The following is a 54,956-nucleotide window of genomic DNA, read 5'->3' on the forward strand; positions in this document are numbered from 1 at the left end:
CCGGAGGCGACGGCTACGGTGGCGACGGCTACGGCGGCGAAGGCGGCGGTGGCGACGGCTACGGCGGCGACGGCGGCAGCGGCGGCGACGGTGGCTCCGGTGGCGACGGCGGTTCCGGCGGCTATGCCGTGAACGGCAGCGCGACTTCGGGCGACGCGAGCGTCGGCGACGCGACGATCGGCGATTCGACCGCCGGCCGTGGCGGCCGTGGCGGCGACACTTGGGATAACTACAGCGGTCGTGGCGGCGATACCGACAACGACAGCGGCGACGCGGGCGGCGCAAGCCTGGCCGGCTCGGCCGCAGGTGCCGGCGGCAGCGACGGCGGCGGCGGTGGCGGTGGCGGCGGCAACTCCGGTGGCGACGGCGGTGGCGGCAACGATGCCGGCAACGACGGCACCGGCGGCTCCGGCGGTGCGGGCGGTACGGGCACCGGCGGCGCTGGTGGCGCAGGTGGTACGGCCACTGCAACCTCGACCGGCACGTCCGGCGCGGGCACCGGCACGTCCGGCGCGACCGCGGGCGATGGCGGTGCCAGCGGCACCGTGACCGCCAGTGCGGGTGGCGGCGGTGCGGGCGGTGCGGCGAGCAATGGCGACGCGAGCAACGGCAGCGCCGATGCGAGCGCGACCAACGGCTCGGCGACGGCCGGCGACGGCGCGGTTGCGGCAGCCGGCGCGACCGGCGGCGACGGCGGCGCGGGCGGCACCGGCAACGGTGCGGGCGGCACGGGCGGCACGGGCAACGGCGGCGTCGGCAACGGCGCGACCGGTGGCTCCGGCGGCGCCGGTGGCACCAACACCGTCGATGCGGGCACGTTCGACATGTCCTCCACGATGACCGGAACCGCCAGTGGCGCAGCCGGCATCACGGTGGCGGCGCAGAACAGTGGCTTCTCCTCGCTGATCCAGCAGGGCATCACTGTCCAGGCCAACCTGACCGTCGGTCCGTAAGCGTTACGCGACGCACGCACGCCACGGCGTCGTGCGATCAACGTGCGCATTGCAGATTCCCGCCGGCGGCGACGCCGGCGGGAGCTTCGCAGTCGCACACGGACCCACACGGCAAGGAGCATGACGATGCAACGCAATCGTTCCATCGCAGTGGGCAGTCTGATGGGCGTGGCGCTGTGGTGCGTGGCGGGCATGGCCTGCGCGCAGCAGTCGCCCGAGGCCGCACTGCAGCCCGTCGTCGTTGAACCGGCTTTCGTCGAACCGGCCATTGTCGATGCGACCGTCGCGCCCGACGCGGCGTTCGGATCGGCCGTCGATCCCGGCGCGCTGTCCGACATGCGCGGCGGCGAGGCGCAACTGGTCGACAACGACATCCTCGTCAACGGCCGCGTCGAGGACGCGATCGCCGACGACGTACTCACCGGCAGCAACTCGGTCACGTCCGGTTCGTTCGCCAACGCCAGCGGCATTTCCACGGTGATCCAGAACACCGGCGCGAACGTGCTGATCCAGAACGCGATGATCGTGAACGTGAAGTTCGCGGACGCGGGCCCATGAGCCTGCGCACATTCCGGCGCCGCGCGGTGTTGGCGGCTTCGGCGTGGATCCTGCTTTCCGGCCTCGCGCAGGCCGGGACGGTGGACGTGCGCGCGCCGCCGAACGGCGCCTATTCGCTGAAGGTCACGAGCCTGAAGGAAGCGCGCTTCAAGACCACCGTGCGCCAGCAGTACGACTTCAGCTGCGGCTCGGCCGCGACGGCGACGCTGCTGACCTACCAGTACGGCCATCCGGTCACCGAGGCCGAAGTGTTCATGCACATGTACCAGACCGGCGACCAGGCGAAGATCCGCCAGCGCGGGTTCTCGCTGCTGGACATGCGCCGCTACCTGCGTTCGCTGGGCTTCGAGGCGGACGGATTCGAGCAGCCGCTGGACAAGCTCGTCGCCGAAGGCCTTCCGGCGATCGTGCTGCTCAACGACCGCGGCTACCGGCACTTCGTCGTCGTGAAGGGCTTCCGCAACGAACGCGTCCTGCTCGGCGATCCCGCGCGCGGCACGCGTGCGATGCCGCGCTCGCGCTTCGAGAAGCTGTGGGACAACCGCATCCTGTTCGTGGTGCACAACCGCCGCGACCGGGCGCAGTTCAACATGGCGCAGGACTGGCGCACCGCGCCGCCGGCGCCGCTGGATGCGGGCATCGCCCGCGACAGCCTCTACAACATCGTGACGCCCCGGCGCGGTCCGGGCGACATCTGACGGAGGGTTCGACCATGGACTCGCCTTCGTTCAAGCATGCGTCGTTCAAGCTCGCCCTGATCGCCGCATTCGCCTGGTGCGTGCCCGCGCTGGCCGCGCCGCCTTCGACGGTGCTCGGTGAGGGCTGGGTGGCGATCGATCCCGCGCTGCTCGAAGACATGCGCGGCGGCTTCATCACCGACGGCGGAACGGCGTTGTCGTTCGGCATCGAGCGCGCGGTGTTCGTCAACGGCGAAGTGGTGGCGACCACGCGCGTGCAGATTCCCGACGTCGGGCGCATGACGACCGACCAGGCGCGCGAGCTGCAGCGCTTCAACGAGGGCGTCGTGGTGCAGGTAGGCGGCGGCAACACGTTCGAGCCGTCCGGCGCGCCCGGCGGCATCGTCATCCAGAACACGAGGGACGGGCAGGACATCCGCGCCCTGACCACGGTGAACGTCGGCGTCGACACGCTGCAGGCGTTCCAGGATCTCAACACCCAGTCGACGCTGCACAACGCGATGGTGACCGCCACCGCGCCCTGAACGAGAGCCGTCGCCGCGCGCCCGCATTCCGGGCCCGCCTGCGTTGTAACCGGATGGACCTCCCGGCACGGCCGCACCAGAAGGACGACGCATGAGAAGGACGCCGCAGTTGCCCCGCCGCCTGATGCTCGCTCCATGCCTGTGGCTCGCCGCCGCCGCGGCTGCCCACGCGCAGGACCAGTGGCAGGGACTGGAGCCGGCCCGCCCGGCTGCGCAGCCCCAGGCGGCCGGGGCTCTTCCCGCGGCGCCGGCGCCCGCAGCGCCGCAACGTTCGCTGGACGACCTGCAGCGCGAGATCAACGCGCAGACCCGCAAGCTCGATGAACTGCGCAACTCGCTCGCGCAGCAGGAAGCGGCGGTCGCGAACCTGCAACGCGCGCTCGACGAGGAACGCCTGGACGCCGAACGCGGCGCGGGCGTCGCGCCGGGCACCGTGCTGCCGACGCTGGCGCAACAGGCGCCGGCCGCCGCGCCTCCGCCGGCCGATCAACGCCAGGCGCAGGCCGCGCAACCACAACAACAGCAGCCACAACCGAAGCAGAAGCCGGTCGGACAGGCGCCTGATTCGGTAACGCGCCCGCCGGAAGTCGCGCAGATCTTCGACCAGCCCGGCGTGCTCACGCCGTCGGGCAAGTTCATCCTCGAACCCTCGCTGCAGTACGGCTATTCGGCGAACGACCGCGTGGCGCTGGTCGGTTACACGGTGATCCCGGCGATCCTCATCGGCCTGATCGACGTGCGCCAGGTCAAGACGACCTCAGGCATCGGCACGATCACCGGTCGCATGGGCATCGGCGGCCGCGCCGAAGTCGAAGTGAAAGTCCCGTACGTCTACCTCAACGGCGACACCGTCAGCCGCGAGATCTTCACCGGCAGCGCGCAGGACCGCGTGTTCAACGCCAGCGGCCACGGCATGGGCGACGTCGAGGCGACCGCGCGTTACCAGCTCAATCGCGGCGGCCCCGACAAGGCGTTCTACATCGGCTGGCTGCGCTACAAGAGCCGCACCGGCAAGGACCTGTTCGAAGTCACCACCGACTGCGTGCAGCGCTGCCTGCAGAACGCCACCGGCACCGGCCTGCCGCTGGAGCTGCCGACCGGCACCGGCTTCGAAGCGATACAGCCGGGCGTGACGTGGTTGTATCCGTCCGATCCGGTCGTGTTCTTCGGCACCTTCAGTTACCTGTACAACTTCGAACGCAGCAACGTCTCGCGCACCGTACTGGGGCGCGAAGAGGAATTCCTCGGCGACGTGCAGGCCGGCGACATCTGGGGCTTCAACCTCGGCATGGGTTTGGCGCTCAACGAGAAGGCGTCGATCAGCCTGGGCTACGACACGAGCCTGATCGGCAAGACGAAGCAGAACGGCCGGGAATCGCCCGGCTCCGTGCGCCTGACGCTCGGCACGCTGCTGCTGGGCGGTACGTACCGCTTCAGCGATCGCTGGTCGCTCAACGTCGCACTCGGCGTAGGCGTGACGCGCGATACGCCGGACATGACGCTGACGGCGCGGGTGCCGATTTCGTTCTGAAGGGCGACGACCTTTGTCGTCATTCCAGCGAAAGCTGGAATCCATCTTGCGGTTTCCCGACGTCTCGCCGCCGCGTGAAGATCAAAATGGATTCCAGCTTTCGCTGGAATGACGAGGCGTACGGTTGCGATGGCGGTGCCGGCTCGACCTTCACACCTGTTTCACCCGCAAAGGTTCTATCTCGCGATCACGCGCGCGCCGCGAGGCATCGCGCCGGCAGTCCGCATCGGGTTTCCCTCTCGCCCCAAACGTCCACGGAGAAGGCTCATGAAACGACTCGTCCTAGGCGCGGTGATGCTCCTCGCGCTGGCCGGCTGCGCCAGCACGCCGACGGTGCACACGGATTACGACCCCTCGGCGCAGTTCTCCAGCTATCGCACCTACACGTGGTTGAAGAAACCCGAAGGCCGCTCGCCGCTGGTCGAACAGCGCGTGGTCGCGGCGATCGATGCCAAGCTCGCCGCGCACGGTTGGCAGCAGGCGACGGGCACCGACGCCGATGTCGGCATCGTCGCCAACGTCGCCACGCAACAGCAGCAGACGCTCGACACCTTCTACAGCGGTCCGGCGTGGGGCGGTTACGGGTGGGGTCGCTGGGGCGGCGCCGGCATGGGTTCGGCGACCACCACGGTGCGCAATTACGAGGTCGGCACGCTGGTCGTCGACATGTTCGACATGAAGACCAAGCAGGCGATCTGGCGCGGCACCGCGTCGGGCACCGTGCCCGATTCGCCGGAAGACGTGAACGCCAAGGCGCAGGCCGGCGTGGAGAAGATGTTCGCGTCGTTCCCGCCGGGTAGCGCACCGGCGAAGTGACGGGCAGCAAAGCGGAATGCAGAAGGCCGGCGCAATGCCGGCCTTCGTCGTTTCATCGCACGCGTCGTGCGGATCACACCCGCCTGAAATAGAACCCCGCGTAATGATCGAGCGTGCAATCCGGTTCGAACGGAACGCGCAGGTGGCGTTCCTTCGATTGCCACTGGTCTTCCAGGCAGTAGCCCAGTTCCTCCATCTGCGCGACGAACTCCGGCTTGGCCATCACGCGATACGGCAGCACGGCCTTGCCGATGTTCTGCAAGGTGACGTAGCCGCGCCGCGGATGCACCGGCGTGAGGTTCACCAGCACGTGCGTGGGCGGCGAGGGCAGTCGACCGAGCAGCTCGGGCAGCGTGTAGTCCAGGTACTGCAGCGCGCCGCAGGTGATCAGCACATCGTGGTCGCTTGCGGCGTCCGGATCGTCGGCGAAGTGCAGCAGCCCCTGCGGATCGTTCTCGCGCGCCCAGCTGCGTCCGGCGTCCATCACGGCCGGCACGTCGTGCACGCGCCATTCCATCGTCGCGGGGTAATCGACGTAACGGCGGAACCCGTAGTACGTCACGCCGATGTGGCCCCCCAGGTCGAAGATGCGATGACGCCCCTGCGCGAGCAGGCGCGAGAGCCAGTGCACCATCGGGTAGTCGCTGACGCGGATGCTCCGGTGTCGATCCATGTACATCCCCGTCGTGGAAGGCTGGTCGTAGCTGGTCGGCAGCGACGGCGCGGCGGCCAGCGCCTGGGCGCGCGAATCGTAGGCGCCGTAGTACGCGTTGCCGCCGTGATACGGCCGGTTGAACAGGCGGCGGTACAGCGGCCGCGCGACCAGGCGCACGCCGGGAAGCTCGGCGGTCTCGATGGCGATGCGCACCAGGTGGCGTTTGGCCATCAGCGTTTCATGTTGCACGGGGATCCCCTTCCGATCGTCTCAGGGAAGCAAACGCGCTCGGCGGGCAAAAGGGGACGCGGCGACGTCAGCGGGCGCGCAGGGCGTCCAGTCGCTCGCTGTAGGCCGCCCGCGTGTCGCCATCGCTCAGCGCCTGCGCCTGGGTGAGGGAGCGGACGGCCGCGCGGATCCGGCCGGCCTTCAGGTACGCGTTGGCCAGCGCCGAGTGGAATCGATGCTCCTGCGGTTGCAGGTCGACCGCGCGCCGGTATTCGCGGATCGCGCGCGCGAGGTCGCCGGCGTTCTCGGCGTTCACCGCCTGCATGAAGGCGTGGAAGGGATCGTTGCGCTGCACCTTCGCCAGCCGCTGGCGGTATTCGGCTTCGAGCGAACGATCGCCCATGCGCGCGGCGAGTCCGGCGAGGTTGAACAGCGCGTTGGCGTTGGCCGGATCGAGTGCGAGCGCGCGGCGATAGGCTTTCTCGCCGCCGCGCAGATCGCCGCTTCGCGTGCGCACGACGCCGGCATTGCTCCAGAAGCCGGCGTAACCGGGATCCAGTGTCAACGCGGTGTCGAGGAGCGACAGCGCGCCGGGATAGTCGGCAGCCGCCAGGCGTTCGACGGCGAGGTTGTTGTAGTAGTGCGCGATGAGCCGCGTGGTCGTGATCGGCTCGGGCTGATCGCGTGGAATGATCAGGTCGCCCGCGACATCCACCGTGTATTTCCGCACCCCCGCGCGCACGGACGCATTGACGTGGTTGCTCAGGTAGAGCGTGCCGTCGGCCTGGCGAAAGCCGAGGATCTGCCCGATCTCCTGCGGCGTGGCTTCCAGTCCGGCTTCCTTCGCCAGCGCGAGGAAGAGCATCGTGAAGGTGAGGCAGTTCGCCGTGCGCGCTTCGTATGCCTGCGCGACGGTGTGGTTCGCGGTCTCCACGTAGGTCATTCCCAGCCCTTCGGGCGAGAACATGAAGGTGCCCAGGCGCTGGAGCCTGTCGTGCGCGGAGGGGTTGTCGTGGAGGATCTCGCGATGCAACCGCTCGCGCAGCGGCGCGGGCAGGGCCATTACCTGGTCGGCCGCAGCGACCGTGCTCGCGGCGGGCTGGGCGAACGCAGGCGCGATCGACAACGCCAGCGCGAGGATCATCGCGACGAGCCTGCTGCGCATCGACGAACGCCTTGCGGTCCGACGGGCCGCGATTCAGCCTGCGGCGAGTGTAGTCCCGCACCGGGCAAGCGCGCGTGTGCGGGAAGTTCAGGGCCCCGGCGCTATCCTCGGACCCGGATCCACGCAGGAGAGTCGACATGGCCACCGGTTGGGCAGGCGACGGCGCCGTGCAGGACCAGATCGACGCGACCGTGAAGGACGGCATCAAGCGCGCACGCAGCAAGCTGCCGCAAGGGCCGGGCCTGACACATTGCGAGGAATGCGGCGCCGAGATCCCGCAGGCCCGCCGCGACGCCGTTCCCGGCGTGCGCCTGTGCATCGCCTGCCAGGAAGCGCACGACGCCGAAGAGGCCGCCTTCGCCGGTTACAACCGTCGCGGCAGCAAGGATTCGCAGTTGCGTTGATGGAGGCGCCAGACGCCGCGCTCAGATTCCGAGCAGCGGCGTCGCCTGTTCGAGCCTCACGCGCAACTGCTCGGCCAGTCGCAGGCTCAGCGCGATGATGGTGAAGGTCGGGAACGCCCAGCTCCCGGTCGGGAACACCGAACTTCCGGCGATATGCAGGTTGTCCACGCCGTGCACCTGGCAGTGCCGGTCGACCACGCCCTCGCGCGGGCTGTCGGCCATGCGCGTGGTGCCCATGTGGTGCGAGGTGCCGAACACCTGCGGCACGCCGCCGTCTTCCTCCAGCCATGACGCCGACTGGAAGCGACCGTTGCACGCGCGCGCGAGTTCGCCGCCGAACAGCGTCGCGGCCGTGCGGTAGGTGTGGCGGTCCAGCTCGGTCAGGCGCCAGTCGACGTTCACCTTCCGCAGCCCCAGCGCATCGCGTTCGTCGCCGAGCGTGATTCGGCTGTCGTGGTTCGGTACCTGTTCGAAGTAGCCGATGAGGTCGACGCGCTCGGTGCGCACCGTGGGCTTGCGCGTGAGCTTGCGACCGACGGCCTTGGCGATGTCGCCCGCGTTGAGCCCCGCGCGCAGCGTGAGCGAGCGGATGTCCTCGGTCGGCATTGCATTCGCGATGTAGTCCGGCTCGCCGTTGCGACGCCCGCACACGCGCGCCTTGATCGCCCAGTTCTCGTTGCCGCGACGCGCGCGGATCGCCGCGCGCAGGTCGCGCAGCGCCTGCAGGCCTTCCGGCACCGGTTCCTCGAACGCGAACGGCCGCACGCGACCGCTGAGGATGCGGTGCCGGCGCTGCGCTTCGTCCGACAGGCAGATCTCCGGATGCGCCTGCGGGCGGCCCTTGGGCACGTTGCGATCGTACGGGCGCGTGAGCACGTGCGGATCGTCGGCGAACAGCGTGCCGAGCTTTCCGCTGGGATGGTCCATGAAATAGCGACCGACCAGATCGTGCGGATTGCCCAGGCCCTGCGGAATGGTCGCGTTCGAGGACAGCAGCAAGCGCGCGTTCTCGATGCCGCCGCAGGCGAGGACGTAGTGCCGCGCACGCACGGTGCCGCGGCGGCCGTCGAGCGTGCCGATGCGCGCCTGCCGCACGGCCTGCGCCGATTCCACCGCGTCTAGTTCCAGCAGGTTCGCGTGCAGCAGCACGGTGATGTTGTCCGCGCGCTCGAACACGTCGTGGTACGCGTGGCCGAAGATCATCGGACTGGACGCGAACGTCTTGTGCACCAGCGCGTCGCCTTCGAAGTCCAGTGGCCGTCGCGAGAAGGGCGTGAGGAAGGTGTCCTCGCCGAAGTCGTGCTGGTCGAGACCGCAGAACGTGCGCGCCTTACGGTAGTGGGGCTCCAGGTCGGCGAAGCCGATCGGCCAGCCGCTGTGCGGTACCCAGTCGCGCGGTGCGAGGTTCGCCAGTGGAATGCAGCCGCGGCCCCAGTAATTGCAGGTGCCGCCGAACGCGCGCAGCCGCGAGGCACCCGGATCGAAGGGCGGTTCGCCGACCGAATGCCCTTCCAGCAGCGCCTGATAGCGCGCGTCGGCGGTCAGGCCGCCGCTCTCGATCACACAGACGGACGCCTGCGTGTCGAGAAACGCCCATGCGATCGCCAGGCCGGCGGCGCCAGCCCCGATGATGCAGATGTCCGCGTCGATGTCGGCCGGCGAGGACGCGTTCCGGAAATCGAAGATCAAATGCCTTGCCCCTGGGAACAGTTCTTCTTATGCGCCTGTGCACGAAGCGCACACAGGGCCACCGTTCGAAACCAACGCAGCCCGGGGAAGAAAGGGGACAGGTGGGAAGGTTGAGGCAGGCCGCTTACGCGGTATCGTGCCTCCGCGGGAGTGAGGCAGGGGTTTCCCAGACGCGCCGCTAGCTTGCCCCGCCTGCAGCCGGCTGCGCCAGCCAGCCGTTCCGACGGTATATATCGATGACCGAATCGGCGATGCCGGTGGCGGTGCGCTGCGCGGCCGCGCGGATCGACTCGGGACCGCGTTCCTGCATCACGTTCGATCCGCCCGACACCGCGGCGCTCGTCGCGACCGTGCCCGCCGCAGCTGCCGCGCCTAGTGGCACCAGCACGCCGGGCAGGCGGCCACCCTGCGTGTTCGCCTCAGCGGTCGCGAGCGAACGCGGTCCGGTCGCGGTGATCTGGAAGGCTTCGACCAGCGTGCTGAGTTCGGCGCGGCCCGCGCCGAAGCCGATCAACACGCGTGTCGTGCGGCTTCCCGGATTGACCGACACGAACTCGCCGCGCAGCACGACGTCGCCCAGTTTCGGCACCGGTCCGGCGCCGACCGGATACGCGTCGATGCCCGCGGCGCGAAGTCGCTCCACGACCTGCTGCGCGACCTGGCGACCCAGCTGCCGCCCGGTTTCGACGTCGTCGGCCGTCTGCGGCGCTTCGTTCTGTTCGAAGTAGCCGGTGATCGGCGAATCGGGTGGAAGGTCGCCGCGCGTGCCGGCGAAGTCGTACACCAGGATGCGCCCGGGCCGCTCGACGGCGTGCGCCGTGTCGGAACGCTCGAACCGGGGCGAGGGTGTCGTCGCGCATGCGGCGAGAAGCAGCAAACCGAGGCACGATGCGATGCGGAACGACCGCGGCGCGGCGTGGTCCTGCAGGCCCATCTCCATGGCGGATCACCCCGGTCGAAGTGCCGCCAATACACGCCTGCCGCCGTTATCCAGCAGTGAAAACGCGCGACCGCCGGTCGCCGCGTGCGATCACCAGATCAGGTCGTCCGGCACCTTGAACTGCGCGTAGTACGCATCGTCGTCGGAGGCATCGGCCGCGGGTTCGGCATCGGCCTGCAGCCCGTGATCGAGCACGATCATCGTCGCGTCGCGTTCGCGCACCTTGTCGGCGGCGGCACGCGGGAGCAGTTCGTAACGCTCGTCGATGCGGGCGATCACCAGTACGCCGGACGACAGCTTCTTCCGGAGGTCGTCGTTGAGCAGCAACGTACGGATCGCGTTGCCTTCAGTGAAGCGGTATTCGCTTTCGCCCGAACGCGGGACCTTGCGGTCTTCGATGATCTGCCGCGCCTGCGCGCGCAGCTCCGCGGCGCGCGCCTGCGCCTTGCGCTCGGCTTCGATCGCGCGGTCGTGCTCGGCCTTCTCGGCGCGCGCGCGTTCGGCTTCCACCTGGATCTCGCTGCGTTCGGCCGGCGCCTTGGCGTGGCGGGCCTTGTTCTGCTCGCGCGCGACTTCGGCCACCTTGGATTTCTTGACCAGGCCCGCCTTGAGCAGTTGTTCCTGGAGCGGATTCGCCTTCGCCATGTCGCGGTGTTCTGGTGGTGGTTTCGGGGCCATGATACCGCCATGGAACCCTTCAAATACCTCGTCGGCTACCCCGAGCACCTGCTCGCGAAGGTGCGGCAGCTGATCGAACAGGGCCGGCTCGGCACGATGCTGGCCGACCGGTACGCCGAGCCCAACATGGTGCGCAACGACGCGCAGCTGTACGACTACGTGCAGGCGCTGAAGGACCGCCATCTGCGCAAGGCCGTGCCGCTGGGCAAGGTGCTTTACGACAGCAAGCTGCAGGTGATGAAGCACGCGCTCGGCACGCACACCGCCATCTCGCGCGTACACGGCGGGCGGCTGAAGGCCAGTCGCGAGATCCGCATCGCCACGGTGTTCCGCGATGCGCCGGCCGACTTCCTGCGGATGATCGTCGTGCACGAGCTCGCGCACATGAAGGAGGCCGACCACAACAAAGCCTTCTACCAGCTGTGCACGCACATGGAGCCGGACTACCACCAGCTGGAGTTCGACCTGCGCCTGTACCTGACGCACATGGAACTCACGCGGGGCTGAGTGTCGCCGAAGCGGCGCCGTGTCGATCGTGAAAACGAAACGCCCGCGTAGGCGGGCGTTTCGTCGTATCGCAATGGACGAACCGGGGCGTCAGCTCTTGTAGTTCATCGCGCGGTTGATGCCCAGCGCGACCAGCGTGCCGATGGCGCCGGAGAGCAGGTACGCGCCCAGCCAGGCCAGACCGAACTGCGAGCACAGGCCCAGCGCGACGAGCGGGGCGAAAGCGGCGCCGATCAGCCAGGCGAGGTCGGAGGTGAGCGCCGCGCCGGTGTAGCGGTAGCGGCGGCCGAAGTTGGCCGTCACCGCACCCGCAGCCTGGCCGTACGACAGGCCGAGCAGGGCGAAGCCGATGAGCACGAACGCACCCTGGCCGACGTTGCCGCTGCCCATCAGCGTGGGCGCGAAGCCGCTGAACATCGCGATCAGCAGCGCCAGCCCGCCCAGCGTGCGCGCACGGCCCACGCGGTCGGCGATCAGGCCCGAGGCCACGACGCCGCCGCAGGCGATGAACGCACCGATGATCTGGACGATCAGGAAGGTGACGATCGATTTGTCCGAATACAGCAGGATCCACGACAGCGGAAAGATCGTGACGATGTGGAACAGCGCGTAGCTGGCCAGCGCCGCGAAGGCACCGATCACCACGTGGCGGCCCTTGGCGCGGAACAGCTCGCGGATCGGCGTCGGCTCCAGCTCCAGCTCGCTCATCTTCTTCTGGTATTCGTCGGCCACCACGATGCGCAGGCGGGCGAACAGCGCCACCACGTTGATGGCGAAGGCGACGAAGAAGGGATAGCGCCAACCCCACGAGAGCAGGTCGGCCTCGCTCAGGCTCGCATACAGGAATGCGAAGACGCTGGCGGCGACGATGAAGCCCATCGGCGCGGCCAGCTGGCCGAGCATCGAATACCAGCCGCGGCGGCCCTTCGGTGCGTTCATTGCCAGCAGCGACGGCAGGCCGTCCCACGAACCGCCCAGCGCGACGCCCTGCAGCATGCGCAGCAGGGCCAGCATCACGATCGATGCGACGCCCAGCGTGGTGTAGCCGGGCAGGAACGCGATGCCGGCGGTGGCGCTGCCCAACATGAACAGGGAAATGGTGAGCTTGATGCCGCGGCCCCAGCGCTCCTGGATCGACATGAACAGGATCGTGCCGAGCGGCCGTGTGATGAACGCCAGCGAAAACAGCGCAAACGCCGCCAATGCGCCGTTGAGCCGGTCCAGGAACGGAAAGAAGACGGCGGGGAAGATCAGCGCCGAGGCGATGCCAAAAACAAAGAAGTCGAAGTATTCCGACGCACGGCCGATGACGACGCCTACGGCGATTTCACCAGGCGCGACATCGGTGTCGGCCTTGGTGCCGTGATCGTGCGTGGAAGCGGTGGGGGTGAGGGTTGACATCGCGTTGGACACTCGATGAGCCGGCCGATGGAAGGAGGGCCGGTTGGACTTGAGAGGATGCGACGATAGGCTGACAGAGGCAACCAGCTTGTTCGATAGGACAAAACGTCCAATTCTCCCGTCACACGGCCGGGAATACATTGACCATGCTCAATCCGTAAGCCCCCACACACATGTCCATCGCGCGCAGATTCCTGCAGGCCGCCGTGCTGCTCCTCGCCACGGTCGCCCTGTCAGGATGCAACCTGTTGGTTCTCAATCCCGCCGGCGACATCGCAGCCCGCCAGGGCCAGCTGATCGTCGTCGCGACGGTCCTGATGCTGATCGTGATCGTTCCGGTGATCGCGCTCACGCTCCTGTTCGCCTGGCGCTACCGCGCGTCGAACAACGCGACCTACAAGCCCGACTGGGATCATTCGACCCAGCTCGAGCTCGTCATCTGGGGCATCCCGCTGCTGATCATCATCGCGCTCGGCGCGATCACGTGGATCAGCACGCACCTGCTCGATCCGTTCCGTCCGCTCGACCAGCTCTCCGCCGGACGCCCGGTGCCTGCCGACGTGAAGCCGCTGGAAATCCAGGTCGTCGCGCTCGACTGGAAGTGGCTGTTCGTCTATCCGGAAGAGAACATCGCGACGGTGAACGAGGTCGTCGTGCCGGTCGATCGCCCGGTGCATTTCCGCATCACGGCCTCGTCGGTGATGAACACGTTCTACGTTCCCGCGCTGGCCGGCATGATCTACGGCATGCCGGGCATGGAAAGCGAGCTCAACGCGGTGATCAACGAGGCCGGTGTGTACGACGGCTTCTCGGCGAACTACAGCGGCGCCGGCTTCTCGCACATGCGCTTCAAGTTCCACGGCCGGCCCGACGCCGAGTACCAGCGCTGGGTCAACGACGTGCGCGGCAGCAGCGACGCGCTCACCCGCGCGACGTACCTCGAACTCGAGAAGCCCTCCGAACGCGAGCCGGTGCGTCACTTCGCCCGCGTCGACAACGGCCTGTTCGATGCCGTGCTCAACCGCTGCGTCGACACCGACCGGTTGTGCATGAACCAGATGATGGCGATCGACGCCACCGGCGGCCTCGGCCTGGACGGCCTGAAGCCGCTGGCCACGCCGCGCCGCGGCGACCCGCGCCTGGGCGCGTACGTGTCGTCGGAAGTGTGCTCCGTCAACGATGCCGTGCCCCAGTCCCTGTCTGGCTCGATCGTCGGCATGAAGTCGCCCTGAGCGACTCCTGATGCCGACCTGTTTCTTGGCCTGAAAGCCCCGGAATCCCGCGATGTCCCCTGAAAGCAGCACCCTCCCGTCCTCACCGATCTTCGGACGCATGTCATGGGAATCCATTCCCATGTTCCATGAGCCGATCCTGATGGTGACCTTCATCGGCACCGTGCTCGGCGGCCTCGCACTGCTGGCCGTGATCACGAAGCACAAGCTGTGGGGCTACCTCTGGAACGAGTGGTTCACCAGCATCGATCACAAGAAGATCGGCATCATGTACATCGTGCTGGGCCTGGTGATGCTGCTGCGCGGCTTCGCCGACGCGCTGATGATGCGCCTGCAGCAGGCCATCGCCTTCGGCGACAGCACCGGTTACCTGCCGCCCGCGCACTACGACCAGATCTTCACCGCGCACGGCGTGATCATGATCTTCTTCGTGGCCATGCCGCTGGTCACGGGCCTGATGAACTATCTGGTGCCGTTGCAGATCGGCGCGCGCGACGTCGCGTTCCCGTTCCTCAACAACTTCAGCTTCTGGATGACCGTCTCCGGCGCCGTGCTGGTGATGATGTCGCTGTTCTTCGGCGAGTTCGCCGCGACCGGCTGGCTCGCCTATCCGCCGCTGTCGGGCATCGCCTTCAGTCCGGGCGTCGGCGTCGACTACTACATATGGGCGCTGCAGATAGCAGGCGTCGGCACATTGCTATCGGGCGTGAACCTGCTGGTGACCATCATCAAGATGCGCGCGCCGGGCATGACCATGATGAAGATGCCCGTCTTCACGTGGACCTCGCTGTGCACCAACGTGCTGATCGTGGTCTCGTTCCCGGTCCTGACCGCGGTGCTCGCGCTGCTGGCGCTGGACCGTTACGTCGGCACGAACTTCTTCACCAGTGACCTTGGCGGCAACGCCATGATGTACGTGAACCTGATCTGGATCTGGGGCCACCCGGAGGTCTACATCCTGATCCTGCCGCTGTTCGGCGCATACTCGGAAATCGTGGCGACGTATTCGGGCAAGCGCCTGTTCGGCTACTCGTCGATGGTCTACGCCACGGTGTGCATCACGGTGCTGTCGTACCTGGTGTGGCTGCACCACTTCTTCACGATGGGGTCGGGCGCGAGCGTCAACTCGTTCTTCGGCATCACCACGATGATCATCTCGATCCCCACGGGCGCGAAGATCTTCAACTGGCTGTTCACCATGTACCGCGGCCGCATCCGCTTCGAAGTGCCCATGCTGTGGACGATCGGTTTCATGATCACTTTCGTGGTGGGCGGCATGACCGGCGTGCTGCTGGCCGTCCCGCCGGCGGACTTCGTGCTGCACAACAGCCTGTTCCTGATCGCGCACTTCCATAACGTGATCATCGGCGGCGTGGTGTTCGGCCTGTTCGCGGCGATGACGCACTGGTTCCCGAAGGCCTTCGGCTTCAAGCTCGACGACTTCTGGGGCAAGGTCTCGTTCTGGTTCTGGCTGGCCGGCTACTGGTTCGCCTTCACGCCGCTGTACGTGCTGGGCCTCATGGGCGTGACGCGCCGCATGAGCCACTTCGAGGATCCGTCGCTGCAGATCTGGTTCCTGATCGCCGCCTTCGGTGCGGTCCTGATCGCGATCGGCATCGCCGCGTTCCTGATCTGCATCTTCGTCAGCTTCCGCAAGCGCGAGCAGCTGCGCGACGTCACCGGCGATCCGTGGGACGGCCGCACGCTGGAGTGGTCGACGTCCTCGCCGCCGCCGGCCTACAACTTCGCCTTCACGCCGGTCGTCCACGACACCGACGCCTGGTGGGACATGAAGCAGCGCGGCTTCACGCGCATGCGTTCGGGCTTCCTGGCCGTGCACATGCCGAAGAACACGCCGGCCGGCCTGGTGCTGGCGCTGCTGAGCACGGCGGGCGGGTTCGCGATGATCTGGCACCTGTGGTGGCTGGCGGTGCTGTCGCTGGTCGCCGTGGTGGCCTACGCGATCTGGCACACCTTCAACTACGACCGCGATTACCACATCCCCGCCGACGAGGTGGCTGCCACCGAGCACGCGCGTACCCAGCAGCTGGAGACCTTCCGTGTCTGAGCCCATCGCATTGACCCGTGAAGACGGCGCGCCGGTCTTCCTCGACACGCAAGGCCACCACCATCCGGAAAACGGCACGCTGCTGGGCTTCTGGATCTACCTGCTCAGCGACCTGATGATCTTCGGGTGCCTGTTCGCCACCTTCGGCGTGCTGGGCCGCAGTTTCGCCGCCGGCCCGTCCGGCGCCGACCTGTTCGACCTGAAGCTGGTGGCGGTGAACACCGCGGTGCTGCTGGTGTCGTCGATCACCTACGGCTTCGCGATGATCGCGATGCAGGCGCGCAACAAGCGCGGTCTGATCGCATGGCTCATCGTGACGGGCCTGCTGGGCGCGACGTTCCTGGCGATCGAGCTGTACGAGTTCCACCACTTCATCCATATCGGCGCCGGTCCGCAGCGCAGCGCGTTCCTGTCCTCGTTCTTCGCGCTGGTGGGCACGCACGGCCTGCACGTGTTCTTCGGCGTGATCTGGCTGATCGTGCTGTGCCTGCAGGTGCGCAAGCACGGCCTCACGCGCGCCAACACGCGCCGCGTGGCCTGCCTGTCGATGTTCTGGCACTTCCTCGACGTCGTCTGGATCGGCGTCTTCACCTTCGTCTACCTGATGGGCTCGCTGCGATGAGTGACCACGCACACCACGACCACGACGACGACTTCCTCGAGACCGGCATCCCGCACGTCTCGAAGAAGGAGTACCTGACCGGCTTCGTGCTGTCGGTCATCCTGACCGCCATCCCGTTCGCGCTGGTGATGGGCGGCTCGGCCATCAGCACGCCGTTGCTGGTGCTGATCCTGTTGGCGTTCGCCGCCGTGCAGGTGGTGGTGCACATGGTCTACTTCCTGCACATGAACGCGAAGTCCGAAGGCGGCTGGAACGCCCTCGCGCTCATCTTCACCGTCGTGCTGGTGGTGATCGTGCTCAGCGGCTCGTTGTGGGTCATGCATCACCTCAACACGAACATGATGCCGGGCGCGCACGAGATGCAGGAGATGATCCGGAACACGCCGTAACGCCCCCGCCGCAAGCCGTGCCATGACGGCCCGCATGAAGGAAAGCGTCGTCGACGCGCAGCCGATGCCCCGGGGGCGACGCCCCTGGGTGCTGGCGATGTTCGCCGGGCTGCTCGCGGTCGCGTTCGTCGGATTCGTCGCGTTGGGCATCTGGCAGGTCCAGCGGATGGCGTGGAAGCATGACCTGATCGCCCGCGTCGATGCGCGCGTGCATGCCGCGCCGGTTCCCGCGCCAGCGCGCGGGCAATGGCCGACTGTTACCGACGAAGCCGACGCTTACCGGCACGTCTCCGTCGCCGGTCGCTTCATGCCCGATATGGAGAGCCGCACGCAGGCGGTGACCGAGCTGGGGGGCGGCTACTGGTCGCTGGTGCCGCTGCGCACCGATTCGGGCGACTACGTGCTGGTCAATCGCGGTTTCGTGCCGTCCGCCGAACGGAACGTCGAGGCGAGCGTCGCGCCGCCGCCGCAGGGCAGGGTGGTGGTGAACGGCCTGCTGCGCATGAGCGAACCCGGCGGCGGTTTCCTTCGACACAACGATCCGGCGCAGCAGCGCTGGTACTCGCGCGACGTCGCGGCCATCGCGCAGGCGCACGGACTTCCCGCAAGTCGCGTGGCGCCGTTCTTCATCGATGCCGATCGCGAGGCCGCCTCGACCGTGTGGCCGCGCGGTGGGCTCACGGTCGTGAAATTCCGCGATCCCCATCTGTCGTACGCACTGACGTGGTTCGGCATGGCGCTGCTCACGCTCGTCGCGGGTGGCTTCCTGTTCGCCTCGGAGCGGCGTTTGCGCCATGATCGGCGCCGTTGAAACGCGCCCCGCGTTTCCATCGAATCGACCATGGCCTCACGAACGATCCAGGACGCGGTAGCCGCCGACGCCGAAAGCAGGTTGCCCGCACTGACGCGCTGGCGCGGAAGCGCGGGGCTGCGCAACATGCAGCAGCTGATCGAGCTGCGCTGGATCGCGGTGATCGGGCAGGTCGCGACGATCATCGTCGTGCATTACGGGCTTGGCATCGGCCTGCCGCTGAGGCCGATGTTCACGGTCCTTGCCGCACTCGCGCTGTTCAATGTCGTCAGCCAACTGTGGTGGCGTCGTCGCGAGCATGCGTCGAGCAACGCCTTGATGGTTTCGCTGCTGGTGGACGTCGCCTCGCTGACGATCCAGCTCTATCTTTCCGGCGGCATCACCAACCCGTTCGTGTTCCTGTACCTGCTGCAGGTGGTGCTCGGCACCGTCGTGCTGCGATCGCCATGGAGCTGGGTCATCGCGGCGGCGGCGGCGCTCTGCGTCACCGGCCTGACGCTGGTGCGAACGCCGATCGTCCTCGCCGTCGAGCCCGCGCGTGGGCTGGGCGACCATTACGTGCAGGGCCTGTTGATCTGCTTCCTGCTCATTGCCGCGCTGCTGGTGGTCTTCCTCACCCGCATCGGCCGCATCCTGCGCGAGCGCGATGCGCGCCTGGCAGAACTGCGCCAGCGCGCCGCCGAAGAAGAACACATCGTGCGAATGGGCTTGCTGGCCTCCGGTGCGGCGCACGAACTGGGCACGCCGCTGTCGACGCTCTCGGTGATCCTCGGCGACTGGCAGCACCTGCCGACCATCGCCTCCGAAGGCGAGCTGCATCGCGACGTCGTCGAGATGCAGCAGCAGGTGGCGCGCTGCAAGTCGATCGTCACCAACATCCTGCTCGCCGCGGGCGGACCGCGCGCCGAAGCGCCCATCGAGGTGAGCCTCCATGCGATGCTCGACGGCCTCGCGGAAGAATGGCGCCAGGCGCGGAACCCGATCCAGTTCACCTACACCAACCGCTGCCACCTGGACCCACGCATCGTGTCGGACGCGGGGCTGCGCCAGATGGTGTTCAACGTGCTCGACAACGCGCTGGAAGCGTCGCCCGGCTGGGTCGCGCTGGATGCCCGTTGCGATGGCGAAGCACTGATCATCGACGTGAGCGACGCCGGCCCCGGCTTTTCCGGTGACATCCTCCAGCGGCTGGGCTCGCCGTACAACACGAGCAAGGGCCGGCCGGGCGGCGGGCTGGGCTTGTTCCTCTCGGTGAACGTTGCGCGTACGCTGGGTGGCAGCCTCCGGGCGAAGAACAGGCCGCAGGGCGGCGCAGTGGTGACGATGACGCTGCCGCTGTCCGCGCTGGCCATCGAGGACGAAAGCGACGAGGAGGGCGATGATGCCGAAGACTGAGCGCCGCCTGCTGATCGTCGAGGACGATGAAGCCTTCGCGCGCACCCTCGTGCGTTCATTCGAGCGTCGCGGCTACCAGGTTCGCCATCTCACCGGCGAAGACGGCATGCCCGCGTTGCTGAAGGAGTTCCTGCCGACGCACGCGGTCGTCGACCTGAAGCTCGCCGGCGGTGCCTCCGGGCTGACGAGCGTGAAGCAGTTGCACGCGTTCGACCAGGACCTGGTGATCGTCGTGCTGACCGGCTACGCGAGCATCGCGACGGCCGTGGAGGCGATCAAGCTCGGCGCACGCCACTACCTTGCCAAGCCGTCGAACACCGACGACATCGAGGCCGCGTTCGACCGCGCCGCCGGCGACACCGAGGTGGAGCTGACCGAGCGCACCACGTCGATCAAGACCCTGGAGTGGGAGCACATCCACGAAGCGCTTGCCGCCAGCGATTTCAACATTTCCGAAGCCGCACGCCGCCTGGGCCTGCATCGCCGCACGCTCGCGCGCAAGCTGGAGAAGCGGCGGATCAAGTAGCGGTCGGAGCGCCGGGCGGGGCGCCGCTTGCGCTCCCGCGAAATGTCATCCCGTGCTCACGGCGTGGGGCGCCCGCGATGGTAACGTCCGCGGTTCACGTCCCTGGCTCAAGGAGAACCCGGATGGTCAGCAAGCCGATCCCGAAGAACACCGTCTGCCTGTGGTACGACGGCACCGCGCTCGACGCTGCGACGTTCTATGCCGAAACCTTCCCCGACAGTTCGGTCGATGCGGTGCACCATGCGCCGGGAGATTTCCCGGACGGAAAGAAGGGCGATGTGTTGACCGTCAACTTCACGGTGATGGGCATTCCGTGCATCGGTTTGAACGGCGGGCCGACGTTCAAGCCCGACGAGGCGTTCTCGTTCCAGGTCGCCACCGACGACCAGGCCGAAACCGACCGCCTCTGGAACGCGATCGTCGGCAACGGCGGGCAGGAGAGCGCGTGCGGCTGGTGCAAGGACAAGTGGGGGCTGTCGTGGCAGATCACGCCGCGCGCATTGATCGAAGCCATCACCGATCCGGATCCGGCCGCGGCCAAGCGCGCGTTCGACGCGATGATGACGATGCACAAGATCGACATCGCGGCGATCGAGAAGGCGCGGCGGGGCTGACACGGTCGCGGTCATTCCCGCGCCCAGCCGGGAATCCAACTCTGCGAACATCATGCTCGACGGAAGCCGACATGCCCGCGCGGTGGGATCCCCGCCTGCGCGGGAATGACGGGGGAAAGGGAGGACGTGCAGGACTTCCGGCACCGGCCCAAGCCCACACCGTGGCTATAGTGGCGGCACCCACCCAGACCCAGGGGCGTTGCCGTGGTCCGATCCAGCCTTCCGCTCGTCGCCTTGCTCGCAGCCGCCACCACCGCCTCGGCCGGTGCCGTCCACGGGATCCATCCCGAGGACATCAACCGCAACGGCGATGCCTGCACCGATTTCTTCGACTACGCCAACGGCGCGTGGCGCCAGCAGAACCCGATCCCGAACTACATGGATCGCTGGAGCCGGCGCTGGCAGTCCGGTGAAGTGAATAAGGAACACGTCCGCGACATCCTGACCGAGCTGTCGGCGAAGACCGATTGGCCGAAGGGCAGCGCGGGCCAGCTCGCCGGCGATTTCTACGCCGCGTGCATGGACGAATCGCGCGTGGACGCGCTCGGCAGCAAGCCGGTGCAGCCGTGGCTCAACGAGATCGCGGCGATCAACGACAAGGTCGGCCTGCAGAAGGCGATCGGCCGCCTGCACGACGTCGGCGTCGCCGTGCCCTTCCAGCTCTATGCCGGCGAGGATCTGCACGATCCATCGAAGACCATCGCGCACATCTACGCCGGCGGCCTGGGCATGCCGGATCGCGATTACTACCTCAAGCCCGAGCCGCGCTTCGTCGAGGCCCGCGCGAAATACCTCTCGCACGTGGCGAAGATGTTCGAGCTGTCCGGCGTTCCCGCCGCGCAGGCGAAGCAGGACGCCGACACCGTGTTCGCCTTCGAAAAACGCCTGGCCGAGGCGTCGTTCGACAACGTCCAGCTGCGCGATCCGAAGCTGCAGGACAACGCGACCGCGTTCGCCGGCCTGTCGAAGCTCGCGCCGCATTTCGACTGGAACGCGTACTTCGACGCCGCGAAGATGCCGCGCAACGCGTTGAACGTGACGCAGCCGAAGTTCGTGCAGCAGGTCGACAGGGAACTGGCGACCACGCCGCTTCCGCAGTGGAAGACCTACCTGCAGTGGCACGTGCTGAACACCGCCGCCGATTCGCTGTCGCAGCCGTTCGTCGAGGAGAACTTCGCCTTCAACGGCAAGTTCCTCACCGGCGCGACCGAGATCAAGCCGCGCTGGAAGCGTTGCGCCGAAGCCACCGACAACCAGCTCGGCGAAGCGCTCGGGCAGAAGTACGTCGAGAAATACTTCCCGCCGGAAGCCAAGGCGCGCATGCAGGAGATGGTGAAGAACATCCTGCTGGCGATGGACGACACCATCAACGAACTGGACTGGATGGATCCGGCGACGAAGAAGAAGGCGCTGGAGAAGCGCGCGACCTTCTTCCCGAAGCTGGGGTATCCGGACAAGTTCAAGACCTACGATGGTGTGGTCGTCTCGCGCGATTCGGCATGGGACAACGTCGTCGCCGCATCGCGCTGGAACGTCGCCGACAACCGCAGCCAGATCGGCAAGCCGACCGACCGCAGCCGCTGGGGCATGACGCCGCCGACGTCGAATGCGTACTACAACCCGCTGCAGAACGAGATCGTGTTCCCGGCGGGCATCCTGCAGCCGCCGGCGTTCGACGTGAACGCCACCGACGCTGTGAACTACGGCGCCATCGGCGTCGTCATCGGCCATGAGATCAGTCACGGCTTCGATGACCAGGGCGCGCAGTTCGACGCTCAGGGCCGCCTCGCGAACTGGTGGACGCCGGCCGACAACAAGCAGTTCCAGGCGAAGGGCGAGTGCGTGGTGAAGCAGTTCGAGGGCTATTTCATCGAACCGGGTGTGCACCACAACGGCAAGCTCGTGCTGGGCGAATCCATCGGCGATCTCGCCGGCGCGAAGATCGCCTTCCGCGCGTACCAGAAGTCGCGCGAGGGCAAGGGCCCGGAGCCGACGCTCGACGGTTTCACGCCCGAGCAGCAGTTCTTCCTCGCATGGGGCCAGTGGCGCGGAGATGAGACGCGCATGGAAACGCAGCGCACGATGGTGCAGGGCGACCCGCATCCCATCGCGAAGTACCGCGTGAACGGGCCGCTGTCGAACCTGCCGGCGTTCCGCGAAGCGTTCCAGTGCAAGGCCGATGCGCCGATGGTGCGGCCGGACGCGGATCGCTGCGAAGTGTGGTGAGCGCAGCGTTGCGCGGTGTGGGCGCGAACGCCTACACCGCGTTGCCGGCGGCGTGGCCCGAGGCCCACGCCCACTGGAAGTTGTAGCCGCCTAGCCAGCCGGTGACGTCGACGACCTCGCCGATGAAGTACAGGCCCGGCACACGCCTGGATTGCATCGTGCTCGACGACACTTCGTCGGTATCCACGCCGCCGAGCGTCACTTCCGCGGTCCGATAGCCCTCGGTGCCGCTGGCGACGAGCGCCCAGTCCGACAGCACGGCGGCGATCTCGCGCAGCTGCGGCGCGTTGTACTGCTTCATCGGTCGGCTGGTCAGCCAGTGCTCGCACAGGCGTTGCGCAAAGCGCTTGGGCATCACCTCGCCGAGCATCGTCTTCAGCTCGGCCGCGGGGCGGTCGCGCTGCCATTGCTGCAGGGTTTCCAGCGCATCGTGGCCGGGCAGCAGGTCGAGTCGCAGGTCGTCGCCGGGCTGCCAGAACGACGATATCTGCAGGATCGATGGCCCGCTGACGCCGCGATGCGTCACCAGCATGAAATTGCTGAAACTCGCGCCGTTGCACCGCGCGGTGACCGGCAACGCGACGCCGGACAGATCGGCGAGTCGTTCCTGATGCTTGCCGCTCAGCGTCAGCGGCACCAGACCTGCGCGCGTGGGCAGCACCGCATGGCCGAACTGGCGCGCGAGTTCGTAACCGAAGCCGGTCGCGCCCATGCTCGGGATCGACAACCCGCCGCTCGCGACGACCAGCGATGGCGCGGAGAAATTCCCGCGCGTGGTGTGCACGCGGAAGCGCGCCTCGTCGCTGTCGCCGTGCCCCAGTTTCTCGATGCTGCAGCTGGTTTCCACGCGAACGCCGGCCGCGGCGCATTCGTCCAGCAGCATCTTCACGATGAGCTTGGACGACTCGTCGCAGAACAGCTGCCCCAGCTCCTTCTCGTGGTACGCGATGCCGTGGCGTTCGACCATGTCGATGAAATGCCACGGCGTGTAGCGCGCCAGCGCGGATTTGCAGAAATGCGGATTCGCCGACAGGTAGTTGGCGGGCGTCGCGCCGGTGTTGGTGAAATTGCAGCGCCCGCCACCGGACATCAGGATCTTCTTGCCGACGCGGTTGGCGTGTTCGATCACCAGCACGCGCCGGCCGCGATGGCCCGCGGTCAGCGCGCACATCAAACCCGCGGCGCCACCGCCGACGATGATGACGTCGTAGTGCCCGCCCATGCCGTCAGGCGGCTTGCGCCGCCGGTGCGATGCGGATTCGCGGGCGGAAGGCGATCACGCCGTTCTCGCCCATCAGCTGCAGTTCGCCGTCCTGGATGAGCGCGTTGAACCGCATGCTGCGTTCGATCGCCGCGCCGAGCGCTTCGACCGTGTCGGCGTCGATGTCGATGACGGTGAGGTTCGAAAGGCGCGACAACGCGACTGCGTTCTTCTCCCACCACACGTCGGAGGCGCGGCCGCCGTAGTTCACGACGACCACCTGCCGCGCGCGGCCGCAGGCCTTGCGGATGCGCGATTCGTCGGGCTGGCCCAGATCGATCCACTGCTCGATGTCACCGGTGTAGTCGCGGCGCCAGAGATCGGGTTCTTCCTCGTTGCTCAGGCCCCTGCCGAATTCCAGCCGTTCGCTGGCGAACAGTGCGAATGCGACCAGGCGCACCATCAGCCGCCCGTCGGTCTCCGACGGATGCTGGGCGAGGGTGAGCGGGTAGGTCGCGTAGTGATGCCGGTCGAGGTCGCTGACTTGCAGCTCGGCCTTGACCACGGTCGCCTTGAGCGCCATGTGCGGTTGCCTTGGGCGAAAAACGGAGCCGGCATTCTAGGCGTTTGTCGCCTCCGCTGCCGGCGGCGCCTCGATCAGCGCCCCAGCCGCGCCGGGCCGCACACGAACGCGGCGATGTCCTCGAAGCGGTACGGCTTCTGGAAGACCGGCATGTCGGCGGGCGCGCGGCATTGCGTCGCGTCGTAGCCGGTCGCCAGCACGATGGGGAAGCCGGGACGCATCCGCCGGATCCGGCGCGCGAGTTCCACGCCGTCGATTCCCCCGGGCAGTTCGACGTCGATCACCGCGCAGTCGAAACGCGTGCGTTCGAACAGTTCCAGTGCCGACCTCGCATCGGGCACCGGATGCACGCGCATTCCGACGTCGCCCAGCGCGTCCACGGCCGATTGCGCGAGCAGGTAGTTGTCTTCGACGAACAGCATCGAGCACGAGCAACGCATGGATGGTCACCTCGTGTCGCAGCTCCCCCCGCGATCCTAGCGACCGATGTTGTCGGAAATGCGTCGGAAAAATGTGGAGCCCCGGTGATACCGGCCGCGAGTGTGAAGGCGCATGGCTGGCTTCACACGGAACGTGCGTTTGCTCCATTACGTTCTTGCCGACTGCACAGGGAGCAGCGCAACCATGAACCTCACCATCCAGTGCCTTCCGCCAGGTTGGCGCCTCGAAGCATTGCCTCCGTCGCGCGACAGGCGCGAATGCGGCCTCCGATTGACCAGTCCCCACGGACAGGAAATCACCTTCGTCCACAAGCCCTTCCAGTTCGCGTGCGAGATCACGCGCGAGCTGCAGGCCGACCTGTTCGCGGCGCAGCACGTGCGCGAGCAGGGCGATCCGACGCTTCGCATCGCACGGCCCGAGCAGATCGCCGAGGACGTGCGCGCGGGCGAAATCCTCAACAACCGGCTGTGAGCCTGGACGGAGATCCAATGGAGTCGACCATGAACGAAGTCCTGCGCACGTTGCCCCCGGACTGGCGAATGGAAGTGCACGGCCCGTCCTGTGGATGGCCGAACTGCACGCTCATCATCACCAGCCCGCAGGGCCTGCAGATCCGGTTCGTGCATCGTCCCGACGAGGGCGCGCGCAAGCTCACCGAACAGCTGCAGCAGGCGATGGGCTATCGCCAGGACGTGTCCAGCTGGGGCTGAGCGGCGTCAGGGGCGTACGCGGGCGCCGACGCCGGCCTTCATTTCATCGAAGTCCAGGCCGCCGTCGGCGTTGCGGTCGAGCCAGCTGAAGCGCATCTCGAGCGCGCGGCGCAGTTCGGCGTCGTCGAGCTGGCCATCGCGGTCCAGGTCGACCGCGATCATCCGTTCCGGCGCGGTCGGCGCATCGGCCGGCTGCGGCCCGATCGCGGCCTGCAATTCGTCGGCGGACAGCAACTGGTCGCGGTTGCGGTCCGCCGTCTCGAACACGACGTCGCTGTCGTACTCGTACTTGCTCAGGACGCCGTCCCGGTTCGCATCGAGGAATTCGAAGCGCGTCCTCGCGAAGTCGTCCTTGGCCGCGTTCGCGGTGTCGAGCGGCGCGCAAAGCACCGACCCGGAGAGTCCAACGCCCAGCAGAAGCACGGTCAGCGGCAGGCGACAGGTCACGGCGAATTCCCCCTGGTGAGTTCAGCTGAAGCAACGCAGCGGGGGCGGGGGGGCGGACACCGCAAGCCTGCGCAGAAGCGGGCAAGCCCTTGGCTCCGTGCTCACATCCCGGTCCATACGCTGGCGACTCCCCCACCGGAGGTACGCCATGAGCGACAGCACGAACACGCGCGGGGAGCCGGACCGCTCCCGCATCAACGTCCACCAGGAACACGAGGTCCGCTACTGGACGCAGGCGCTGGACGTCACCGAGGAAGAGCTCCGTGCCGCGGTCGAGGCGGTGGGACCGGTGGCGGCCAAGGTGCGCGAGTACTTCCAGCGCGGCTGAACGCGGGCGCGTGGCCCGCGTTCGATTGCATCACGCCGCCGCGGCGGACTGCGTCGTGCCGAGCGCTTCGGCGAGCTGCCGGGTGACCTCGCATTCGACCTGGTACGGACGCGCGAGGTATTCGACGACCTCGCCGTTCGGGCTGGTGATGCGGATCGCACAATCCTCGAAGCGCGTCGAAGTCGGGCTGCGCGCTTCGATGCGCCAGCCGGCGGGGAGGGTCTGAGCGGGAAGATCCATACGCGTGGAGTTGTGGTTCGGGGGAGCGGTGACGCTAGCCAGCGCGGTGCATTTGCCACGTGATGTGCTGAGCGGAATGTTCAGACAACCGCCGCCGGATCGGTCAAGCTGGCCGCCGTTTCCATGCCCACCACCGATGCGCCGATGAGCGAGTCCGAAATTCCGCAGCCGCAGGTCTGGGTCGATGCCGATGCGTGCCCCGGCGTGATCAAGGACATCCTGTTCCGCGCGGCCGAGCGCGCGCAGGTCCAGGTCACGCTCGTGGCGAACCAGTGGATCCGCTGCCCGTCGTCTCGGTTCATCCGCTCGTTGCAGGTGCAGGGCGGGTTCGACGTGGCCGACAGCGAGATCGTCGAGCGCATGCAGGCCGGCGACCTGGTGGTGACGCAGGACATCCCGCTGGCGGCGCGCGTGATCGAGAAGGGCGGCGTGGCCGTGAATCCACGCGGCGAACGCTACAGCCCGGAGAACATGGCCGAGCGCCTGTCGATGCGCAATTTCATGGAGGAACTGCGCGGTGCCGGCGTGCAGACCGGCGGCCCGCCGGCGTTCCATGCGCGGGACCGGCAGGCCTTCGCGAACCAGCTGGACCGATGGCTCGCGCAGCGTCCCAAACCCCGCGGCACGACACTCGGCTGACCGCACGCGCCGCCCGCAGCCCGGACACGACCGCCATCACGACCACGCCCACGCCTTCACGGTGAATGGGCCGCTGCATGCGATCCTGAGGAACATGAACGACCTCGCGCACGCGTACGATCCCGCCGCCGCATCGGCGAAGCTGCGCCTTTACGAGGCGATCATGCAGGCGACGCCCGACCTGGTGTACGTCTTCGATCTCCAGCACCGCTTCATCTACGCCAACGACGCGTTGCTGACGATGTGGGGCCGCAGCTGGGACGACGCGATCGGCAGGACCTGCCTCGAACTGGGCTACGAGCCGTGGCACGCCGCCATGCACGACCGCGAGATCGAACAGGTCATCGCGACGGGCCGGCCGATCCGCGGCGACGTTCCGTTCCCGCACACGACCAAGGGCGTGCGGATCTACGACTACATCTTCACCCCCGTGTTCGATCCCGACGGGCGCGTGGAGGCCATCGCAGGCACCACGCGCGACGTGACCGAGCGGCAGGAACATGAAAAGCACATGCAGCTGATGGTCAACGAGCTCAACCACCGCGTGAAGAACACGCTGGCGATGGTGCAGTCGCTCGTGTTCCAGACGCTGGACGGCGCGCCGGACCCGGACGAAGCGCGGGAGAAGATCGAATCCCGCCTGCTCGCGTTGTCGGATGCGCACAACATCCTCACGCGCGAGAACTGGCAGGGCGCGGACATCGCCGACATCGTCGAAGGCGCCGCCAGCCTGTTCCAGCAGCGTGCAGGCGAACGGTTCGACATCACGGGCCCGACCGCCATCCTCGAACCGCGTCGGACCGTAGCGCTGGCGATGGCGTTGCACGAGCTCTGCACGAACGCGATCAAGCATGGCGCGTTGTCGGTGCCGGGCGGGCGCGTCGGCATCCATTGGGAGTTCGACGCGACGCGTAGCGCCGTACAGCTGCACTGGAAGGAGACGGGTGGCCCCGAGGTCACGCCTCCAACGCAGTTCGGCTTCGGCTCGACGCTGCTTCGACGCGGCCTGAAGCACGATCTGGGCGGCGAGGCGACGCTGGCATTCGAACGCGACGGGCTGCGATGCGACATCGTCATTCCCTTCACGAGTCCATAGAGTGCAGGCCGCGATGGAATTGCGCGTACTGATCGTCGAGGACGAGTTCCTCATCGCCTCGATGCTGGAAGCCCACCTGGTGCGGCTGGGCTACACGGTGCCGCCGATCGCCGCGACGGTGGAGGAGGCGCTGTCGATCCTCGAGCAGAACGAGATCCACCTCGCCGTGGTCGATATCAACCTCGCGGGTACTGCCTCGTATCCGGTCGCCGACGCGCTCAAGGCGCGCAGCATCCCCTTCGTGTTCACCACCGGCTACGGCCAATCGGGTCTGCCGGAGCCGTACCGCGCGTTTCCAATCGTGCAGAAGCCGTACCGCATATCGCGGCTGGAGCCGATCCTGCGTGGCCTGCTTCCCGAGGTGTCGACGCCGTAACCGTCACCGTGCGTCGGCACGCCTCCGTGTCCAATCCGGTCCATGGCCAAACGCGACCGCGACACCCACGGCACCGACGCCTTCGTGCGTGTTCGCGGCGCACGCGAACATAACCTGCGCGAGGTCGACGTCGACATACCCCGTGACGCGCTGGTGGTGTTTTCGGGCGTATCGGGCTCGGGCAAGTCGTCGCTGGCCTTCGGCACGCTGTACGCCGAGGCGCAGCGGCGTTACCTCGAATCGCTGTCGCCGTACGCGCGCCGCCTGATCGACCAGGTCGGCGTGCCCGACGTGGATGCGATCGAAGGCCTGCCGCCGGCTGTCGCGCTGCAACAGCAGCGTGGTACCCCGAACGTGCGCTCGACCGTGGGCAGCATCACGACGCTGTCGAGCCTGCTTCGCATGCTGTACTCGCGCGCCGGCACGTATCCGCCGAAGCAGCCGATGCTGTTCGCGGAGGATTTCTCGCCCAACACGCCGCAGGGCGCGTGTCCGAACTGCCACGGCCTGGGCAGCGTGTACGACGTCACCGAGCAGTCGATGGTGCCCGATCCATCGCTCAGCATCCGCGACCGGGCCATCGCGTCGTGGCCGCCGGCGTGGCACGGGCAGAACCTGCGCGACATCCTGGTGACGCTCGGCTACGACGTCGATGTCCCGTGGTCGCAGCTGCCGAAGAAGGACCGCGACTGGATCCTCTTCACCGAGGAAACGCCGACGGTGCCGGTGTATCCCGGCTTCACGCCCGCGCAGACGCGCACGGCGCTCAAGCGCAAGACCGAGCCGGCGTACATGGGCACCTTCACCGGTGCGCGTCGCTACGTGCTGCACACCTTCGCGACCACGCAGAGCGCGCTGATGAAGAAGCGCGTGTCGCGCTTCATGACCGGCGCGCCGTGCCCGGTGTGCGGGGGACGACGCCTCAAGCGCGAGGCGCTGTCGGTGACCTTCGCCGGCCTGGACATCGGCACGCTGTCGCAGCTGTCGCTCGATCGCATCGCGCAGACCTTGAAGCCCGCCGCGGAAGGCCACTTCGAGGCGTCGACGAATACGCGCACGCGCAGTCGCGCGGCGAGCCGGAAGGATGTCGAAACGCGCGTCGCATCGGGAGGCTCGGCGCATGCCGGAAGCTCCGACGTGCGCCGCACGCCCGATCTGTCCGAGGAAAAGCGGATCGCCGCGCAGCGCATCGCGCACGACCTCATCGAACGCATCGGCGCACTGCAGGCACTGGGGCTCGGCTACCTTGCGCTGGATCGACCGACGCCGACGCTGTCGCCCGGCGAACTGCAGCGGCTGCGTCTGGCGACGCAGATTCGCTCGAACCTGTTCGGCGTGGTGTACGTGCTCGACGAACCGTCGGCCGGGCTGCATCCGGCCGACAGCGAGGCGCTGTACGACGCGCTCGACCAGCTCAAGGGCACGGGCAACACGCTGTTCGTCGTCGAACACGACCTCGAGCTGATGCAGCGCGCCGACTGGCTGGTCGATGTCGGCCCCGGCGCGGGCCAGCACGGTGGCAAGGTGCTCTACAGCGGTCCTCCCAAGGGACTCGCGAACGTCGAGCCGTCGATGACGCGTCGCTACCTGTTCGACGGGCGCGCCGTGCGGCGCACGCCACGCACGCCCACGCGCTGGCTCGAACTGCGCGGCGTGCATCGCAACAACCTGCACGGCGTGGACGCGCGATTCCCCATCGGTGCGTTCACGTCCGTCACGGGCGTGTCGGGCTCGGGCAAATCCAGCCTGGTCAGCCAGGCGCTGGTCGAACTGGTCGGCGACCACCTCGGCCACGAACCGGCGGTGGAAGAAGGCGAGGGCGATGCGCCGTCGATGGGGCCGATCGTCCGTACCGTCGGACGGCTCGGCGCCGGGAGCGATGCAATCCGCCGGCTGGTCAACGTCGACCAGAAACCCATCGGCCGCACGCCGCGCTCGAACCTGGCGACCTACACCGGCCTGTTCGACCACGTGCGCAAGCTGTTCGCGGCGACGAAGACCGCGAAGTCGCGACGGTACAGCGCGGGGCGGTTCTCCTTCAACGTCGCGCAGGGACGCTGCGAAACCTGCGAGGGCGAAGGTTTCGTCAGCGTCGAACTGCTGTTCATGCCGAGCGTCTACGCGCCGTGCCCGACCTGCCACGGCAGCCGCTACAACGCGAAGACGCTCGAAGTCGAATGGAACGGACGCAACATCGCGCAGGTGCTGGCGATGACGGTGGACGAGGCGCGGACGTTCTTCAAGGCGGAGAGCGTCGTCGAGCGGCCGCTTACCTTGTTGCACGAAATCGGCCTGGGCTACCTGCGGCTGGGCCAGCCGGCCACGGAGCTGTCGGGCGGCGAGGCGCAGCGCATCAAGCTCGCCTCCGAACTCCAGCGCAGCCAGCGTGGCGACACGCTGTACGTGCTCGACGAGCCGACGACGGGCCTGCACGCGGCCGACGTCGACAAGTTGATGGCGCAGCTTCACGGTCTCGTCGATGCGGGCAACACGGTCGTCGTCATCGAGCACGAAATGCGGGTCGTCGCCGACAGCGACTGGGTGATCGACCTGGGCCCCGGTGCGGGCGAGGAGGGCGGACGCATCGTCGCGGCCGGCACGCCCGACGAGGTGAGCCGCGCGAACGACAGCCGCACGGCGCCGTACCTGCGGAAGTCGCTGGGGTAGCGGTTCGGCGCTCAGGGCGCCGGTCGTTCGCCGCTCGCTGCGTCGGATGCTCCCAGCGTCGGCGGCGTATCCGACGTGCCTGCAAGCCGCCGGCGGAACAGCGCCACGCGCGCGAGCAGCAGCGTCGTGACGGGAACGGTGATCGCCAGGAACACCGGAATCAGCAGGGGATGCATGGCCAGACGCCCCTCGAGTGCCGAGAAATACAGCACGCCCGCCAGCGCCACGCACCAGCTGCCGATGGTGTACGTCAGTGCCGGCGGATGCATGCGCAGGAAGAAGCCCGGCAGCCGCAGGAACCCCAGCGCGCCGATCACCACGAACACGCCGCTGAAGAACAGCAGTGCAGCGACGACGATCTGGAGCCAGAACGGAACGTCGTTCATTCGATGACCTCCCCGCGCAGGATGAACTTCGCCATGCCCGCCGAGCTGACGAAGCCGAACAGCGCGATCAGCAGCGCGACTTCGAAGTAGAGGTCGCTCTGGTGGAAGATGCCGATCACCAGCACCACCAGCATCGCCTGCATGTACAGCAGGTCCAGCGCGAAGACGCGGTCCTGCGCGCGCGGACCGCGAAGCAGCCGCACCAGCACCATGAGCGATGCCAGCGTGTAGCAGCCCAGCGTGAAGGCGATGGCGTAGAACAGCAGCGTGCTCATTCGAAGATCTCCCGGAGCGGCGCCTCGTAACGCGCCTTGAAGCGGGCGACGAAGTCGGCCTCGTCCGGCGCGTCCCACACGTGCAGCAGCATCGCGCTGCGATCGACCGCCAGTTCCGACCACACGGTGCCCGGCACGACGGTGGTCACCATTGACAGGACGGCCAGTCCGACCGGATCGCGCAGGTCCAGCGGGATCACGACGAAACGGTGCGCCGGCCGATGCCAGCGCCACCGCACCACGCCCCACGCGACGACGAGGTTGGAATGCACGACATCGCCGCAGATGAGCAGCGTGTAGCGAAGGATCGCGAATGGATGGCGCGCGCGCGACGGCGGCCAGAAGCTGGACACCAGCACCGGCACGCCGATCGCGACGATGAGGCCGAGCACGATATGCCCGGCGCTCGCGCTGCGCGCCAGCAGGAGCCAGATCGCGAGCAGCGCGACCGACAGCGCGGGCGAGGGCAGGAGGCGGCGAAGGACGGTCATGGCGTCTCGACCTGCGGGTATTCGGGCTTGGTCGGGCCCGGGCGCGGCGGCGTGCCGAACACCGCATCCACGTACGGGCGCGGCGCGTGCAGGTACGTCGCCGTGGCCGTCGTGTAGCGCAGGACCGGATCGGCGAACACCGTCAGCGCCACGCACGCACCGAGCAGGACCAGCACGGCGCCGCTCTCGACGACCTTCAGCCGCGGCGCGAAGCGGCCGCCGCTCGCCCAGAAGTGGCGGATGCCCGCGCGCACCAGCGAGATCGTCGTGAACAGGCTGGAGCACAGCAGCAGCGTCATCAGGATCCATGTCGAGCTGGAGGCCGGGTGCGCCTGGTCGCCGACGATCGCCGTCAGGATCGCCGCCTTCGACAGGAAACCCGACAACGGCGGCAGTCCCGCGACCAGCAGCGAACACGCCATGAAGGCCAGGCCCAGTGCCGCGACGGACACGGGGAATGCGCGCCCCACCAAGGGCAACTGTTCGTCGTCGAGGTTGTCGTCCTCGTCGGGCATCGCGTCGTAGACCGGGCGCTGCGCGTGTCGCTCCGAACGCGTGCGCTGCACGGGTTCGACCATCAGGAACAGCGCGCTCACCGCGAAGGTCGAACTGATGAGGTAGAACAACGCCGCCGCAGCGGCCGCGATCGAGCCCGTGGCGAAGGACGCCATCAGCGTTCCGGACGTGACGATCACCGAGAACGCGGCGATGCGGTCCAGGCGGATCGACGCGAGGACGCCAATGGCGCCGAAGGCCAGCGTCGCAAGGCCCGCGGCCAGCAGCAGCGGTCCGCCGAACTGCGTGGACGCGCCGTCCACCGCGGGGAACAGCAGCATCCACAGCCGCAGCACCGCGTACACGCCGACCTTCGTCATCAGCACGAACAGCGCCGCGACCGGCGTGCTCGCCGCCGTGTACGCCGGCACCAGCCACGCGTTGAGCGGCCACACCGCGGCCTTGATCAGGAACGCCATCGCGAGGATCGCCGCACCCGCGTGCAGCAGGCCGCGGTCGGACAACGGCACCAGCGGCACCTTTGCCGCGACGTCGGCCATCGACAGGGTGCCCATCACGCCGTAGAGGATCGCCAGGCCGATCAGGAACAGCGACGACGCCAGCAGGTTGATCGCGATGTAGTGCATGCCCGAACGCACGCGCGGCCATCCCGAACCGTGCAGCTGCAGGCCGTACGACGCGGCGAGCATCACCTCGAAGAACACGAACAGGTTGAACAGGTCGCCGGTCAGGAACGCGCCGTTGATGCCCATCAGCAGGATCTGGAACAGCGGATGGAAGTACGAGCCCGTGCGCGACCAGCCCGCCGCGGCGTACAGCGACGTGCCCACGCCCACGATGCCGACGACCACCAGCATCAGCGCCGAAAGCCGGTCGGCGACCAGCGCGATGCCGAACGGCGCCGCCCAGTTCGACGTCAGGTGCACCGCGACCGCGTCCGGCCCCGTCGCGTGGTTCACGTGCCACAGGATCGCCACGGCGGCGGCGAGGCCCGCGCAGCTGGCGAAGATGTTGACAAGCGATCCCCGCAGCCGGCGCGAATCGCGGATGAGCAACAGCACGGCCGCCGCCATCATCGGCAGGACGACGGGCGCGATGATCAATGCGGCGTTCGGATTCATGGCGCGTCCTGCTCGCCATCGACATGGTCGGTGCCACTGAAGCCGCGCGCGGCCAGCAGCACGACCAGGAACAGCGCCGTCGTGGCGAACCCGATGACGATCGCGGTCAGCACCAGCGCCTGCGGCATCGGGTCGCTGTAGTTCTGCAGGTCGGCGGGCTGTCCCGGCGTCACGATCGGCGGATGGTCGATCGACAGGCTGCCCATGCTGAAGATGAACAGGTTCACCGCGTACGACAGCAGTACGAGTCCCATGACGACCTGGAACGTGCGCGGGCGCAACACGAGCCATACGCCGGCACCGCCGAGCACGCCGATCACCAGTGCGAGCAGGATTTCCATCAGGGGCGGCCTCCGGTGGTCGACGGATGCGGCGCGGGCGCCTGTTTCCGGATCGACTGATGCGCCAGCGCGGTGAGGATCAGCAGCGTCGATCCGACGACCACGCCGAGCACGGCGAGATCGAAGAAAGCCGCGCTCGGCAGGTGGACTTCACCCAGCACCGGCAGCGTGACGTGCGCGGTGTGCGTGGTCATGAACGGATAACCGAGCGCCACCGATCCCAGGCCGGTGAGACCGGCGATGAGCAGGCCGATGGCGATCCATCGCGTCGGACGCACGCGCGTGCGCGCCTCGACCCAGCGCGTGCCGGACACGATGTACTGCATCAGCAGCGCGATCGCGACGATCAGGCCAGCGACGAAGCCGCCACCCGGTTCGTTGTGTCCGCGAAGGAAGTAGTGCGCGGCGACGACAAGCGCGACCGGCATCAGCAGTCGCGCGATGACCGACGGCACCAGCAGGTAACCGCGCGCGAACGCATCGGAACGGCGCGGCTTCATCAGGTCGGTCGCGCGTTCCTGCGGCACGGCGCGTTGCTGGTCGGGCTGCGCGATGCTTTCGGCAGGCGGGCGGAAACGCCGCAGCAACGCGTACACGGTGAGCCCCACGGCGCCGAGCACCGTGATCTCGCCCATCGTGTCGAACGCGCGGAAGTCGACCAGCATGACGTTCACCACGTTGGTGCCGCCGCCGCCGGGCAGCGCGTTGCCGAGGAAGAACGGCGAGATGCTCTGCGGCGCAGGCCGCGTGAGGAACGCGAACGACAGCGTCGCCAGCCCGCCGCCCACGACGACCGCCAGCGCCAGATCGCGCACGCGGCGCGCGCGGTCGCGCAGCGTCGCGCGTTCGCCCGGTTTCTCCATGCGCATCGGCAGCCAGCGCAGGCCGAGCAGGAACAGCATCGTGGTCACCACTTCCACCACGATCTGCGTCAGCGCCAGGTCGGGCGCGGAGAACCACGCGAACGTCAGGCACGTCACGAGCCCCGCGCCGCCCATGAGCGTGATCGCGACGAGGCGGTGGTATTTCGCCGTCGCAGCGGCGCCGACGGCGCAGATCATCCCGATGATCCACAACACGACGAACGCATACGACGCCGGCACGCGCGGTCGATCGCCCCAGCTCAGCGTGAAGCCGCGCGCCGCGAAGGATGCCAGCACGACGCTGGTGGCGATCACGATGAAAAGCTGCGGCTGCAGGTGACGCGTGGTGCAGGCGTTCAGCACGTCGCGGGCGCCGCGCGTGATCGCCAGCATGGTCGATTCGAACAGCTCGCGGCCGTTCCAGCGCGAGATGAGCGGCGGAAGCACGAGGCGTCCGCGTTCCTGCATCGCACGCAGCCACACGTAGCCGACGATGCCGCCGCCGATGGCGACCAGGCTCATCGCCAGCGGCAGGTTGAAGCCGTGCCACAGCGCGAGGCTGTACGCGGGCAGCGTGCCGCCGACGACCGGCAGCGCCGCGGCGTCGAGCACCTTGCCGATGGCGAAGGTTGGTGCGACGCCGACGATCACGCACGCGGTCACGAGGAAGAAGATCGGCATGCGCATCCAGCGCGGGGCTTCTTCGGGCGTGCGCGGAAGGTCGGTCGAGGGCGGGCCGAAAAAGATGTCGTAACCAAAGCGGAGCGAATACACGACCGCGAACAACGAGGCGACCGTCGCCAGCACCGGCAGCGTCCATTCGATGACGGGCGATGCGGACAGGAAGACCGTCTCGGAGAAGAACATCTCCTTCGACAGGAAGCCGTTGAGCAGTGGCACGCCGGCCATCGCAGCGGTGGCGATCAGCGCGAGCGCACCCGTGCGCGGCATCGAACGGATCAGGCCGTTGAGCCGGCGGAGATCGCGCGTGCCGGTCTCGTGGTCGACGATGCCCGCGGCCATGAACAGCGATGCCTTGAACGTCGCGTGGTTCATGATGTGGAACACCGCCGCGACCGCGGCCAGCGGGCTGTTGAGGCCGAGCAGCAGCGTGATCAGGCCGAGGTGGCTGATCGTCGAATACGCGAGCAGGCGCTTGAGGTCGTTCTGGAACATCGCCAGGTACGCGCCCAGCAGCAGCGTGATGCCGCCCGCACCGCCGATCAGCCAGAACCATTCGTCGGTTCCCGACAGCACCGGCCAGAACCGCGCGAGCAGGAACACGCCCGCCTTCACCATCGTCGCCGAATGCAGGTAGGCCGACACCGGCGTGGGCGCCGCCATCGCACGCGGCAGCCAGAAGTGGAACGGGAACTGCGCGCTCTTGGTCAGGGCGCCGATCGCGATCAGCGCCAGCGTCGCGGGATACCACGCGTGCGCCTTGATCCTGTCGCCAGATGCAAGCACGTCGTCGAGCTGGAAGCTGCCCACGATCTGCCCCAGCAGCACGACGCCGGCGAGCAGGCACAACCCGCCGGCGCCGGTCACCACAAGCGCCATGCGCGCGCCGCGCTGCGCATCGGTTCGGTGGTACCAGTAGCCGATGAGCAGGAACGAGGCGAGGCTGGTGAGTTCCCAGAACACCACCAGCTGCAGCAGGTTGCCCGACATCACCACGCCGAGCATCGCGCCCATGAAGGCCAGCAGCATCGCGTAGAAGCGCGCGGCCGGGTCTTCCGGCGACATGTAGTAGCGCGCGTACAGGCAGACCAGCACGCCGATGACCGAGATCATCACCGCGAACATCCACGCGAATCCGTCGAGGCGGAACGCGAGGTCGAGGCCGATCGACGGCATCCAGTGGATCGTCTCGCGGATCACGCCGCCGCCGCGCACCATCGGGAACGAGGTGAGCAGCACGACGGACACGACGGCCGCGATCATTCCGGCGAACGCCGCGATCAGCGTGCGCGAGCGTGTCGGCAGGACGGCGGCGAGCAGGCTGCCGATGAAGGGCAGGGCGACGAGCGCGAGGAGCGATATCGACGTCATCGGCAGTGCGCGGCGCGATCGAACGCACGAGCCGGACCGCCGGAAAGTTCGGCGGCCAGCAGGGTGCGGCGCGGAGGCGTCGCACGGAAGAGGGGTTGGATCATGGCAAACCTCGCCGTCGGGTCGTCGCGGATGAACCGCGGAAGGGCCAAGGAGGTGTCAGGTCACTGTAGCCTGCGAACGCAACACCTGCCACCACCTCGTTTGTCGACTGCGCGCGGCGCGGTGCGCTTGCGCAGACATGACGATCGTTGGAAGGTTGCGTTCAAACGAACGGTCCCACGCGATAGATCATGCTGACGACGGTGACGACGCCCAGGGCGAGCAGGAGCAGCGCCGTGATCAGCGTCATCGACGGCGGGAACGGACTCTGCGCATGCAGCACCCCTTCGGCGCGCATTGCATCGCGCTGCCTGCGCAGCGCGTACATGAACCACGCGTGGTAGACGATGCCCATCGTCAGCACCAGCGCACCGATGAGCGCGAGCGACAGGCCGAAGTTCCGCCCCGACGCCGCGTGCGCGATCATGCCGGTTTCCTTCAGCTGGTCGAAGACCTTGTGGATCGTGAAGCCGAAGCTGAGCAGCGACAGCGACGTGCGGATAACCGCCATCAGCGTGCGATCGGCGGCCAGCCGCGTTCGCTGGAACGCCATCCCGGTGCGGCGCGAGGCAAGTTCGTTGGACGTGGAAGCAAGCGGCGAGGTGACGGCGGGTTCCTGAGCGGACATCGGTGCCTCCCGGAGTGTCGGAGCGTGGCGCGAACCTATGAAACCGCGGGTGCCGGAACGTGGTGCTCGATGGCCGCACGCAGTTCGTTGAGGCCGTATGGCTTGCGAAGTATCGAGATGCCCAGCGCCTCGGCCTCGCCGCGCATCGCTTCGGAAAACCCGCTGGTCAGCAGCACGGGCAATGCCGGACGCCGCTTGCGGATCTGCTTCGCCAGCGCGATGCCGTTGGTGCCACCGGGCATCATGATGTCGGAGAACACCAGGTCCACGCGGCGATCGTCCGCCAGCGCGCCGAGCGCCGCGGTCGCGCTGGTCGCATGGATCACGTCGTAGCCGATGCCGCGCAGCATCTGTTCCACCAGCGCCGCCACCTCGACGTCGTCCTCGACCAGCAGCACGCATCGCTCCGGCGTGGACGACACGTCGATGCGGTGATGCGCCTGGATGGCTTCATGCTCGGCGAGCTCGTGCGAGCGGGGAAGGCAAAGCGTGATCCGCGTTCCTTCGCCGACGATCGAATCAATCGTCACCGCGCCGCCGCTCTGCTTGGCGAACCCGTACACCTGCGCCAGGCCCAGGCCCGAGCCCTTGCCGACGTCCTTCGTGGTGAAGAACGGCTCGAACACGCGCGCCTTCACTTCGTCCGTCATGCCCGAACCGGTGTCGCGCACCGTGAGGTTGACGAAGTCGCCTTCGATGCCCTCGATGGTCTGGCGCGCGTTCCTGCCGGTGATCGTGATCACGCCGCTGCCGCTGATCGCGTCGCGCGCGTTCACGGCGAGATTGAGGATGACCAGTTCCAGTTCGCCCGGATCGGCCACCACCGGCCACAGATCCTGCGCGAGTTCGACGTTGACCTTGATGTCGCCGCGCAGGCTGCGGTCGAGCAGTTCGGACATGTTGCCGAGCAGCGTCGACAGATTCACCGTCTCCGGACGCAGCGCACGACTGCGCGAGAACGCCAGCAACTGGCGCGTCAGGCCCGCGCCACGCTGCGCGGCCTGCTGCATCGCGCGCACCAGCTTGCCGCGACGTTCCGGATCGTCGTGGAGCTCGAGCATGTCGAGTCCGGCGGTGATCACCATCAGCAGGTTGTTGAAGTCGTGCGCGACGCCGCCGGTGAGCTGCCCGAGCGCCTCGAGTTTCTGCGCGTGCCGCAGCGTTTCCTCGACGCGCGCGCGTTCGACCATTTCGTCGCGAAGCTGCGTGTTCACCGCCTGGAGCTGCGCGGTGCGTACGTCAACCAGCGTTTCGAGCTGCGCGGCGGCCGCCTCACGTGCGAGCAGCAGGGCGCGAATCTCGAACTGCCGCTTTCGCGCCCTCAAGGCTGCCTGCATGACGCTGACCAGCGTGATCGGCTGCACGGGCCGTTCGATCAGCGACACGTTGCCAAGTCGCTCGATCTGCTGCTTGCGCCATGCCGCCACGCGCGGATGGTCGTGGCGGCTGGTAAGCATGACGAAGGGCAGGTCGGACCACGCGGGCTGGCGTTGCACCAGGTCGGCCAGGCGGTCGAGCGCTTGGCCGAACAGGCCTTCCTCGGCGACGAACGCGATGCCGGCGCCTTGCTCGATGTCGGCCAGCAGCGCGTCGTAGCTGCCGCAGATGCGCGTGGCGATACCGGCGCGCTGGAGCAGTTCCGATGCGGAGGTCGCGTCGCGCCCGGTGGGCGCGAAGATCAGCACGACCTCCTGCAGGGACTCAGTCGGTTCCATGGGCGCCATGCAGCAGCGGCTCGTCGCCGCCCGTATAGGACGGCGTACCCGAGAAAACACCATGAAAATCGCGTAGCGGCGGACCGAGCAACAGGCCGCTGCCGCTCAGCTGGAACTCGCGGATCGTGTGCTCGTGATGGCCGCTTCGCTTCTTCACCACCGACAGTGCCCGCCTCACGGTGCCCGCATATTCGAAGAACCGTAGCATCAACACGGCGTCGCTGAGATAGCTGATGTCCAGCGGCGTGTCCGCCGGGCCGACTAGACCGTGCTGCGCGAGGATCAGGATCGTGAGGATGCCCTGCTGGCCGAGGTAGGTCAGCAGTTCATGCATCTGCAGGATCAGGAACCGTCCGTCCGGCATCGCGTTGAGATAGCCGTTGAGGCTGTCGATCACCACCACGCGCACGCCGTCCTCGTCCACGCGCCTGCGCACGATGGCGGCGAATTCGCCCGGCGACATTTCGGCCGGATCTATCTGCTGGAGGATGATGAGGCCCGAATCGAGGGCCGGCTGCAGCTCCATGCCGAGCGTGCGTGCACGCGCTTCCAGCGTCCCGCGTCCTTCGTCGAAGGCGAAGAACGCCGCGCGTTCGCCGCGCTGCGCGGCCGCGATGGCGTAACTGAGCGCGAGCGAGGATTTGCCGACGCCGGCCGAGCCGATGAGCAGCGCATTGGTTCCGCGCTCCAGGCCGCCGCCGAGCAGTTTGTCGAGTTCGGCGTTGCCGCTCGGCGTGAATTCGCCGACGAACGAGCTGTGATGCTCGGCCGCGACGAGCCGGGGGAAGATGTCGAGTCCGCCCTTGCGGATCTTCATGTCGTGGAAGCCGCCCCGGAATTCCATGCCGCGCATCTTGATGACGCGCAGGCGGCGGCGTTCGGCGCCGTATTCGATCGCCAGCTGCTCCAGCAGCACGACGCCATGCGAGATGGAATGCAGCTGCAGGTCGTCCTGTGCAGACGACATGTCGTCCAGCAGCACCACGGTGCAGCTGCGGCTGGCGAAGAAGTGCTTCAGCGCCAGTACCTGCCGGCGATAACGCAGCGAGCTTTGCGCAAGCAGGCGCAGTTCCGACAGGCTGTCGATGACCACACGGCTCGGATTGAGTTCGGCCACGCGATCGAGGATCAGCTTCGTGGTTTCGCCGAGTTCCACTTCCACCGGATGCAGGACCGTGAGTTCCTGCGTCGGATCGAGCGCGGTCTCCGGCGGCACGAGTTCGAAGATCTCCACGCCTTTCAGGTCCCAGCCGTGGCGGCTCGCCACGAGCTTGAGTTCGGCTTCGGTTTCGGACAGCGAGATGTAGAGCGCCTTCTCGCCATTGCGCGCGCCTTCCAGCAGGAATTCCAGCGCGAGCGTCGTCTTGCCGGTGCCGGGCTTGCCTTCGTAGAGATACATCCGATCCGCGTCGAGGCCTCCACCCAGGATGTCGTCGAGCCCGCTGTTGCCCGAGGAAATCCGCGTACCGGTGCTGCTCTGCGTTTCAGAACGACTCTGCATAGGCCTTCGTCTCCGATTTACTGGGGTGCCACGCGTCCGAACGAGGGGCGCGTCGAGCCGACGTGCAGCCACAGCCAGCCCGTCGACGTCACGACTCCCGTCGTACTGTCGCGTCTGCTTGTACTGTGTACCATCGTGCGTGAAAGCACATTCAGAGGTGTGAAAGGCGCGCGAAGGCAGCGTTGGAAACCCCGTGGGACGGGGCCTTCAGACTGCCGCGGCGTGAGCGAGTCCTGTCACGACGCCGAGCGATGCATTGCCCGCGATCACGTCCGCATCCGGGAAGATCGTCTTTACCAATGCAGGCACATACGGCGATCGCGACATGCCGCCGGTCAGGTACACCGTCTCCGGCGGATGCTCGAGTTCGTCGCGCGCTCGTTCCATCAACGTGCGCAGCTGGTAGAGGAACGGAGACGCTGCGTCGTTGAGTCGCGCGGCGTCGATCGGTGCGGCCAATCCGTCTTCGATGAAGGCGAGGTCCACGGTCAGGTCCTGCACGTCGCTCAGCGCGATCTTGGCGCGTTCCACGGCGCGGTTGAGGCGAACGGTATGGCCGCGCTGCTTCAGGGTTTCCAGGCGCTGGCCGTACGGCGCGTCCACATGCTCGAACGACGTCTCGCGGAACCGCGCCTGGCGTTGCAGATCCTGGACCGCGGACGCTTCGTAGAACCGGTGCACCGGCGTGTTGGTCACGCCCTTGCCGAACAGCGGCATCACGCCGCGCATGCTGAGTTCGATGTCCACGTCGGTACCGCCGACCGGCTCGCCCCACGAGTCGTGCACGATCGGCGCGACCGTCGCGCCGCCGACGTCGGCCATCGCCATGTCCGTCGTGCCGCCACCGATGTCGACGATCAGCGTGCGACGCGGGCGTCGTGTCTGCGCGTGATAGCCGTACGCCGCGGCGGCGGGTTCCTCGAGGAATTCGACCTCGTCGAAACCGGCGGCGTAGGCCGCGTCGGTGAGGATTTCCAGCGCCTGCACGCCACCGGCTTCCTTCATCGAACTGCGGAACCGCACCGGACGCCCGAGGATCGCCGCGCGCACTTCGGTGCCGAGCTGCGCGCTTGCGGTGAGGCGGATGTGCCGCAGCAGCTGCGTCGCGATGCCGAGCAGCGTGTCGCGTGCACGGGCTTCGAGCTTGTAGCCGAGCATGGACTTCGGCGACACGACGAGCTGGCCAGCGCCGCCGTCGATGAAGGCATCGACGGCTTCCTCGCCGTACAGCGCCCGCTGCAGGTCCACGCCTTCCAGCATCGCCTTGCGCATTTCCTCGGCGGCCCAGCGGCGCCGCACGAGCGCGCGCGCATCGCGCTCGAATTCCAGGTCTGAACGCATGCGCGGCGAGGGGATCATGCCGAGTTCGGCACTCCGCTGCGGCTCGGGGCGCTTCATCGCTTCCTCGCGACGCGCGCGAAGTTCCGCATGCTGCCGCGCCTGGTCGCGCTTGAATTCCCCGACAAGCCGGCGGACTTCGTCGTGCAAGGCGTCGGTCAGCTCGAACTCGGACAGGTCCGGCAGCCGCTGCGGGAAGAACACCGTGGTGCGGAACTGCAGCTCGTTGCCGAAACGGATCAGGTGAAGTTCGCCGTCGATCACGGCGCCGGCGGCCGAATAGCTCGTGCCGAAGTCGATTCCAATACGCATGTGGTGCCAGATCAGGGATTACGAACGCGATTTTGCCTTGAACCGCTTGCATCGGGCCATTCGCAGGCATCTCAAAGCGCGTGGGTCACCGACCGGCGGCTGCCTCGCAAAGACGCTGGATCACGCGGCTGCCATCGCGCGCCGCTTCTTCATCGAGGGGCGCGAATTCGGTCACGGTGAAGCCGACGAGGTCGGCCTCGCGCGCGATGCGGGCGACCAGCGTCACGGCGTCGTCGACCCCCAGCCCGCCCTCGGGATACGCGACGTGCGGAAACTCGCGCGGGTCCAGCACGTCCAGGTCGAAGTGGATGTGCACCGGGCCGCGCATCGCCTCCTGCGGATCCAGTTGCCTCAAGGCCAGTTCGCGCTGCAGCGCCCAGTCGCCTTCATCGCCGACGCGGATTCCGACGTAGCGGAATCGCGCGGGATCGATGGGCAGGCCCATCAACTCGCGCATCGGTGCCGGTGCGCGACCAAGGATCGCGCTCACCGGCATGCCGTGGAAGTTGCCGCTGGGCGAGGTCTCGGGTGTGTTCGCGTCGAGGTGGGCATCCATCCAGATCACCTGCAGCCCGGGGTGCACCCCGTGCAGGTGATCGATCACGGCGACGTCCACCGCGCAGTCGCCGCCGGCGGCCAGCACGCGCCTGGCGTTCGACCGGGCGAGCAGGGCTTTCGCGTCGCGGAACTGCGTGAAGATCGCGTCCCAGCGATGCACGCCGTGCGCGTCTGCCGCTTCGCCGTCGGTGATCGGCACGCTGACCATCGGCGCGAATTGCGCGCACACGGCGGCTGCGGCTGTCGCGCCGCGCGGAAGGTCGGTGTGGCGTCCCGAGCCCTGCCATTGCGGGTACGACAGGCTGACGTCGAACGGCATGGCTTCGCTCCTCGGGATCGCGAACGCCAATGATGCCAGTGGGGCGGTTTCGGCCGGGGACGCGGCGGGAAGTCAATGCGAATCTTGCATAATGAGAATTATTCGCATTTAATAATGAACAGGCAGGGGCTCTCCGGACTTGCGCATTGGCCACCGGTGGCCATTCGCGGCGCGACGGTCAGGGTACGACCCGCCACTCCCGTTCGCATCCAGACGACCCCATGCACGCCATCGGTTCCGCCCGCACGTCCCGCCACGTTTCCCGCCACGCTCCGGCCGCCGCGACGCCCAACCGGCTCGGCCTCGCCGTCTTCCTCGCGTTGCTCGCCGCAAACGGCACGGCCTTCGCTGCCGATGCCGCCGCGGCCGACAGCGCGACCGATCTCGACGCCGTCCTCGTGGTCGCCCAGCGCGCCGAGCGCGTCAGCAACGGCGCGACCAACCTCGACCTGACCATCAAGGAAACGCCGCAGTCCATCAGCGTGATCGACAGCGCGCAGATGCAGGCGTTCCAGACCAACAGCCTCAACGACGCGCTGCGGATGGCCACCGGTATCCAGGTGGACGAGTGGGAAACCAACCGCACCACGTTCACCTCGCGCGGCTTCGATATCGAGAACACGCAGATCGACGGCGTCGGCCTGCCGAACGACTGGGGCATCGTCACCGGCGCGATGGACATGGCCGGCTACGAGAAGCTGGAAGTCATCCGCGGCGCCAACGGCCTGCTCACCGGCGTCGGCAACGCGGCCGGCACGATCAACTACGTGCGCAAGCGCCCGACCAACGACGCGCAGGGCTCGCTCGGCGTGAGCTACGGCTCGTGGGACACCGTGCGTGCAGACATCGACTACTCGACGCCGTTCACCGACGACGGCCGCTGGGCCGGCCGCTTCGTCGCCGCCCACCAGGAAGGCGATTCCTGGCTGCGCGACAAGCAGGACCAGCGCGATTTCGTCTACGGCGTCGTCGATGGCCAGGTCGGCGAGAACGGCACGCTGACGCTCGGCTATTCGTGGCAGCAGGCGCAGACCGACGGGAACATGTGGGGCGCGCTGGCCTTCATGTACAGCGATGGCACCCAGGCCGAATGGCCGCGCAGCGCATCGACCACGCAGGACTGGACCTTCTGGGACACGACCAACCAGAACGCGTTCGTCGAGTACGCGCACCAGCTCGGTTCGGACTGGCAGCTGAAGCTGTCGTACGACTACCGCAATACCGAGAACGCCGACAAGCTGTTCTACGCCACCGATTACGCCGCCACCGGCCTGGAGCCGGGCACCAACCTCGGCCTGTATGGCTACGCATGGCGCGGCGACGACGAGATGACCTCGCACCTGGCGACGGCGACCGTCGATGGTCGTTTTGCGATGTGGGGCCGCGAGCACGAGGCGATGCTCGGCGTCGGCTGGGCCAAGAGCGAGGCGGAAAACCGCGAGTTCGACGCCGACATTTACGACAACGGCATGTACGGCTACATCCCGATGCCCGCGTTCCCGTGGGCGGGCAATGCCGTTCCGGAACCGGTGTGGGGCGCGCGCTCGGTCTACAGCGTGCTGGACCAGCGCCTCAAGCGCGCCTTTGGTGCGACGCGTCTGGCGCTCACTGACCGCTTCAAGGCCGTGCTCGGCTTCAACTTCGCCGAATACCACCGCGAGGGCGTGAACTACGGCGTCGTGTTCGACCAGACCGAAAGCCACACCAGCCCGTACGCCGGCCTCACCTACGACTTCAACGAGCACGTGCTCGGCTACGTCAGCTATTCGGACATCTACCATCCGCAGAGCCAGTCCGACGCCGAAGGCCGCTACCTGGATCCGACGAAGGGCACGAACTACGAACTGGGCGTGAAGGCCGACTGGCTCGACAAGCGCCTGCTGACGACGTTCGCCGTGTTCCAGGCGAAGCAGGACAACCTCGCCACCGGCGCCGGTTACAACCAGAACGGCCAGTACTACTACACCGGCGTCAACGTCGAATCCAAGGGCGTGGAGTTCGAAGTCACCGGAAAGGTGTCGGAGTACGTCGACCTCGTGTTCGGCGCGACCGCACTGAAGCTGACCGGCCAGGACGGCGACGACACGTACCGCTGGGTGCCGCGCCGCACCGCGAACCTGATGGTGATGGCGCGCCTGCCGAGCTACACGGCGCTGTCGTACGGCCTGGGCGGTCGCTGGCAGAGCGACATCTCGAACGTCGAGAGCAACGGCTTCACCGTGCGCCAGGACAGCTACGCGGTGCTCAACGGCTTCGTGGCATGGGACTTCGTGCCCAACGCGACGGTGCGTTTGAACGTCAACAACCTCACCGACGAGAAGTACATCAACACGCTTCGCTACAGCGGCTTCTACGGCGCGCCGGCGAACTACATGCTGAGCCTGAACTGGCGGTTCTGATCGCCATACGCAAACGCGACACAACGAGGACGGAGCCATCGCCATGTCCGGCACGACCGCCGCATCTGCATCTTCCATCGCGCCCCGGCTGCGCATCGCCTCGCGCGTGTGCGCCGCGGTGCTCGGCGGTTACGCCTTCGCGTGGGGTCTGGTGGCGTTGACCACCGCGCTGCTGTTCGCGGCGCAACTGGACTTCCACGACGCCGAGTTCAGCGGCGCCGTCATCGGGCTGGTCGGCTATCTCGTCGTGTTTCTGTCGGCGATCGCGGCGCGAAGGCTTGCGGTGGTGTGGTCGGTACTACTGGTCGGCGGCGCGGCGATGGCCGTTGCGGCATCGCTCGTGCAGTCGATGCTGGTCTGAGGAGGAACGTCATGCTCAACAGCTTCCGGCAATCGATGGCGTGGCTGCACACGTGGTTCGGGCTGGTGCTCGGCTTCGTGCTGATGGCGGCGTTCTTCTTCGGCGCGTTGTCGGTGTTCGATCGCGAGATCGATCGCTGGTCGAACCCGGCCACGCGCTTCGAGCCGCAGCCCATGCCGTCGTACGACAAGGTGCTCAGGCCCGCGTTCGAGCGCATGCAGCCCACGAAGGACGCCGTGGACGCCATGCGCCCGCGCGTGAATGGCGACATGCCGCAGCGTTTCGACACCGTCGTCAGCTGGAGCGCCTACACGACGCACCGCGATCCGGTGCTGGCGCTGTATGCCGGCTATGAAGTGCCGAACGCGAAGGATCCGGAAGAGACAATCTGGGCCTACGGCACCATCGATCCGCGCGATGGCCGCGTGCTGTCGAACGACCAGCTGAAGATCGGCAGCGAGTTCTTCTATCCGATGCATTACAGCCTGACGCTGGACTGGAAGAACCTCGGATTCTGGATCGTCGGGTTTTCCGCGCTGGTGATGCTGGCCGCCCTCGTGAGCGGCGTGGTGATGCATCGCAAGATCTTCCGCGAGTTCTTCACCTTCCGCCCCGACAAGGCGCGGCTGCGCAGCGTGCTCGATCTGCACAACCTCACCGGCGTGGTCGCGCTGCCGTTCCATTTCTTCTTCGCGTTCACCGGACTGGTGATCTTCGCCGGCACGTACTACTTCCCGGTCGGTCACACGCAACTGCACGACCTGCACGAGCTGCACGCGCAGATCGAAGCGAACGAAACCGGGCTGCCGCACGAACGCGCGGGCGTTGCCGCCGGCCTGGCGTCGGTCGACGGCATGGTCGCCGAGACGCAGCGTCGCTGGCAGGCGAAGGACAAGGCGGGCGACGTCGGCTTCCTCGTGTTGCAGCACGTGGGCGATGCGAACGGCTACGTCAGCGTCTACCGCGCAGGCACCGACCGCATCGCGCTGGTCGGCGACGGCATCCACTTCAAGGCATCCACGGGCGAGCTGATCCGCGAAGATCCACCGGCGAGCGCCGTCGGCCGTGTCAGCGAGTTCCTCACCGGCCTGCACCTGCAGCACTTCCGCCACTGGCTGCTGCGCTGGCTGTACGTGCTCGGCGGTCTGGCGGGCGCGGTGTGCATCGCGACCGGCTTCGTGTTCTTCGTCGAGAAGCGCAAGCGCCAGCACGCACAACAGGGCAGCCAGGGCGCGCGCATCGTCGACGCGTTGGCCGTCACCACGGTCACCGGCATGGTGCTGGCCGCGCTGGGCATCCTCGTCGCGAACCGGTTGCTGCCGGAAACGCTGCCCGGTCGCGGCGATTTCGAACGCTACGCGTTCTGGGGCACGTGGGCGCTCGCCTTCGTGCACGCTGGCCTGCGCAGCGCGCCGGTCGCACAGGGCAGGGCGAATCCCGCGTGGCGCGAGCAGTGCTGGGCGATCGCCATGCTGGCAGTGATCGCGATCGCGCTGAACTGGATCACCACCGGCGACCATCTGCTGAAGACGCTGTCGGCCGGTTACTGGCCGGTGGCGGGCGTGGACCTGTTCCTGCTGTTCGGCGCGACCGTCGCGGCCATGATGGCGCGCAAGCTCACGAAGAATGCCGCCATCGCGCAGCCGCGCATCGACACGGAGCCGGCGCATGTCTGAGTCGATGCTCTCCGCATGCCTGTTGTCGGCCGCGTTCGCGAGTGCCATCGCCGGCATGGGCTGGCTCGCGCTGTCGATGCCGGTGCACGCGCAGCAGGTCTGGGGCGATGTCGTGTCGCCCGTCAGCGCGCGTGCGCTGCGATGGGTGGGCGCGTCGGGATTGCTGGTCGCGTTGGCGCTGTGCCTCGCGGTCGATCACGCCTCGATGGCCACGCTGGTCTGGGTGATGACGCTGGCCGCGTCGGCGCTCGCCATCGCGTTCGCGCTTTCATCCCGACCGGCATGGTTGCGCGGACTTGCGCCGTGGGTGCGTGTGCCGAAGTCCCGTCCGGCCAGATGACCGTAGCCGGCTAACGCCGCGGCCCATCGCGAGATGCACGCGACGGACGACGTCGCCTTCACCTTCGCCGGGTACGATCCGGCCATGGCCGAGCCCGGTGGTACCGAAGTGTTCCGACTATGCGCCGTCGCCGAAGAGAACCGGCGACGTCGCACCGACCTGACCCATACCGTGGCCGCATTGCGGTCCACGATCGCGCAATCGGTCGTCATCGCGTGGCAACTCAACGCGTACGCATCCGGCGCGGAACAACGCCTTGCGATGGCCGTCGAGCGTGCAGGCCTGGCGCGTCCGCGCGTACGCGGCGAGGACGAGGTCGACGCGCAGGATGCCAAACTCCTCGACAACGTCGAAGATGCGGCCCTCAACGCGAAGGAAGCTTCGCGTGCGCCAATTCGAGCGATTTGAACGCGTCCACGCCCGCGTGGCGACGATCGAGGCTGTTGCGGAGTTCGTCGAGATGCGGCCAGCATCCGTGCCAGTTGCCGGCGTTCGGCGATCGCAATGGCGAGTCGTTCGTGATCGGCGGACGTGTCGTGCGTTTCGTCCAGGTCGGACGAAGAAGCAGGAAGATTCATGGTGGCCTTCTCGTGCGGAGCTGCACGGAGGCCCAGGGCTATGCCGCTATGTGATCGGCATGGTGCACAGGTACGAATACACGCGTCGTGGTTACGGGGGTGTGTTTCCCTGGGTGAAGAGGCGTTCCTTGACGCCTCCGTCGCGTGGACGGTCCGCATCGTGCGACGATCGTGCGATGCACCGGTCAGGCAGGGGCTCGCTCGAATGCGCTGCGCTGGGCGTCGTCGATGCTCACGATCCGGTCGAGCCGGATGAGGCTGCCATCGTCCAGGCGCATGTACTCCGCGCCGTCGCGTGCGAACAGGTCGGCGATGCGTGCATCGACGACGCGCCGGTTTCCTCCGTCATCGAGATGGTCGATCGCCACGATCCGCCGGAGCGTTGCCGCCGCTTCCAGCACGTCGTGGAATTCGCAATCGATGGGGACGTAGGTTCTGGTCATGGTGAGCTCTCCGCGTGGCTGGCCGGGAGAGCTCCCGGCCAGCGGCGCGCATCGCATCAACGCAGCTTCACGCCCGGGAAATCGACGGGAACGGCGAAGGCGACGTTGACGTAGTTGGTGAACAGGTTCAGCGCGACGTGCGCGAGGATCTCGACGATTTCCTCGTCGTTGAAACCCTCGCCGCGCAGCGCTTCGACGTCGGCCGTTTCGATCTGGCCGCGACCTTCCACTACGCGCAGGGCGAAGCGCAGCGCGGCGGCCGTCTTCGGATCCTGCGACTGGCCGTCCTGGGCGGCGCTCATTTCGTCGCCGCTCGCGCCAGCCTTGCGACCCAGCGCGGTGTGCGCGGCGAGGCAGTACTCGCAGGCGTTGCGGTTGGCGATGGCGACGGCGATCTGCTCGCCGAGCTTCGGCGCGATGACGCCGCCACCGAGTGCGGCGAACGAGCCCCACATGCTCTTGAGCGCGGCGGTGGAGTTGGCGACGGCGCGGAACATGTTCGGGGTGGCGCCGAAGGCCGAGTGGATCTGGCCGAGGAGCTGCTGGCGTTCGCCGGTGCTGTCTTTCGGATTGACGAGGGGAATGCGGGACATGGCGGGGTTCCTGGTTGGACCGTCCGGAGTGGCCGGTTGACGGGCATACTAGGAACCCGTCCGGGACGATTGGTGGCGATATGTCGCTGAAAGATGGCAATTCGTCCGAGGCTCCCGCGCCACCCGTGGGCGAGGGCGCCGCGTCCATCGACCGCCTCACGCCGGTGCTCGAGCGCTTTCGCGTGCAGGCCTCGCTCTTCCATTCCGGCCCGCTGTGCGGACATCAGGTCTTCGATGCGAAGCCCGGTCGCGGCTTCCTGCATGTGCTGCGCCGGGGCGAGATGGAATTGCTGCACGGGCAGGGGCCGCACAGGGCGCGCACGCACCTGTGCGAACCGACGCTGCTGCTGTTCCCGCGCGCGGTGCACCACGAATTCGTCAATCCGCCGGTCGACGGTTCGGACTTCACCTGCGCAACGCTTGATTTCGATGGCGGCGCACGCAATCCGATCGTGCAGTCGCTGCCCGACTTCATCGCGCTGCCGCTGGAGAAGATCGACGGACTCGCAGCCACGCTAGACCTGTTGTTCGCCGAATCCGACCACGTGCGCTGCGGTTCGCGGCTGCTCGTCAATCGCCTGTTCGAGGTGGTGCTGATCCAGGTGCTGCGGTGGATCCTCGATCATCCCGAGGACGCGCACGTGTCGCAGGGCATGATGATGGGGCTGTCGGATCCGCGACTCGCGAAGGCGCTCATCGCCGTCCACCAGGCGCCCGATGCCGACTGGACGCTCGAACGCATGGCCGCCAGCGCCGGCATGTCGCGCAGCGCGTTCGCCGCGGCGTTCAAGGCCGCGACCGGAACGACGCCCGCGGCGTATTCGCTGGACTGGAAGCTCAACGTCGCTACCTCGCTGCTGCGCGCGGGGCGATCGGTGAAGCAGGTTGCGCTCGACCTTGGCTTCGCGGACGCGCCATCGCTTTCGCGCGCGTTCCGCAGGCGCACCGGTTCTTCGCCACGCGAATGGCTCACGCTGCATCAGGGCGCGGCAGGCTAGACGTACTCACGATCACGCAACGCAGGAGATGGAACGATGCCGCGATACCTGATCTCGTTCGACGACGGATGGATGACCTTCCCCGAGGAGGACCTGCCAGCCGTGTCCGAGGCCTCGCACGCCGTGGTACGGGAAGCCAAGGCCGCCGGCGTGTGGATCTTCGGGGGGGGAATCATGAGCCAGCAGGCGTCCGTCGTCGCACCGGATGGTTCGGTTTCCGACGGTGCGTGGCCGGAGACCAAGCCGGTCATCGGCGGGTTCTCGATCCTCGAAGTAGCGTCGCGCGAGGACGCGTTGCGATGGGCGGCGAAGATCGCCGAATCGTGTCGTTGCGCGCAGGAAGTGCGCGAGATCATGTTCGATCCCGAATCCTGAGCCTCAAACAAGGAGCCATGCCATGAAGCCGGTCCAGACCCTCGCGCTGTCCATCGCCTTCGCCTTCGCCGCGACATCGGCCGTCGCGGCCGACAAGGTCACGACGGTTCCGGTCAAGTTCGCCAAGGGCGCGAGCAGCGCGACGATGAAAGGCAGCTTCGCGGGCTACGACTCGGTGCACTACACGCTGGATGCGCGCGCGGGCCAGACGATGACGGTAACGCTGGCCGGCAGCAGCAACGCGAACTTCAACGTCTTCGCCCCGGGCGACGCGCCGGGCGCGGCAACCGCGCTGGGCTCCAACGCCGATCGCGGATGGACCGGCAAGCTGCCGAAGACCGGCACGTACACCGTGCAGGTCTACCAGATGCGTGCCTCGGCCCGTCGCGGCGAGAAGGTGCCGTACACGATCACGTTGTCGATCCGCTGAGGCCTCGGCTCGCGTGCCGGTCGGCTAAAGGCCGGCACCCGGTTCGTCGCACCGAGGACATTCGCCGGACACACGGGCCCTCGGCCGTCGCGCCGGCTCCCCGTTCCGTCGGCGTATTCCCCGGTTCGTCGCAGGGCGGTTGCCGGTCGCTGGCCCCGGTCGCAGCCTGACGCTCGCCGGATGTCCGGCATCGCTGCGTGAGTCGCCATGAAGACGCTGATCCTCCTGCTGGGCTGGTGCCTGCTGCTGGTGCTGTGCTGGCCGCTCGCGCTGCTGGCGCTGGTGCTGTGGCCGCTGGTGTGGCTGCTCTGCCTGCCGTTCCGGCTCGTGGGCATCACGTTCTCCGCGCTGTTCGCCTTCCTGCATGCGCTGCTGATGCTGCCGGCCCGGTTGCTCGGCTGGCGTCCGCAGGCGGCCGCCGCGTAAGGCAGCGGCAAAGCCGGGCGCGGCGGTGGACCCACGCAACCTCAACCGAATCCAGGGAAGCAGCACATGAAGAAGTTCATGTCGGCGGTGGCCGTTCTTGCCGCGATGGCGGGGCCGGGCGCGGCCCTCGCGCAGGACGACCAGTCGCAACAGGCAGCGCTGACGCGCACGGTGGCGGCACTCGATACCGCGGTGTTCGACGCCTTCAACACCTGCAGCAAGCCGGTGCAGCTGGAAAAACACGCCAGCTTCTTCGCGCCCGACGTCGAGTTCTACCACGACGCCGGCGGCGTCACGTGGTCGCGGCGGGAAATGATCGAGAACACGCAGAAGTACGTGTGCGGACACTTCCGCCGCGAACTCGTGCCCGGCACGCTGAAGGTGTTTCCGATCAGCAATTACGGGGCGATCGAGCAGGGCACGCATCGCTTCTGCCAGTTCGACACAGGCAAGTGCAACGGCATCGCCGAGTTCGTCATCGTGTGGGAGAACCGCGACGGCGCCTGGCGGATCACCCGCGTGCTCAGTTACGGGCACCGGGCGAACGGTTAGATCGACGCGACTAGCCGGGCGCCTGCGGCACGATGCTGCGACCTTGCGACGCCGAATCATCGGCCGCCTGCAGTATCGCCATGACGCGGATGGCCTCTTCGGGCGGAACCGGATTGGGACCATCGCCTGCGATCGCCTCGGCCAGTTCCGCGTAGAAACGCGACTGGTCGCCACGCAGCGCGGGGCGCGTCTGGAGCGTACCGTCGTCGCCTCGCCACTGCAGCGGACCTGGATCGATGCCCCATTGCGCATCGCCCGGTCGCACGCCTGCGATCAGCTGCGGCTCCTGCGGGTCGGGTTGCGCCTTCACCAGCGAGCCGCGCGTGCCGTGCACGACGAAGCGCGCACCGGGAATCGCCGCGAGCATCCCGACCTGCAACACCGCGCGCGTCGCGCCGAAGGACAGCACCACGTGCGCCCAATCGTCCGTCGTCGCGCCGTCGCGTTGTCGCGCGAAACTCGCCTGCACGCCGTCGGGCCAACCGAACAGCGACAGCACCTGGTCCACCAGATGCGGCCCGAGGTCCCACCACAGGCCGGTCGCAGGGCCGGGCCGCTCGCGCCAGCGATCGCGTACCTGCGGGCGGAAGCGCTCGATGCGCGATTCGAAATGGCGAACGTCGCCCACCAGCCCGTCGTTTATCGCTTGGCGCACCGTCAGGAAGTCGCTGTCCCAGCGCCGGTTGTGGAAGACGGACAACAAGCGGCCCTCGGCCTGCGCGATCCCGAGCAGCTCGATCGCTTCGGGAAGGCTTGGCGTCAGCGGCTTGTCGACCACCACGTGCTTGCCCGCACGCAGCGCCGCCTGCGCGAGCGCAAAGTGCGTGCCGTTCGGCGTGGCGATCACGACGAGGTCGACATCGGCATCGACGACCGCCCGCATCGGATCGCCTTCCACCGCGATGCCAGGAAGATCAGCCCGCACCTCTTCCGGCCGGCTCGATGCGACCAGGGCCAGCGACAGACGCGACACGGAGCGGATCAGCGGCGCGTGGAACGTCCGCGAGGCGAAGCCATACCCGATCAGTGCGACCCGAATGGGCCGGGCGGAATGGTTCATCTGGCTTGGCATGTCGCCGGTCTCCTGTCGGGATGGTGGCCCACAGCGGTGCGCGCATTGTGCAATGCAGGCCGCAGCGATGGCGTGGAGCTCTCGTGCGGCGAACCTGATCGAGGCGACCGGATTCACCAGGAGTGTCGTGGATGACACACTTCGCGCATGCGCAATCGCCCGCCCAGCATCGATGGACTCGCCGCCAGTACGCTGCAGTTGCCGGCCGGGGCCTGGGCGACGGTGCTCGACTGCCTGTGCGAGCGATTTCCGTTGATACCGCGCGCGCAATGGCTCGAGCGCATGGCGCGAGGGCGCGTCCTTGACGACGCCGGGCGATGGGTGATGCCGGAAACGCCGTATCGCGTCGGGCTCGAAATCCATTACTACCGCGAAGTGGCCGACGAGCCGCGCATTCCGTTCGACGAAGTTGTGCTGCACGTCGACGACGACCTGCTGGTCGCGGACAAACCGCACTTTCTCCCGGTCGTGCCTGCCGGCGCGCATGTGCACGAAACGCTGCTGGGCCGGTTGATCCGGCGAACCGGGAACGTGGCGCTCGCGCCCTTGCATCGCATAGATCGCGAAACCGCGGGGCTGGTGCTGTTCTCCACCAATCCAGGCAGTCGCGCGCACTACCAGGCGCTGTTCCGCGAGCGTCGCATGCAGAAGCAGTACGAGGCGATCGCGCCGCCGCTGCCGGGTGGCGAATTTCCGTGCATGCGCGCGAGTCGCATCGAGCGCGGCGAGCCGTTCTTCCGCATGCGGGAAGTCGACGGGCCGGCGAACGGCGAAACGCACATCGACGTCATCGCCCGCGGCGGCGACCACTGGCGATATGCGCTCACGCCGGTCACC

The 54,956-nt window shown here is 67.6% G+C and carries 60 protein-coding genes (1 of these 60 running past the window's edge); 35 read left to right on the top strand and 25 right to left on the bottom strand.

Annotated features, from left to right (window positions below):
* From DX912_RS18375 to DX912_RS08605, 6 genes are all read left to right on the top strand, one after another.
* On the top strand, nt 1-953 hold a 953-nt coding region (locus DX912_RS18375), incomplete at its 5' end, for a hypothetical protein (protein WP_220340792.1).
* Between the two features lie 126 nt (nt 954-1,079).
* Nucleotides 1,080-1,511: a hypothetical protein gene (locus DX912_RS08585; RefSeq protein WP_220340777.1), complete on the top strand. Its 432-nt coding sequence runs from the start codon at nt 1,080-1,082 to the stop codon at nt 1,509-1,511.
* Nucleotides 1,508-2,209 carry a C39 family peptidase gene (locus DX912_RS08590; RefSeq protein WP_115842099.1) on the top strand — a complete coding sequence of 234 codons (702 nt, stop codon included), beginning with the start codon at nt 1,508-1,510 and terminating at the stop codon, nt 2,207-2,209. The genes DX912_RS08585 and DX912_RS08590 overlap by 4 nt, the downstream gene beginning before the upstream one ends.
* A 14-nt stretch (nt 2,210-2,223) precedes the next feature.
* Complete coding sequence (locus DX912_RS08595) at nt 2,224-2,733, top strand: hypothetical protein (protein WP_115842100.1); 510 nt, start codon at nt 2,224-2,226, stop codon at nt 2,731-2,733.
* Between the two features lie 91 nt (nt 2,734-2,824).
* Nucleotides 2,825-4,264 carry a transporter gene (locus DX912_RS08600; protein ID WP_233433540.1) on the top strand — a complete coding sequence of 480 codons (1,440 nt, stop codon included), beginning with the start codon at nt 2,825-2,827 and terminating at the stop codon, nt 4,262-4,264.
* Nucleotides 4,265-4,531: 267 nt separating this feature from the next.
* Nucleotides 4,532-5,080 (top strand): DUF4136 domain-containing protein, encoded by a 549-nt coding sequence (locus DX912_RS08605; RefSeq protein ID WP_115842102.1) that lies wholly within the window; start codon nt 4,532-4,534, stop codon nt 5,078-5,080.
* 73 nt (nt 5,081-5,153) lie between these two features.
* Here the strand turns inward: DX912_RS08605 and DX912_RS08610 are convergent, their stop codons facing one another.
* On the bottom strand, nt 5,154-5,966 hold the full coding sequence (locus DX912_RS08610) for a TIGR04325 family methyltransferase (protein ID WP_115842103.1): 813 nt from the start codon (nt 5,964-5,966) through the stop codon (nt 5,154-5,156).
* A gap of 85 nt (nt 5,967-6,051) precedes the next feature.
* Nucleotides 6,052-7,128: a tetratricopeptide repeat protein gene (locus DX912_RS08615; protein ID WP_115842104.1), complete on the bottom strand. Its 1,077-nt coding sequence runs from the start codon at nt 7,126-7,128 to the stop codon at nt 6,052-6,054.
* A 137-nt stretch (nt 7,129-7,265) separates the two neighbouring features.
* On the opposite strand from DX912_RS08615, the gene DX912_RS08620 reads away from it, so the two are divergent.
* On the top strand, nt 7,266-7,532 hold the full coding sequence (locus DX912_RS08620; protein WP_115842105.1) for a DksA/TraR family C4-type zinc finger protein: 267 nt from the start codon (nt 7,266-7,268) through the stop codon (nt 7,530-7,532).
* A 21-nt stretch (nt 7,533-7,553) separates the two neighbouring features.
* Here the strand turns inward: DX912_RS08620 and DX912_RS08625 are convergent, their stop codons facing one another.
* The 3 genes from DX912_RS08625 to DX912_RS08635 form a co-directional block, all read right to left on the bottom strand.
* The gene (locus DX912_RS08625; RefSeq protein WP_115842106.1) at nt 7,554-9,221 is read right to left on the bottom strand and encodes an FAD-dependent oxidoreductase; all 1,668 of its coding nucleotides are present in this window, start codon (nt 9,219-9,221) and stop codon (nt 7,554-7,556) included.
* Nucleotides 9,222-9,399: 178 nt separating this feature from the next.
* Entirely contained in the window at nt 9,400-10,161 is a 762-nt protein-coding gene (locus DX912_RS08630) for a DUF4410 domain-containing protein (protein WP_115842107.1), read from the bottom strand.
* A gap of 90 nt (nt 10,162-10,251) precedes the next feature.
* Complete coding sequence (locus DX912_RS08635; protein WP_115842108.1) at nt 10,252-10,806, bottom strand: DUF2058 domain-containing protein; 555 nt, start codon at nt 10,804-10,806, stop codon at nt 10,252-10,254.
* A gap of 42 nt (nt 10,807-10,848) precedes the next feature.
* Between DX912_RS08635 and DX912_RS08640 the strand changes: the two genes are divergently transcribed.
* The gene (locus DX912_RS08640) at nt 10,849-11,346 is read left to right on the top strand and encodes a M48 metallopeptidase family protein (protein ID WP_115842109.1); all 498 of its coding nucleotides are present in this window, start codon (nt 10,849-10,851) and stop codon (nt 11,344-11,346) included.
* A gap of 90 nt (nt 11,347-11,436) precedes the next feature.
* Here DX912_RS08640 and DX912_RS08645 read toward each other — a convergent pair whose 3' ends face one another.
* Entirely contained in the window at nt 11,437-12,747 is a 1,311-nt protein-coding gene (locus DX912_RS08645; protein ID WP_115842110.1) for an MFS transporter, read from the bottom strand.
* 173 nt (nt 12,748-12,920) lie between these two features.
* Here DX912_RS08645 and cyoA point away from each other — a divergent pair, with 173 nt between their 5' ends.
* From cyoA to DX912_RS08690, 9 genes are all read left to right on the top strand, one after another.
* Nucleotides 12,921-13,979 carry a ubiquinol oxidase subunit II gene (gene cyoA / locus DX912_RS08650; protein ID WP_115842111.1) on the top strand — a complete coding sequence of 353 codons (1,059 nt, stop codon included), beginning with the start codon at nt 12,921-12,923 and terminating at the stop codon, nt 13,977-13,979.
* 88 nt (nt 13,980-14,067) lie between these two features.
* Nucleotides 14,068-16,047: a cytochrome o ubiquinol oxidase subunit I gene (gene cyoB / locus DX912_RS08655; protein WP_220340785.1), complete on the top strand. Its 1,980-nt coding sequence runs from the start codon at nt 14,068-14,070 to the stop codon at nt 16,045-16,047.
* 10 nt (nt 16,048-16,057) lie between these two features.
* Complete coding sequence (gene cyoC, locus DX912_RS08660) at nt 16,058-16,669, top strand: cytochrome o ubiquinol oxidase subunit III (protein ID WP_198173926.1); 612 nt, start codon at nt 16,058-16,060, stop codon at nt 16,667-16,669.
* A complete protein-coding gene (gene cyoD / locus DX912_RS08665) occupies nt 16,666-17,058 on the top strand; it encodes a cytochrome o ubiquinol oxidase subunit IV (RefSeq protein ID WP_115842113.1) in 393 nt (130 codons plus the stop codon). Before cyoC ends, cyoD begins: the two co-directional genes overlap by 4 nt.
* Before the next feature lie 22 nt (nt 17,059-17,080).
* A complete protein-coding gene (locus DX912_RS08670; RefSeq protein ID WP_220340778.1) occupies nt 17,081-17,869 on the top strand; it encodes an SURF1 family protein in 789 nt (262 codons plus the stop codon).
* A 30-nt stretch (nt 17,870-17,899) separates the two neighbouring features.
* Nucleotides 17,900-19,264 carry an ATP-binding protein gene (locus DX912_RS08675; protein WP_115842114.1) on the top strand — a complete coding sequence of 455 codons (1,365 nt, stop codon included), beginning with the start codon at nt 17,900-17,902 and terminating at the stop codon, nt 19,262-19,264.
* Complete coding sequence (locus DX912_RS08680; RefSeq protein WP_115842342.1) at nt 19,251-19,790, top strand: response regulator transcription factor; 540 nt, start codon at nt 19,251-19,253, stop codon at nt 19,788-19,790. The genes DX912_RS08675 and DX912_RS08680 overlap by 14 nt, the downstream gene beginning before the upstream one ends.
* A 122-nt stretch (nt 19,791-19,912) precedes the next feature.
* Nucleotides 19,913-20,404, top strand: coding sequence for a VOC family protein (locus tag DX912_RS08685; protein ID WP_115842115.1), 492 nt, complete (start codon nt 19,913-19,915; stop codon nt 20,402-20,404).
* 204 nt (nt 20,405-20,608) lie between these two features.
* A complete protein-coding gene (locus DX912_RS08690) occupies nt 20,609-22,630 on the top strand; it encodes a M13 family metallopeptidase (RefSeq protein ID WP_115842116.1) in 2,022 nt (673 codons plus the stop codon).
* 31 nt (nt 22,631-22,661) lie between these two features.
* On the opposite strand, the gene DX912_RS08695 is transcribed toward DX912_RS08690, so the two are convergent.
* From DX912_RS08695 to DX912_RS08705, 3 genes are all read right to left on the bottom strand, one after another.
* A complete protein-coding gene (locus tag DX912_RS08695) occupies nt 22,662-23,852 on the bottom strand; it encodes a BaiN/RdsA family NAD(P)/FAD-dependent oxidoreductase (protein WP_115842117.1) in 1,191 nt (396 codons plus the stop codon).
* 4 nt (nt 23,853-23,856) lie between these two features.
* Nucleotides 23,857-24,414, bottom strand: a complete 558-nt coding sequence (locus tag DX912_RS08700; protein WP_115842118.1) for a YaeQ family protein — start codon at nt 24,412-24,414, stop codon at nt 23,857-23,859.
* A 74-nt stretch (nt 24,415-24,488) separates the two neighbouring features.
* A complete protein-coding gene (locus DX912_RS08705; protein WP_115842119.1) occupies nt 24,489-24,854 on the bottom strand; it encodes a response regulator in 366 nt (121 codons plus the stop codon).
* Nucleotides 24,855-25,125: 271 nt separating this feature from the next.
* Here DX912_RS08705 and DX912_RS08710 point away from each other — a divergent pair, with 271 nt between their 5' ends.
* Nucleotides 25,126-25,326, top strand: a complete 201-nt coding sequence (locus DX912_RS08710; protein WP_147298604.1) for a hypothetical protein — start codon at nt 25,126-25,128, stop codon at nt 25,324-25,326.
* A 29-nt stretch (nt 25,327-25,355) separates the two neighbouring features.
* Nucleotides 25,356-25,565, top strand: coding sequence for a hypothetical protein (locus tag DX912_RS08715; RefSeq protein WP_147298605.1), 210 nt, complete (start codon nt 25,356-25,358; stop codon nt 25,563-25,565).
* 6 nt (nt 25,566-25,571) lie between these two features.
* On the opposite strand, the gene DX912_RS08720 is transcribed toward DX912_RS08715, so the two are convergent.
* Entirely contained in the window at nt 25,572-26,012 is a 441-nt protein-coding gene (locus DX912_RS08720; RefSeq protein WP_115842122.1) for an EF-hand domain-containing protein, read from the bottom strand.
* 148 nt (nt 26,013-26,160) lie between these two features.
* Here DX912_RS08720 and DX912_RS08725 point away from each other — a divergent pair, with 148 nt between their 5' ends.
* Nucleotides 26,161-26,340, top strand: coding sequence for a DUF3606 domain-containing protein (locus tag DX912_RS08725; RefSeq protein ID WP_115842123.1), 180 nt, complete (start codon nt 26,161-26,163; stop codon nt 26,338-26,340).
* Between the two features lie 30 nt (nt 26,341-26,370).
* Here the strand turns inward: DX912_RS08725 and DX912_RS08730 are convergent, their stop codons facing one another.
* Nucleotides 26,371-26,580, bottom strand: coding sequence for a hypothetical protein (locus DX912_RS08730; protein ID WP_115842124.1), 210 nt, complete (start codon nt 26,578-26,580; stop codon nt 26,371-26,373).
* Nucleotides 26,581-26,724: 144 nt separating this feature from the next.
* Between DX912_RS08730 and DX912_RS08735 the strand changes: the two genes are divergently transcribed.
* The 4 genes from DX912_RS08735 (at nt 26,725) to DX912_RS08750 (ending at nt 31,358) form a co-directional block, all read left to right on the top strand.
* A complete protein-coding gene (locus DX912_RS08735; RefSeq protein WP_115842343.1) occupies nt 26,725-27,219 on the top strand; it encodes a YaiI/YqxD family protein in 495 nt (164 codons plus the stop codon).
* Nucleotides 27,220-27,313: 94 nt separating this feature from the next.
* A complete protein-coding gene (locus DX912_RS08740) occupies nt 27,314-28,315 on the top strand; it encodes a sensor histidine kinase (RefSeq protein WP_115842125.1) in 1,002 nt (333 codons plus the stop codon).
* A 13-nt stretch (nt 28,316-28,328) separates the two neighbouring features.
* On the top strand, nt 28,329-28,691 hold the full coding sequence (locus DX912_RS08745; RefSeq protein ID WP_115842344.1) for a response regulator: 363 nt from the start codon (nt 28,329-28,331) through the stop codon (nt 28,689-28,691).
* 42 nt (nt 28,692-28,733) lie between these two features.
* Nucleotides 28,734-31,358, top strand: a complete 2,625-nt coding sequence (locus DX912_RS08750; RefSeq protein WP_115842126.1) for an excinuclease ABC subunit UvrA — start codon at nt 28,734-28,736, stop codon at nt 31,356-31,358.
* 11 nt (nt 31,359-31,369) lie between these two features.
* Here the strand turns inward: DX912_RS08750 and DX912_RS08755 are convergent, their stop codons facing one another.
* The 11 genes from DX912_RS08755 to DX912_RS08805 all read right to left on the bottom strand — a co-directional run bounded on the left by DX912_RS08755 (nt 31,370) and on the right by DX912_RS08805 (nt 43,876).
* Nucleotides 31,370-31,744 carry a Na+/H+ antiporter subunit G gene (locus DX912_RS08755; RefSeq protein WP_115842127.1) on the bottom strand — a complete coding sequence of 125 codons (375 nt, stop codon included), beginning with the start codon at nt 31,742-31,744 and terminating at the stop codon, nt 31,370-31,372.
* A complete protein-coding gene (locus tag DX912_RS08760) occupies nt 31,741-32,019 on the bottom strand; it encodes a K+/H+ antiporter subunit F (RefSeq protein ID WP_115842128.1) in 279 nt (92 codons plus the stop codon). Before DX912_RS08760 ends, DX912_RS08755 begins: the two co-directional genes overlap by 4 nt.
* Entirely contained in the window at nt 32,016-32,510 is a 495-nt protein-coding gene (locus tag DX912_RS08765; RefSeq protein WP_115842129.1) for a Na+/H+ antiporter subunit E, read from the bottom strand. Before DX912_RS08765 ends, DX912_RS08760 begins: the two co-directional genes overlap by 4 nt.
* Nucleotides 32,507-34,147 (bottom strand): monovalent cation/H+ antiporter subunit D, encoded by a 1,641-nt coding sequence (locus DX912_RS08770; protein WP_115842130.1) that lies wholly within the window; start codon nt 34,145-34,147, stop codon nt 32,507-32,509. Before DX912_RS08770 ends, DX912_RS08765 begins: the two co-directional genes overlap by 4 nt.
* The gene (locus tag DX912_RS08775; protein ID WP_115842131.1) at nt 34,144-34,488 is read right to left on the bottom strand and encodes a Na+/H+ antiporter subunit C; all 345 of its coding nucleotides are present in this window, start codon (nt 34,486-34,488) and stop codon (nt 34,144-34,146) included. Before DX912_RS08775 ends, DX912_RS08770 begins: the two co-directional genes overlap by 4 nt.
* On the bottom strand, nt 34,488-37,403 hold the full coding sequence (locus DX912_RS08780; protein ID WP_220340779.1) for a monovalent cation/H+ antiporter subunit A: 2,916 nt from the start codon (nt 37,401-37,403) through the stop codon (nt 34,488-34,490). The genes DX912_RS08775 and DX912_RS08780 overlap by 1 nt, the downstream gene beginning before the upstream one ends.
* Before the next feature lie 265 nt (nt 37,404-37,668).
* Complete coding sequence (locus DX912_RS08785; protein ID WP_220340780.1) at nt 37,669-38,133, bottom strand: YidH family protein; 465 nt, start codon at nt 38,131-38,133, stop codon at nt 37,669-37,671.
* A 35-nt stretch (nt 38,134-38,168) separates the two neighbouring features.
* Nucleotides 38,169-39,848: an ATP-binding protein gene (locus DX912_RS08790; RefSeq protein WP_115842347.1), complete on the bottom strand. Its 1,680-nt coding sequence runs from the start codon at nt 39,846-39,848 to the stop codon at nt 38,169-38,171.
* Nucleotides 39,835-41,349 carry an ATPase domain-containing protein gene (locus tag DX912_RS08795; RefSeq protein ID WP_115842132.1) on the bottom strand — a complete coding sequence of 505 codons (1,515 nt, stop codon included), beginning with the start codon at nt 41,347-41,349 and terminating at the stop codon, nt 39,835-39,837. Before DX912_RS08795 ends, DX912_RS08790 begins: the two co-directional genes overlap by 14 nt.
* 207 nt (nt 41,350-41,556) lie before the next feature.
* Nucleotides 41,557-42,999 (bottom strand): Hsp70 family protein, encoded by a 1,443-nt coding sequence (locus DX912_RS08800; protein WP_115842133.1) that lies wholly within the window; start codon nt 42,997-42,999, stop codon nt 41,557-41,559.
* 85 nt (nt 43,000-43,084) lie between these two features.
* Nucleotides 43,085-43,876 (bottom strand): arginase family protein, encoded by a 792-nt coding sequence (locus tag DX912_RS08805; protein WP_115842134.1) that lies wholly within the window; start codon nt 43,874-43,876, stop codon nt 43,085-43,087.
* Between the two features lie 221 nt (nt 43,877-44,097).
* On the opposite strand from DX912_RS08805, the gene DX912_RS08810 reads away from it, so the two are divergent.
* The 5 genes from DX912_RS08810 to DX912_RS08830 all read left to right on the top strand — a co-directional run bounded on the left by DX912_RS08810 (nt 44,098) and on the right by DX912_RS08830 (nt 49,060).
* Nucleotides 44,098-46,275 (top strand): TonB-dependent siderophore receptor, encoded by a 2,178-nt coding sequence (locus DX912_RS08810; RefSeq protein WP_115842135.1) that lies wholly within the window; start codon nt 44,098-44,100, stop codon nt 46,273-46,275.
* Between the two features lie 43 nt (nt 46,276-46,318).
* A complete protein-coding gene (locus tag DX912_RS08815) occupies nt 46,319-46,636 on the top strand; it encodes an iron uptake protein (protein WP_115842136.1) in 318 nt (105 codons plus the stop codon).
* 11 nt (nt 46,637-46,647) lie between these two features.
* On the top strand, nt 46,648-48,312 hold the full coding sequence (locus DX912_RS08820; RefSeq protein WP_115842137.1) for a PepSY-associated TM helix domain-containing protein: 1,665 nt from the start codon (nt 46,648-46,650) through the stop codon (nt 48,310-48,312).
* Nucleotides 48,305-48,652, top strand: a complete 348-nt coding sequence (locus DX912_RS08825) for a DUF3325 domain-containing protein (protein ID WP_115842138.1) — start codon at nt 48,305-48,307, stop codon at nt 48,650-48,652. Before DX912_RS08820 ends, DX912_RS08825 begins: the two co-directional genes overlap by 8 nt.
* 84 nt (nt 48,653-48,736) lie before the next feature.
* Complete coding sequence (locus tag DX912_RS08830) at nt 48,737-49,060, top strand: hypothetical protein (RefSeq protein ID WP_147298606.1); 324 nt, start codon at nt 48,737-48,739, stop codon at nt 49,058-49,060.
* A 355-nt stretch (nt 49,061-49,415) separates the two neighbouring features.
* Here the strand turns inward: DX912_RS08830 and DX912_RS08835 are convergent, their stop codons facing one another.
* Complete coding sequence (locus DX912_RS08835) at nt 49,416-49,673, bottom strand: hypothetical protein (protein WP_147298607.1); 258 nt, start codon at nt 49,671-49,673, stop codon at nt 49,416-49,418.
* 56 nt (nt 49,674-49,729) lie between these two features.
* The gene (locus DX912_RS08840) at nt 49,730-50,266 is read right to left on the bottom strand and encodes a carboxymuconolactone decarboxylase family protein (RefSeq protein WP_115842141.1); all 537 of its coding nucleotides are present in this window, start codon (nt 50,264-50,266) and stop codon (nt 49,730-49,732) included.
* An 80-nt stretch (nt 50,267-50,346) separates the two neighbouring features.
* On the opposite strand from DX912_RS08840, the gene DX912_RS08845 reads away from it, so the two are divergent.
* The 5 genes from DX912_RS08845 to DX912_RS08865 all read left to right on the top strand — a co-directional run bounded on the left by DX912_RS08845 (nt 50,347) and on the right by DX912_RS08865 (nt 53,047).
* Nucleotides 50,347-51,264 (top strand): AraC family transcriptional regulator, encoded by a 918-nt coding sequence (locus tag DX912_RS08845; RefSeq protein ID WP_115842142.1) that lies wholly within the window; start codon nt 50,347-50,349, stop codon nt 51,262-51,264.
* Nucleotides 51,265-51,300: 36 nt separating this feature from the next.
* The gene (locus DX912_RS08850; RefSeq protein WP_115842143.1) at nt 51,301-51,639 is read left to right on the top strand and encodes a YciI family protein; all 339 of its coding nucleotides are present in this window, start codon (nt 51,301-51,303) and stop codon (nt 51,637-51,639) included.
* Nucleotides 51,640-51,661: 22 nt separating this feature from the next.
* Nucleotides 51,662-52,069, top strand: coding sequence for a pre-peptidase C-terminal domain-containing protein (locus tag DX912_RS08855; protein WP_115842144.1), 408 nt, complete (start codon nt 51,662-51,664; stop codon nt 52,067-52,069).
* Between the two features lie 207 nt (nt 52,070-52,276).
* A complete protein-coding gene (locus tag DX912_RS08860; protein ID WP_115842145.1) occupies nt 52,277-52,495 on the top strand; it encodes a hypothetical protein in 219 nt (72 codons plus the stop codon).
* A 66-nt stretch (nt 52,496-52,561) separates the two neighbouring features.
* Nucleotides 52,562-53,047 carry a nuclear transport factor 2 family protein gene (locus DX912_RS08865; protein WP_115842146.1) on the top strand — a complete coding sequence of 162 codons (486 nt, stop codon included), beginning with the start codon at nt 52,562-52,564 and terminating at the stop codon, nt 53,045-53,047.
* Between the two features lie 10 nt (nt 53,048-53,057).
* Here DX912_RS08865 and DX912_RS08870 read toward each other — a convergent pair whose 3' ends face one another.
* Nucleotides 53,058-54,119: an oxidoreductase gene (locus tag DX912_RS08870; RefSeq protein WP_325050564.1), complete on the bottom strand. Its 1,062-nt coding sequence runs from the start codon at nt 54,117-54,119 to the stop codon at nt 53,058-53,060.
* 147 nt (nt 54,120-54,266) lie between these two features.
* Here DX912_RS08870 and DX912_RS08875 point away from each other — a divergent pair, with 147 nt between their 5' ends.
* Nucleotides 54,267-54,956, top strand: partial view of a pseudouridine synthase gene (locus tag DX912_RS08875; RefSeq protein ID WP_115842148.1) — the 5' portion only. Its footprint extends 222 nt past the window's final position; the window shows 690 of its 912 coding nt (coding positions 1-690); it begins with the start codon at nt 54,267-54,269; its stop codon lies off the right edge, out of view.

Source organism: Lysobacter soli, assembly GCF_003382285.1.
Taxonomy (GTDB): domain Bacteria; phylum Pseudomonadota; class Gammaproteobacteria; order Xanthomonadales; family Xanthomonadaceae; genus Lysobacter_J; species Lysobacter_J soli.

Bases quoted from the DNA above. Each gene is read 5' to 3' on its own strand.
- DX912_RS08645 (WP_115842110.1), bottom strand. From the start codon at position 12,747: ATGTCAACCCTCACCCCCACCGCTTCCACGCACGATCACGGCACCAAG.
- DX912_RS08800 (WP_115842133.1), bottom strand. From the start codon at position 42,999: ATGCGTATTGGAATCGACTTCGGCACGAGCTATTCGGCCGCCGGCGCC.
- DX912_RS08760 (WP_115842128.1), bottom strand. From the start codon at position 32,019: ATGAGCACGCTGCTGTTCTACGCCATCGCCTTCACGCTGGGCTGCTAC.
- DX912_RS08815 (WP_115842136.1), top strand. From the start codon at position 46,319: ATGTCCGGCACGACCGCCGCATCTGCATCTTCCATCGCGCCCCGGCTG.
- DX912_RS08775 (WP_115842131.1), bottom strand. From the start codon at position 34,488: ATGGAAATCCTGCTCGCACTGGTGATCGGCGTGCTCGGCGGTGCCGGC.
- DX912_RS08870 (WP_325050564.1), bottom strand. From the start codon at position 54,119: ATGCCAAGCCAGATGAACCATTCCGCCCGGCCCATTCGGGTCGCACTG.
- DX912_RS08830 (WP_147298606.1), top strand. From the start codon at position 48,737: ATGGCCGAGCCCGGTGGTACCGAAGTGTTCCGACTATGCGCCGTCGCC.
- DX912_RS08850 (WP_115842143.1), top strand. From the start codon at position 51,301: ATGCCGCGATACCTGATCTCGTTCGACGACGGATGGATGACCTTCCCC.
- DX912_RS08750 (WP_115842126.1), top strand. From the start codon at position 28,734: ATGGCCAAACGCGACCGCGACACCCACGGCACCGACGCCTTCGTGCGT.
- DX912_RS08825 (WP_115842138.1), top strand. From the start codon at position 48,305: ATGTCTGAGTCGATGCTCTCCGCATGCCTGTTGTCGGCCGCGTTCGCG.
- DX912_RS08595 (WP_115842100.1), top strand. From the start codon at position 2,224: ATGGACTCGCCTTCGTTCAAGCATGCGTCGTTCAAGCTCGCCCTGATC.
- DX912_RS08840 (WP_115842141.1), bottom strand. From the start codon at position 50,266: ATGTCCCGCATTCCCCTCGTCAATCCGAAAGACAGCACCGGCGAACGC.
- DX912_RS08845 (WP_115842142.1), top strand. From the start codon at position 50,347: ATGTCGCTGAAAGATGGCAATTCGTCCGAGGCTCCCGCGCCACCCGTG.
- DX912_RS08735 (WP_115842343.1), top strand. From the start codon at position 26,725: ATGAGCGAGTCCGAAATTCCGCAGCCGCAGGTCTGGGTCGATGCCGAT.
- cyoA (WP_115842111.1), top strand. From the start codon at position 12,921: ATGTCCATCGCGCGCAGATTCCTGCAGGCCGCCGTGCTGCTCCTCGCC.
- DX912_RS08860 (WP_115842145.1), top strand. From the start codon at position 52,277: ATGAAGACGCTGATCCTCCTGCTGGGCTGGTGCCTGCTGCTGGTGCTG.
- DX912_RS08585 (WP_220340777.1), top strand. From the start codon at position 1,080: ATGCAACGCAATCGTTCCATCGCAGTGGGCAGTCTGATGGGCGTGGCG.
- DX912_RS08855 (WP_115842144.1), top strand. From the start codon at position 51,662: ATGAAGCCGGTCCAGACCCTCGCGCTGTCCATCGCCTTCGCCTTCGCC.
- DX912_RS08780 (WP_220340779.1), bottom strand. From the start codon at position 37,403: ATGACGTCGATATCGCTCCTCGCGCTCGTCGCCCTGCCCTTCATCGGC.
- DX912_RS08740 (WP_115842125.1), top strand. From the start codon at position 27,314: ATGAACGACCTCGCGCACGCGTACGATCCCGCCGCCGCATCGGCGAAG.
- DX912_RS08745 (WP_115842344.1), top strand. From the start codon at position 28,329: ATGGAATTGCGCGTACTGATCGTCGAGGACGAGTTCCTCATCGCCTCG.
- DX912_RS08675 (WP_115842114.1), top strand. From the start codon at position 17,900: ATGGCCTCACGAACGATCCAGGACGCGGTAGCCGCCGACGCCGAAAGC.
- DX912_RS08805 (WP_115842134.1), bottom strand. From the start codon at position 43,876: ATGCCGTTCGACGTCAGCCTGTCGTACCCGCAATGGCAGGGCTCGGGA.
- DX912_RS08640 (WP_115842109.1), top strand. From the start codon at position 10,849: ATGGAACCCTTCAAATACCTCGTCGGCTACCCCGAGCACCTGCTCGCG.
- DX912_RS08785 (WP_220340780.1), bottom strand. From the start codon at position 38,133: ATGTCCGCTCAGGAACCCGCCGTCACCTCGCCGCTTGCTTCCACGTCC.
- DX912_RS08680 (WP_115842342.1), top strand. From the start codon at position 19,251: ATGCCGAAGACTGAGCGCCGCCTGCTGATCGTCGAGGACGATGAAGCC.
- DX912_RS08790 (WP_115842347.1), bottom strand. From the start codon at position 39,848: ATGGAACCGACTGAGTCCCTGCAGGAGGTCGTGCTGATCTTCGCGCCC.
- DX912_RS08765 (WP_115842129.1), bottom strand. From the start codon at position 32,510: ATGACCGTCCTTCGCCGCCTCCTGCCCTCGCCCGCGCTGTCGGTCGCG.
- DX912_RS08795 (WP_115842132.1), bottom strand. From the start codon at position 41,349: ATGCAGAGTCGTTCTGAAACGCAGAGCAGCACCGGTACGCGGATTTCC.
- DX912_RS08770 (WP_115842130.1), bottom strand. From the start codon at position 34,147: ATGAATCCGAACGCCGCATTGATCATCGCGCCCGTCGTCCTGCCGATG.
- DX912_RS08605 (WP_115842102.1), top strand. From the start codon at position 4,532: ATGAAACGACTCGTCCTAGGCGCGGTGATGCTCCTCGCGCTGGCCGGC.
- DX912_RS08835 (WP_147298607.1), bottom strand. From the start codon at position 49,673: ATGACCAGAACCTACGTCCCCATCGATTGCGAATTCCACGACGTGCTG.
- DX912_RS08810 (WP_115842135.1), top strand. From the start codon at position 44,098: ATGCACGCCATCGGTTCCGCCCGCACGTCCCGCCACGTTTCCCGCCAC.
- DX912_RS08615 (WP_115842104.1), bottom strand. From the start codon at position 7,128: ATGCGCAGCAGGCTCGTCGCGATGATCCTCGCGCTGGCGTTGTCGATC.
- DX912_RS08670 (WP_220340778.1), top strand. From the start codon at position 17,081: ATGACGGCCCGCATGAAGGAAAGCGTCGTCGACGCGCAGCCGATGCCC.
- DX912_RS08590 (WP_115842099.1), top strand. From the start codon at position 1,508: ATGAGCCTGCGCACATTCCGGCGCCGCGCGGTGTTGGCGGCTTCGGCG.
- cyoD (WP_115842113.1), top strand. From the start codon at position 16,666: ATGAGTGACCACGCACACCACGACCACGACGACGACTTCCTCGAGACC.
- DX912_RS08725 (WP_115842123.1), top strand. From the start codon at position 26,161: ATGAGCGACAGCACGAACACGCGCGGGGAGCCGGACCGCTCCCGCATC.
- DX912_RS08685 (WP_115842115.1), top strand. From the start codon at position 19,913: ATGGTCAGCAAGCCGATCCCGAAGAACACCGTCTGCCTGTGGTACGAC.
- DX912_RS08730 (WP_115842124.1), bottom strand. From the start codon at position 26,580: ATGGATCTTCCCGCTCAGACCCTCCCCGCCGGCTGGCGCATCGAAGCG.
- DX912_RS08630 (WP_115842107.1), bottom strand. From the start codon at position 10,161: ATGGAGATGGGCCTGCAGGACCACGCCGCGCCGCGGTCGTTCCGCATC.
- DX912_RS08635 (WP_115842108.1), bottom strand. From the start codon at position 10,806: ATGGCGAAGGCGAATCCGCTCCAGGAACAACTGCTCAAGGCGGGCCTG.
- DX912_RS08695 (WP_115842117.1), bottom strand. From the start codon at position 23,852: ATGGGCGGGCACTACGACGTCATCATCGTCGGCGGTGGCGCCGCGGGT.
- DX912_RS08620 (WP_115842105.1), top strand. From the start codon at position 7,266: ATGGCCACCGGTTGGGCAGGCGACGGCGCCGTGCAGGACCAGATCGAC.
- DX912_RS08715 (WP_147298605.1), top strand. From the start codon at position 25,356: ATGAACGAAGTCCTGCGCACGTTGCCCCCGGACTGGCGAATGGAAGTG.
- DX912_RS08600 (WP_233433540.1), top strand. From the start codon at position 2,825: ATGAGAAGGACGCCGCAGTTGCCCCGCCGCCTGATGCTCGCTCCATGC.
- DX912_RS08755 (WP_115842127.1), bottom strand. From the start codon at position 31,744: ATGAACGACGTTCCGTTCTGGCTCCAGATCGTCGTCGCTGCACTGCTG.
- DX912_RS08820 (WP_115842137.1), top strand. From the start codon at position 46,648: ATGCTCAACAGCTTCCGGCAATCGATGGCGTGGCTGCACACGTGGTTC.
- DX912_RS08865 (WP_115842146.1), top strand. From the start codon at position 52,562: ATGAAGAAGTTCATGTCGGCGGTGGCCGTTCTTGCCGCGATGGCGGGG.
- DX912_RS08610 (WP_115842103.1), bottom strand. From the start codon at position 5,966: ATGGCCAAACGCCACCTGGTGCGCATCGCCATCGAGACCGCCGAGCTT.
- DX912_RS08705 (WP_115842119.1), bottom strand. From the start codon at position 24,854: ATGCGTTGCTCGTGCTCGATGCTGTTCGTCGAAGACAACTACCTGCTC.
- DX912_RS08700 (WP_115842118.1), bottom strand. From the start codon at position 24,414: ATGGCGCTCAAGGCGACCGTGGTCAAGGCCGAGCTGCAAGTCAGCGAC.